The following is a 56,144-nucleotide window of genomic DNA, read 5'->3' as shown; positions in this document are numbered from 1 at the left end:
GCGAGATGAACATCGCCAACGCGGCGGCGACAACGCCGGTGACGGCCACCAGCACTGCCGAGAGCGCGACCACCAGCATCTGGACCCGCACCGGGCGACCACGGAAGATGCGCAACGCCATACCGCCGAAGACGGAGGCGATCAGGGACGCGAGCAGGGTCACGCCGAGCAGCACGAGGATCTCGTCGACGGGCACGCCAGAAGCCACGGCGATGGTTCCGGCGACGACCAGTGCCGAGGCCAGGATGGCCAACGTCGTCAGCGGGCGTTTGATCATGGCTCGAACCGGTATCCCACTCCGCGGACGGTTTTCAGGTGCTGGGGAGCCGAGGCGTCGTCCTCGACCTTCTCCCGCAGCCGGCGGATGTGTACGGTCACCGTCGACGTATCACCGAAACTCCAGCCCCACACGGCCTCAAGCAGCTCCTCACGGCGGAATGCCCGGCCCGGATGCGCCAGAAGATAGACCAGGAGATCGAACTCCTTCGCCGTCAACGACACCGGCTCGCCACGGCGATGTACCTGATGTCCGACAACGTCGATCTCAATGCCTCCGCCGCAGAGCACCTCGGAGCCGCCGTGGGATACGCCGCCGGCGGCGCGACGCAGGACGGCCCGGACGCGGGCGGCGAGCTCGCGCGGCGAGAAGGGCTTGGTGACGTAATCGTCGGCGCCGATCTCCAGCCCCGCGATCCGGTCACTCTCCTCGCCCAGCGCCGTCAGCATGACGACCGGGATCGGTGCCACTTGCCGCAACCTGCGGCACACTTCCAGTCCGTCCATGCCGGGCAGCATGAGATCAAGCACGACGATGTCGGGCAGCGTGGCCAGCGCCTTTTTCAAACCCGCGAGGCCGTCCGTCGCGTAATCCACAGCGAACCCGTCCCGGCGCAGATAGCGGCAGACGACGTCGGCCAGCGCCGGATCGTCGTCGATGACCAGAACCCGCGAACCGGTATTCGAATGACCCGTATTCGAATGAGCGGTCTGCGGATACCGGGACGGGCCGGCATCCGAATGGCCAGCATCCGAATTCATGGTCACGCCTTGCTCCCCATCATGGGAACACCATGACTGATCTCGGCACGCCGTGTCGCGTTCTGGGCGAAGACTTTCGCGCATCGTAAGGAACGACGGCGCGGTGCACACCTAGCGTCATGGCCATGTCGCACGTTCTTGTCCTCGCCAAGGCACCCGTGCCCGGGTACGCCAAGACCAGGCTCTGCCCCCGCTACTCGGCCGTCGAAGCCACGGAGATCGCCACGGCTGCGCTGGCCGACACGTTGGAGACCATCGCCCGATGCGACGTCGACCGGCGCATCCTCGCCCTGGATGGGCAGCCGGGACCATGGTTGCCGTCCGGATTCGAGATCGTTCACCAGGTCAGTGGCTCGCTCAACGAGCGCCTTGCCGCCGCCTGGGCCCACGCCGGTGGCCCAGGCATCCAGATCGGAATGGACACCCCCCAGATCACCGCCGAGCTGATCCACGATTCGCTCGCCACGGTTCTGCCCGGACCCGCCGACGCGGCCCTGGGACCGGCCGAAGACGGCGGCTGGTGGGCCATCGCGGCAAGCGAGCGGGATCCCGGTGTCCTGTCCCAGATGTTTCATGGCGTACCGATGAGCAGCCAGTACACCGCTCGGGCACAGGCCGCACGGCTGCGCTCGCTGGGGATGACCGTGCGCACCATGCGCACGCTGCGCGATCTCGACGATGCCGACGACGCCCGCGCCATCGCGGCGCTCATTCCCGGCTCGCACACGGCCACGGCGGTCGACTCGATCGGCGATGCTCACCTGGCTGCCCGCCAGCACGCCGGCCGGAGCGGGATCGGCATGCGACCCGAAACGGCGGGCGCCGCGAGTTCGTATCGAGCACACCCGGGGTGAACGCGTGATCGACGTGATCCTTCCGGTGCTCGACGAGCGGGACGCCATACCGTGGGTGCTCGGCCGGATACCGCCCGGCTACCACCCGATCCTCGTCGACAACGGCTCCAGTGACGGCTCGGCGGACGTCGCCGCCGCCTGCGGTGCACGCGTGATCCACGAGGGGCGTCGCGGATTCGGCGCGGCGTGCTTCGCCGGCCTCACCGCCGCGACGGCCCCGGTCGTCTGCTTCCTCGACTGCGATGCCTCGCTCGACCCCCGCGACCTCCCCGTGGTCGTCGAGCCGATCACCACGGGAGCCGCGGATCTCGCACTCGGCGCGCGGCAGCCCGCGAGTGGCGCCCTTCCGCCCCACGTCCGGATTGCCAACCGGTACCTGGCACACCAGGTCCAGCGGAACTGCGGAGCGCGGGTCAGCGATATCGGCCCGATGCGCGCCGCCCGGCGGGAGGCGCTCATCGCCCTGGACATCGCCGACCGGCGGTCGGGCTGGCCCTTGGAGATGGTTCTGCGCGCGGGCCATGCCGGCTGGCGAATCGTCGAACGAACGGTTCCGTACCGCCCGCGCATCGGCAACAGTAAAGTGACGGGCACCGTCCGCGGCACGGTTCAGGCCATCAGGGACATGCGCGCCCAGCTGCGCGCATCTCCCTGACCCGGAAGGCGCGAACCGACCGGCACCCGCCCGGCGAACACGCCGGGATCCGCGATGACAACCGACGCGAGGAGGATCAGCGTGACCGATCAGCCACGAGAGCCGCGGACGGCGCACACCGGCCAGGACGAGATCCAGCACGAGGCCCGTGACGACATCCCCGCCACGGCCCATGCTGCGATCGGTGTTTTCGGTGGCTCGGGCTTCTACACGTTCCTCGACGATGCCGGATCGGTGGAGCTGGATACGCCATGGGGCACGCCCTCGGCTCCGGCCACCATCGGCACCGTCGACGGCGTGCGTGTCGCCTTTCTGCCACGGCACGGCACCGGCCACACGCTACCGCCGCATCGGGTGAACTACCGGGCCAACATCGACGCCATGCGCCAGCTGGGAGTACGGGCACTTCTCGCTCCGTTTGCGGCGGGTTCCCTTCGACCTGACATCCGCCCTGGCGAGTTCGTCGTGGTCGACCAGCTCGTCGACCGCACCACCGGGCGAGCCGACACGTTCTACGATCACTTCGACGACGGGCCACGGCACATCCCGTTCGCCGAGCCCTACGATCCCGGGCTGCGCCGCGTCCTCGTCGAGGCCGCCGCCACCGCAGGCGTTTCGGTACACGACAGCGGCACCGTCGTCGTCACCAACGGTCCCCGGTTCTCCACCCGAGCGGAGTCGGCGTGGCACCGCGCCAACGGCTGGGACGTGGTGAACATGACCCAATACCCCGAAGCCGCCCTGGCCATGGAGGCGGGTATTCGGTTCGCCGGCGTCGCTCTCGTCACCGACTACGACGCGGGGCTGGAAGGCGTTCCCGGTGTGGAGCCCGTCACCCAGGAAACCGTCTTCGAGGTCTTCGAGAAGAACGTTCATCGCGTACGAGAGGTGCTGCGAGGGGCGATATCCGCCATCTCCCGTCTCGCTTGACATAACGATGACGTAACATGGTCTCCGCACAGACCGAGCACACACCGCGGTGTGCGGGTTCACCAGACCAGCCAGTCCCGGAGCAGCCAAGCTTGCCTGCACTCGCCCTGCCCCGCCCGTCCTCATATCGCCCCTCCTCATATCGCGCTCCCGATCGCTTCTACGGCTGGCACATCGTCGTCTACGCGACGATCGCCCTCGCGGCCACGGCACCCGGCCAGACCGCCGCGGTCTCAATCTTCATCGACCCGATGATCGCCGAGCTCGGGATTTCCCGCTCGGCGATCTCCACCGCGTACCTGATCGGCACTCTCACCGGTGCGGCCGCCATACCGTGGGTCGGTCGCGCCCTCGACCGCTTCGGTATCCGCCGCACCATGGCAGCCATCGGCGCCGTTTTCGGCACCGTGCTCATCGGGCTCGCCGCCGTCAGCGAGATCGTGGGCCTCACCGTGGGCTTCGCCGGCATCCGGCTCGCCGGCCAAGGGGCGCTCGGCCTGACCGCCACCAGTGCTGCCGCGCTGTGGTTCACCCGGCGGCGCGGATTCGCCACCGGGATCGTCTCCGCGATCGGAGCGCTGGGAATCTCGTTGACCCCCGTGGCCCTCGAAGGGTTCGTCGCCAGCCAGGGCTGGCGCACCGCGTGGCTGGTGGAAGGGGTTCTCATCTGGGCCATCGTCGTCCCGATCGCGCTGCTCGGGATGCGGGATCGCCCTGCTGACCTGGGCCAGCTTCCCGACGGCGATACAGCCCGCGACGACGGCACGCGCCAATCGGCCGAGTGGGGTGCCGGCCGGGCTGAAGCCGCACGCACCCCCTACTTCTGGGTCATCGCGGCCGGAGTCGCCGCATGCGGGCTCCTGTCGACCGGAGTCAACTTCCACCAGATCAGCCTTCTCGGCGAGCGTGGTCTCACTCCCACCGAGGCGGCCGGCAACTTCGTGTGGCAGACGATCGCGATGCTCCTGGTCACCCTGGCCACCGGGGCGCTGGCCGACCGGGTACGCCCGCGCTGGCTGATCACCGTGATGATGGTCATGCTCGCCGTCGGCCTGGTATGGGGCACCCGCATCAGTCCCGGAATTTCCGCCATGCTCTTCGGAGCGCTGCTCGGGGGCGCCGGTGGCGGGATGCGCGTGCTGGAGGCGACGACGTTCCCACGCTACTTCGGCACCGCACAGCTCGGTGCCATCCGCGGGCTCGTCGTCGCGGTATCGGTCGGCTCCACGGCATTCGGACCGCTGCTCTTCGCGCTCGTCCACCAGGTGGCCGGTTCCTACTCCGCCGTACTCCTCTGGACTGCTCCGATACCGCTCATCATCGCCGTTGCCGCCCTCGTCATCGCCCCACCCCAGCTAAACGCAGCGCTTGGCGACGTCCGGCGCGAAAGGTCTCCGAGCGGAGAATCGCCGGACGAGAGCTCGACCTCGCGGCATGCCCCGTGATCACACCCGCGATTTCGCCGTGCCGTCCCCGGATCGCACCGCGCGTGTTCTAGGCTGAGGCGCCATGGCAGACGCACGCCCTCTACACGAGCTCGTCGACCCCGGCTGGGCCCGAGCCTTGGAACCGGTCGAAGGGCAGATCGCGGCGATGGGTGAGTTCCTGCGTGCCGAGATCGCAGCCGGTCGCTCGTACCTCCCCGCCGGCGAGAACGTCTTGCGGGCCTTTCACCAGCCGTTCGATGACGTGCGGGTGCTCATCGTGGGCCAGGATCCCTACCCCACACCGGGTCACGCGGTGGGCCTCAGCTTCTCCGTCGCGCCCGACGTCTCGCCGCTACCGCCGAGCCTGGTCAACATTTTCCAGGAGTACGCCAACGATCTCGGCTTTCCCGAGCCCAGCAACGGGGATCTCACGCGCTGGAGCGAGCACGGCGTGCTCCTGCTCAACCGGGCGCTGACCGTGGCACCTCGGCAGCCAGCATCGCACCGCGGTAAGGGGTGGGAAACGGTCACCGAACAGGCAATTCGTGCTTTGGTCGCCCGGGATAAACCGTTCGTGGCGATTTTGTGGGGCCGCGACGCGCGCAACCTGCGCCCCCTGCTCGGTGAGACGCCATGCATCGAATCACCCCACCCGAGTCCGATGTCGGCACAGAACGGATTCTTCGGATCTCGGCCGTTCAGCCGCGCTAACGAGATTTTGCGCGCTCGGGGTATGGATCCGGTGGACTGGAAACTTCCCTAACGTTCTGATCTTCATTCCACGCATTGCGGTACGACGTGTTCATCGTGTGGGAACGGACCTTTGACAAATAGAATGAACATCGTATGCTGCGGGGCGCGGGCACAAGGTGGTACTGTTTGCGCGGTTGCAGTAACAGTTCCTCGCACGTCCTTGACAGCCCGTGGAATGTTAGCGCGGGCGTTTTTCGCTTCTCTGTGCCTAGCACGGTAGCGGGAGACGGCAGCAGCAGCCGGGGCCGTAAGGTGCGGCCCCACATACCGTCCCCTAGGAGGACAAAGAACATGGCACAGGGAACCGTCAAGTGGTTCAACGCCGAGAAGGGTTTCGGCTTCATCGCGCAAGACAACGGCGATGCCGATGTCTTCGTGCACTACACAGCCATCCAGCAGGATGGTTACCGCACGCTGGACGAAAATCAGCGGGTCGAGTTCGAGATCACACAGGGACCGAAGGGCCCGCAGGCGGATCAGGTCCGCCCGCTCTGAGATCCCATATTGTGGCGTTCCGGCTCCAGAATTCACCGGAACGCCGGGTCGGCCTGTACGCCGACCCACACTGAAAGCGCAGGCGCCCCGTCAGCCTCCGGCCTGGCGGGGCGCCTTCCGTGTGAAGTGCTCCGAAGTGCGCACAAACCGCCAAAATATTCCCGCTCTATGCAGCCGTGGCGTAACCGATACGCTTCCGTTACGCCGTTCCGGGCTCACCCGTGGGGACTGAAGTTCTTCTCGTTCCAGAAGTTGGTATGCGCAATATTTCCGGACACTCACAGTCTCGAAATAGAGTCGTTTAGAACTGCACACATCGGAGCCCTTCCGATGCGAAGATGATCTCCTCTGTCGAGATCGTGCAATCTCTTCGACGCATTCAGCCGTATTCTCGAATGTGCAAATGTTCACCCACGCCGACCGCGCCTCCGATGCGGCTCTCGTCGAGGGCCTGACCCTCGGCGACCACCTGGCAGCCGCTGCCTTCGTGCGCCGGTTTCAGAGCGCCGTGTTCGGCCTGGCCCTGTCCATCACACGAGACTCGTCAATGGCCGAAGACGTCAGTCAGGAAGCCTTCGTCCGCGCCTGGCGTGCCGCCGCTACCTTCGACCCCCGCCGTGCCTCGGCCCTGACCTGGCTGTTGACCATCACCAGGAATGCCGCCATCGACGCCGTCCGGATGCGGCGGACCGTGCCGACCGATGGCGAAGCACTCGAAAGGCTCATTCATGGCACTCTGAATGTCCCGGATCCCACCGACACCACACTGCACCGCCTCGAAGCCGAAGCCGCCATCCGGCGGCTCAACGAGCTCGCGCCGGAACAGGCGCGCGCGGTCATTCTTGCGGTCATCGCCGGCTGTCCAGCCGCCGATGTGAGCCGTCACGAGGGAATTCCGCTGGGCACTGCCAAGACCCGGATCCGCACCGGCCTGCGTCGCATGCGCGAGCTCCTGGAGGAACACCATGACTGAGCAACATCCAGGTGACGACAGGCTGCTCGATCTCGTCTTGGGTGAGTTGCCCGTTACCGAGGCACACGATCTCGTGCACCACCTGTCGACATGCCATCCCTGCAAACGGGAGTACGACGCGCTTGCCACGAGCGTCGATCACATCCTTCCTGCCACACCGAGGATCGAACCGCCGCCGGGCTTCGAGCGGGGCGTTCTCGCCGCGATGCTGCCCCCGGCCGGATCCACCACGTCCTCGACCACACCGTCCGGCCACCCTGACGGCCCGGAGGATGCAGTCCACACCGAGTACGCCGGTCATGGCGGATCGGCGAGCCGTCCTCGCCGGCGCACCCTCGCCCAGCTCGCAGCCGCGTGCACGCTCGGCGTCACTCTCGGAATCGGCGGCACGCTCGCGGTCGACTCGCCCGACGAGGAGGCACCGGCCAGCGTCTACGACGCCTCCGCGGGAACACCGCTGGCGACGCCGGATGGCGAGCTCGTCGGCACGGCGGCGCTCAGCTATCTCGACGAGCAACAGGTCCTGGTCGTCACCGTCGCAGGCGGCTACGGAGGGAAGACCTACGAATGCCGGGCCCGCCTCGACAACGGCGAGACCGTCACACTGGGGCGTTGGCACCTGCCGGACGAGGGAGCGACATGGGTCATGCCCGCTCCCGGAGCATCAGCTGCCCGCATCGAGCTCGTCACCGGCACTGACACGGTGTGGTCGGCAGCCGACCTCTGAGTGTTGGCGGCCCTCGCCATGGCTTGTGTGGCGTGATGGGCGTCATAATGACGTCAGAACCCACCGTGACTCGGCGAGGTTACACGCGAAGGACGGGAGTCTGACGCAACCCATGACGAACAGCGGCGATTCCACGGTTGGACGCGGCGGAGCTGGCATCCTCACCATCGCCCACCGTGCCGCCAACGACACGACGACACTTCGAGCGGCGCTCGACACCGATGTGGATCTCATCGAAGCGGATGTCCGGCTCTTCAGGGGAACCCCCGAAGTGCGTCACTTGAAGGCCCTCGGCCCCCGGCTGCTGTGGCATCCAGGTGACGTCGTTCCGCGTCGCAGTGCCGCCATCCCCACGCTCACCGACCTGCTGGCCGAGGTGGGCGAGAACCGTCACCGCTTGCTTCTCGACCTCAAAGGATTCCGTCCCGCGTTGGCGCCGGCGGTCGCCGAGGTCTTGAGCGAACACGCACCAGACACGACGATCACGGTGTCTACACCGCACTGGTGGATGTTCAAGGCATTCGCGGAGCTGCCCAAGGTCCGCCCGGTGCTCTCGGCCGGCAGCTGGCCCATGGTGGAGCGGCTACGCGAGCTACTGCGCAAGGGTCAGCCGTCGTGGCCGAACCAGCGCCCGATCTTCGGTTGCGCCGTACACCGCACGCTGCTGACGCGACAGCTCGTGACGGAGATGCGCTACCACGTGGAGCATGTCTTCACGTGGCCGGTGGACACCGCAGAACACCTGGCCGAAGCTCACGATCTCGAGGTCACCGGCGTGGTCAGCAAGGACCTGTCGCTCCTCAAGTCACTCCGCCCTTCCCGCTGAGTTTGACAACGTCTGCCCTGACACTAATACTCTAATCAGAGTAATTCACTTCGAGCACTCGAGGCAGAGCGCAGGAAGGAGATCTGCATGGCGGCCAAACGCCCGTCCAACCCGCTGGCTCTAGCCGTCCTGACGCTGCTGCACGAGCGCCCGATGCACCCCTACGAGATCTCCACCACGCTGAAGGAGCGCCGCAAGGAAGAAAGCATCAAGCTCAACTACGGCTCGCTGTATTCCGTCGTCGAGTCCCTCCAGAAACGAGGCCTGATAGAGGCGCAGGAGACGACACGAGAAGGCAAGCGACCGGAACGGACCGTGTACACGATCACCGACACCGGTCGCACCACGATGATCGAATGGCTCGGCGAACTCCTCGGCACGCCAGCCAAGGAGTACCCGCAGTTCGAAGCGGCCCTGTCCTTGATGCCGGCGTTGCCGGTCGACAATGTGATCCGCCTCCTCGAACAACGACTGGAGCGCCTGCGGGCAGAGTACGAATACGGCTCCGGCCTGATGCGCGAGACTGCCAAGATGGGGCTGCCCCGGCTGTTCGCGATCGAGCACGAATACGAGCTCGCCCTGCGTGCAGCGGAGATCGAGTTCGTACAGAACCTGCTCGCCGAGCTGCGCTCCGGCACCTTCGACGGAGTCGACATGTGGCGCCGCATGTACGAGCTGCGTGCGGCAGGCAAATCGCACGAGGAGATCGAGAGCACGCTCGCCGACGAGTTCAAGGAGGTTCACGCCTGGCTCACCGAGACGAATGCCGACGACGGCGGTTAGACGCCGTCACCACGCAAACGACCCCCGGCCGCCGATGCGCCAACACCACGGCCAGGGGCCATCCAGTATCCCCGGAGTCGATTCCCGAGCACGGGACCTACTCCTAGGGCTCCACCGTCCAGGATAGGTCACACGTCTCCGGCATCGGCTCCACCCACCAGTTCTTGCCAAGGGAGAGCCATGTCCACACATCAGCACGTCCGCGTCGCGCCCGAGTCCACGGCGCCGCCGGACATCGCCGTCGAGGCGATCGACCTGACGAAGACCTACGGCACGGGAGACAAGGCCGTCCACGCGCTGGCCGGCATCAGTCTCTCCGTTCCGGCCGGCACGGTCTTCGGCATGCTGGGACCGAACGGTGCCGGCAAGTCCACCACCACGAAGATCCTGACCACGCTGGCCCGCGCGGACGAAGGTCACGCCCGCGTCGCCGGGTTCGATGTCGAGCGCGACGCCGCAGCCGTCCGGCATGCCATCGGCTACGTGCCACAGAAGCCGTGCTTCGATCCCACCGCCACCGGGTGGGAGAACCTGAGCCTGCAAGGCCGCATCTACGGGATGCCCAAGAAGGAGATCGCCCGGCGCGGCACCGAGCTCCTGGAGCGATTCGGCCTGGCCGAGGCGGCCAACCGGCTCACCAAGAAATGGTCGGGCGGCATGCAGCGCAAGCTCGACGTCGCGCTCGCGCTCATTCACCATCCGCAGGTGCTCTTCCTCGACGAACCCACGACCGGGCTCGATCCCGAGGCGCGGGCCGACATGTGGGCGGAGATAGCCGGCCTGTCCAAGACCAGCGGGCTCACCGTGGTACTCACAACCCACTACCTCGAAGAGGCCGACAACCTGGCCGACAACCTCGTCATCATCGACCACGGCCGCGTCGTCGCTACCGGCACGCCGGATGAGCTCAAGGGCCAACTCGAAGGCGAGACCATCCAGATCCAGCTCGCCGATCCCGAGGCGCGCGACGTGGCCGTCGCCGCCGTGACGGCGATCGACGGCGTACACGATGTCAGCGTCGACGACGCCACCTTGCGGGCCAACGTCACCGACGGTGCGTCGAACATGGCCCGGACGCTGGTGGCGCTCGACTCCTCGGGGGTCGAGATCGCCTCGGTCACTCTCGCACGACCGTCACTCGACGACGTCTACCTGCGCCACGCCGGCCGCTCCTTCCGCGCCGCCGACGAGGCCGGAACGAAGGAGGCAGCGTGATGTCGACGATGTCCCGCACCACGTCCCCCACGGCGTCCCGCGTTACATCCCGCACGATTCCCCACACGTTCTATCTGGCCGGGCGGTCACTGCGCATCTTGCGCCGCGAGCCGGCGTACCTGGCGTTCACGCTGGCCCAGCCCATGGTCTGGTTGCTGCTGTTCAGCCAGCTCTTTGAACGCGTCGCCGACCTCCCCGGATTCGGGGACGTTTCATACATCACGTACCTCACACCTGGAGTCGTCGTGATGACCGCTCTCATGTCGGCAAACTGGGCGGGGACGAGCTTCATCGAGGACATGACGCGAGGGGTCATGGACCGCAATCTCACCTCGCCGGTCAGCCGCGGTGCTCTGATCAACGGCATCCTCGCCTACCAATCAGTGATCACCATCGTCCAGTCGGCCATCATCCTCGGCGTCGCGTTCCTGATCGGTGCCCGTTACGAGGGTGGTGCCGGGGGTGTGCTCACCGTCATCGCGGCAACGGTCCTGCTCGCGATCTTCTTCGCCGCGCTGTCCTGCGCCATGGCGCTGACGCTGCGATCCCAGGAGTCGCTCATCGGCATGTCAATGTTCATTGCCCTGCCACTGATGTTCCTGTCCTCCGCGCTCATGGCGCCCGAGCTGATGCCGGACTGGGTCGGCACGGCCGCCTCGTTCAACCCGGTCAACTGGGCGGCGGTCGCCAGCCGCGAAGCGCTGCTGGAAGGCACCGACTGGGAGGTCATCGCGACCCGGGGAGGGCTGCTCTGCGCGGCGGCGCTCATCATGGGCTGGGTCGCCACCCGGGCCTTCCGTACGTATCAGCGATCCGCCTGACCCCGCCCCCTTCTCCAGCTGATCATGAACACTAGTCGGCCTATGTGGCCGACTAGTGTTCATGATCAGCGGGCAACTTCCGATCTGGTCGCAGCGGTTCAGTGGCGGCACCTGCCCCGTCGGCCAGGCCCTCCAACATCTCGCGCAACGCGTCGACGCCACTGCGGGCCGGCTCCCATCCCAGCTCGCGGCGAATCCGGCTGGTGTCAAGCGTCGGCAACTGAAGGAAGAGCGCGAGCAGCGCCTCGTCGGCCGGCGCCAGCCGCAACCGCCATGCTCCGGCAAGCGCCATCCGCAACGCTGTCGGCGGCACCGGGACGGTCCGCGCGCCGAAGAGCGTCGCGAGTGCCGAGCCGTCGATGACCGGTTCTGCCGCGACGTTGAAGGCACCTCGGGCGTCACTCGTCACTGCCAACCTGTACGCCTGCGCCGCGTCGGCGGTGTGCAGTGCCTGGAACCGCAACCCAGGCGGCAGAGGTAAGACGCGAAGCCGTCCGGGCCGCATCAGCACCCGGGGAACCAGCGGCCCGGCAAAGATTCGCCGCTGCTCGCTCGCCGACTCGCGTTTGAAGGTGAACGATGGGCGCAGCCGGACGACCCGCATTTCGGGATGGCGCAGCTCGAAAGCATCGAGATAGCGCTCGAGATAGGCCTTCTCCCTCCCGTAGGCGGCCACGGGCAAGCTGTGCGTCGGCCAGCTCTCGTCGACATGCTCGCCCGGCCCCGGGGAGTAGGCACCCACCGACGACGCGTAGACGAGCGCGCTCACGCCGGCGGCCGCGGCGGCCTCGAACACCCCAATGCTGCCCATGACATTGGTATCCCAGGTCTTGATCGGGTCGTGCGTCGGCTGGAACGCCCACGCGAGGTGCACGAGCACGGATGCTCCCCGGAAGTGATCCACCAGCCTCCTGGAACGGATGTCGTCCGCGACAAACGTCACCTTGGGTGATCGCCATTCTGGGTTCCGCCGCGCGAGCGCCACGATTTCGTCGATCTCGGGATGCTCCGCGAGACTCTCGACGACGCTGGTTCCGACGTTTCCCGTGGCACCCGTGACAACCACTCTCATGTCAAGAGCAGCTACCCAGCATCGCTCCGGCCAAACTCGCTCCCTCCCCCGATCTTCGTCGATCAACGCACGACGGGGGCGGGCACGGGCCCGGGAAGGGATCAGTCCATGCCGCCGTCGCCGCCGCGTCCCTCCGGCGACTCCGGTTCGCGCATGCCTTCCGGACCGCCATCCATCTCGGTGGCGAGGGTCATACTCGTGTGCTCCTCGGCGAAATCACCCTCATCGTCCGAACGCTCGGCAGGGCCGTTTCCTTCGGGGTCTTCTCGCACCCTGCCGCGTGATCCGCGCTGGGAAACATCCATGAACTCGCGTTACCCGCAGCGTGGCGCCGATAACGTGGGCGCCGCGGTTCCGGCCGCACCTGCAGCGCACACCGGTGGCACGTAGCTCCTCAGAGGAACGGGATCAGCGACAGCAGCGTGACGATGATGAGCCCTACCGCATAGACCCGGTGGTTTCGCCACAGCGGGACCTCCCGGAGATCGTGCGTCTCCTGGCGCATGGTCGCCCGCGACCAGATGACATCACGGATGTGCTCGCGCGGTGGCGGCTCGGTCGCCACCGTCACGGAGACGAAGATCGCGATGCTGAAGGCCAGCATGAGCCCGGTGAGGTACAAGAACTGGATGTCGATGACCCCCACGATCTCGTTCGCGATGAACGCCGCCAGGCCGACCGGAAACCCGATCACGAGAGTTATGAACGACGCGGGCGCCGTGGCACGGTGCCAGAAGATGCCGCCCAGGAAGACCACGACCACCGGCATCGTGATCGCGCCGAGGAAGGACTGGAAGTACTCCACGATGGTGGGGAACTCGGCAATCTGCGGCGCCCACACGGCTGCGACGATCATGAACACGCCAACCATGAGCCGGCCGAGAACGAGCAATCGGCGCTCCGACATCCGTGGCCATCGCACCTTGATCATGTCGTTGGTGACCAGGCTCGCCGCCCCGTTGAGGACGGAATCGAGCGTCGACATCAACGCTGCCACGAGCGCCGCGAGCACGAGGCCACGGACTCCGGTCGGCAAGAAATCGACGACGAGCATCTGCCAGATCTGATCCGGACTGTCGATGTCCCCGTAGAGCTCCCTGCCCATCAAGCCGGGCATGACCAGCAGGAACAGCAACGGCAGCTGCATGAGACCGGCGAACAGCGCACCGAACCGGCCGTGGTTCACGCTGCGTGCCGACAAGATCTTCTGCACCGCGATGTGGTTGGTCGTCCAGTAATAGAACCCGAGCCACACGACACCCGTGAAGATTCCCGGCCACGGCAGGAAATCATTCCCGGATTCGGGAGCGATGGTCATCCCGCCTTCCGGCGCGGCGCTTTCAATATCCGTCCACGAACCACCGATCTCGTTGAAGACAAGAAAGAACAGCACACCGCCAGCGATCAGCAGGAGGATGCCCTGGACGGTATCGGTGATCTCGACGGCACGGAGCCCACCCATGATCACGTATATGCCACCGAGCAATGCCATGCCCACGATCAGCACACCCAGCGGGATCTCCGGAAACAACACGGCAAGCGTGATCGCGCCCGCGAACATGGCTCCGGAAGCGTCGATGAACATGGCTGTGAAGACGGTGAATACCGAGAACACGGTCTGTGACCGCCGGTCGTAGCGCTTGCGCAAGAACTCGGGCGCCGTACTGATCTTCGTCTGGAGGTAGAACGGCAAAATGAACAGGGCAAAGAACGCCAGAACCAGCGCGGCCATCCATTCGTAGTTCCAGACCGCGACGCCTTCCTCGTATCCGGCACCCGCGACGCCCACGTATGACGTCCCGGACAGATTCACCGCGATCAGACCGAAACCGATCAGCGGCCAGACCGCGCGGCGCCCGGCGAGAAAGTAGCCGTCCGTGGTTTCGTGCCCTCGGCCCACCCAGAAGCCGACGATCAAAATCCCGACGACGTAAGCCACGACCACGAGAAGATCGACCGTGGCGACGTTGACATCCTCCATCACGGCATCACCCCACCCGAGCAGATGCCGGCCAGCACGCCAGTAGACAGAGCTCCAGGTTCCACATCGGCCCCTTCCGGATCTCCGTGGCCCCCGATGTCCCCGACATACCCACACACCTGCTGGCCATGCGACGCCCACACGGCGTGCGCATCTACGCAAACGTGGCGGCATCCGTGCCGGTCAAAGCGGTGGTCGTCATGCGGTGGAGAGCGACCCGCCCGCGTATACCGGCCGGTGAAATCGGCCGTTGGCTCGACTACGAGCTAGGCGGGGGTGCCAGACGTCGATCCGGGCTGGTAGGCAGCGACCTTCGTCGACGCGAAACGCCGCGCGATCACCAGAAAGACAGCCACGACGAGGAACCCCACAACGCCGAGGAGAGCAGCCGTTCCCGCGTCATCCGCCGGCGCCCCCAACGAGCGATCGTCGTCCTGCCACGGCCACAACGCCCGCAGGCATCCCGCCATCACACCGGTGAGAACGACGAGCGCGACGCGCCGGTGATGTTCCAGCAGCCACTGGAGTAGCTTGACGAACGACACCAGCCCGATGGCGGCGCCCAGCATGAACAACCCCAGATACGCCATGTCGCGATCATTGACCGCCGACAGCGTACGTTCGTACAACCCGAACGTCAGCAACAGGAAAGACCCCGACAGGCCGGGAAGCACGAGAGCCGACACGGCGACCGCCGCAGCAAGCACGATCACCAATGGCGTCGACTCCATATTTCCGGGTGGGATGCTGACCACCACGTACGCCGCGATCGCCACAACGACAGCCGTAGCGACATCCCGCAGCGCCCACCGGCCAACCATCGAAAAGGGCACCCACAGCGACGCGAGCACCAGACCGAAGAACAATGCCCGGGTCTGTACCGGATAGTCCTCGACCCACGTCTCCAACAGCCGCGCCATGATCACGAGCGCGGCGAACATCCCGGCAAGCAGCGGCACGATCGTGTTCCACGCGACCTGCCGGAACTCGGCGGCGGAGCGAGACAACCCCTGGCCACGGACGCCGTCCGCGATCGCCAAGCGCAAACCGGACAGGAAATGCCCCGCCGAGGTGATGATCGTTTCGTAGACGCCCACCACCAGCGCCACCGTGCCGCCGCTCACACCCGGCACCGTCTCGACCGTGCCGATCAGTCCGCCGCGTACCAGGTTCAGTGCCCGCGCCGACCACGAGGCACGCTCGGCGCCTCCAGTCACGTCGTCACGCTCGACGTCTCCCTCGTCCCTCGTCCGACGCCTCGCCGCCCGCGCCACATCGTCACGCTCGACGTCTCCCTCGTCCCTCGTCCGACGCCTCGCCGCTCCGGTCTCATCCATAGCCACCCCGGCACACTAACCCCACCCAAAGGCGGGCAGGGTGCGGCCCTCAGCCCTGGTTCAGTGATCGATGGAGCGGCGGCGAGCATGGCCCTTCAGGCGCCGACGCTGGGAATCGTCGAGCATGAGATAAGCCGCCACCGGGAGCCCCACCAGCACGAGCAGCACGAACCAGAACGGCAGCAACATCCATGCCAGCAGGACGCCGCCAGCTCCGATGAGGAGCTTCATTCCTGTGGACATATTCATCGCCCTCTCCTTCATTCGTCAGGTGTCATCCAGCTGACTTTTCTCCCTGACTTCTTTCGATTGTCCTCGCCGCCGCCGGTCCATGCCTCAGGGACAGCCCTGACCCTGCCCCGGAGTTCACGCGTACGCGTGACAATGGGGAGTGTGAAAAGCGAAACGTTCGAGATACACACGGGCACCGAGCTGGTAACCAACCTCACCGCGCAGATACGGCGGTTCTGTCGCGGCCACGGTGACGGCCTGTGTCACGTGTTCGTACCCCACGCGACGGCAGGACTCGCGATCATCGAGACCGGAGCGGGCAGCGAGTCAGACCTCGCCGATGCCGTCGACCGGCTGCTCCCGCCCGACGACGTCTATCGGCACCGGCATGGCAGCCCCGGCCACGGACGCGATCACGTTCTACCGGCGTTCATCGCTCCGTCGATGTCGATCCCGGTGGACGGCGGTGAGCCCGATCTCGGCACATGGCAGAGTGTCGTGCTCGTCGACACCAACGTCGACAACCAGCACCGCAGGTTCCGCCTGTCCTTCCTCCCCGCCGCATAACCCATGATCATGAACACTACTCGACCTCTATGGTCAGCTAGTGTTCATGATCATGGAAGGGTGGGGAAGGGTTCAGCTGGCCCATTCGAGGAGAGGCTCGTGCCGGGCCGGATCCCGCAGGTCGGCCAGGGCCTGCTTCTCCAGCTGGCGGACCCGCTCCTTGGTCAGGCCGACACGCTCGCCGACTTCCTGCAACGAGTGCTGCCGCCCGTCGTGCAGGCCGAAACGCAACGTAATGATCATGGCTTCGCGTGGCGACAGGGTATCCACGATCGCTCGCAGCTCCTGGCCCAGGGCCTGGAACTCCGCGACATCCGGCGCCTGGAGCACCTCCGTGTCCTCGATGAGGTCGCCGACGTTGGCGTTGCCCTCGTCACCAACCGGTGTATCCAGGCTGATCACATCTCGCGAGAGCTCTCGCAGATTCTCGACCCGGTCGACGGTCATGTCCGCCTCTTCGGCCGCTTCCTCCGGGGTCGGTTCGCGACCTAGCTTCAGTTGCAGCTTGCGCTCCGCGCGTGCCAGTTTGGAGATGCTCTCGACCTGGTACGCGGGCAGCCGGATCGTTCTCGCCTTCTCAGTCCGGCCACGCTCGATCGCCTGCCGAATCCACCACATCGCATAGGTGGAGAACTTGTATCCGCGCGCGTAGTCGAACTTCTCGACGGCGTGGATCAGGCCGAGATTGCCGTCCTGGACAACGTCCAAGAAGGACATACCGGTGTTGCGGTAGACCTTGCGCGCCGCAGCGACGACGAGCCGGAGGTTCGCCCGAACCATGTGGTCCTTCGCCGCCATGCCGTCGTCAGCGATGGCCTCGAGTTCTGCACGCTGCACGCCCTCGGGTAGATCACGCTCACCCGCGTCGACGGCACGCAGGATCTCCGAGGCATAGAGTCCGGCCTCGATCCGCTTCGCGAGCTCGACTTCCTCCTCGGCAGAGAGCAAGGCGGTCGAACCGATCTGTTTCAGGTACTGCCCGACGAGATCGTAATCCTCGTCCTGCTCACGTGGCTCCTCACGCTGCGCGGCAGTACCATTGTCATGTCCGTTTACGAGTGCCATCGGTTGCTCCCACCTCCTCTCTCTTTCTCACTACCCGTGCGTGACGTCAGGCATGTCGCGCTTATTCCCATTGTCGCTGCTCGTCTCCGTGACACCTTCGTCGAAACCGTTCCCACGAGTACCCCACGATGACACTCACGCATGGGTCAGCATCATGCGGGTAAAGCATTCTTCAAATCGTCAAATGTCCCATGTTCCCCATATAGAAGTGGTGACAGGTAGCACCATGGCGACCCACACCTCTCCCCAAGTCGAGGCACTCTGGGACCGCTTTCACGAGGTCGTGAACATGACCTCGCGAGAGCTACGCGAGTGGCTCGGGGTCGAACCGGATCTCACACCGCAGCCTGGCCCGTCCGGGCCAGCACCGCTGGGGCTCGCCGTCCTATCGATCCTCGGCAAGCGCCGCTCCGACCTCACGGGCGATGATCTCATCGTCATGCAGAAAGTCATCGACGTGGTCGAAGAAGAGACGTCGGCACAGCCGCGCGAGGAACTGTCCACCGACGAACGGCGCCGCCACCGGTTGATGAACGTCGGCCACGACCCGCTCCGCCCCCAACAAGAAGAATAACGTGGCGCGCACGCGCATGCCACAACAGACCACGCACCCGGCCTTCAGCGGTGCACCCTTTCAGCGGGCACCATTCCTGGACTCCAGGAGGGAAGAGAGCTCTCGCTCCACCGTGGTGGCGGCATCGGCGAGGACCTTCAACGTCACGGCGACGGACGGCCGCTCGATGCTGGCGGTCCGTACGACACTGTAGATATCTCGCACCGGCACGTCTTCCGGAAGCTGGCGGAATCGCACACCACCCGTGCGCAGTGCCAGGGCAAGTGAGGGAACGGCGGCGATGCCGATGCCACGCGCCACCAGGCTCAGGATCGTGCCCTGGCCCTCGAACTCCCATGCCGCTGCGGGAGCACCCCCATAGGGCGCGAGCAACTGCTCGATTCCCCCACGCGACGGCTCGCCCGGCGGCGCGACGATCCACGATTCGTCGAGCAGCGCTGCCAGCTCGACCGGCCGTTCCGGGTCGGCCAGGCGATGTCGCTTGGGCACGGCCAGGACCAGCGGATCCCGCAGGAGACGGCGCACCCTCAGGCGCCCACCGAGCGAGTCCGGCACGCTGCCGGACCAGCCCTCGGCCAGAGCGACGTCGGCATCGCCGGTGCTGACCCTCCGCGTGCCGACCGCACCGGCGGCTTGCCGGAGGACGAGCTGCACCCGCCGGTGTGGCCGGAGGCCACCTGCCAGCCGCGGCGCGAATGCCACAGCAGCGGAAGGAAACGCGGTAACGGTGATCTGGCCTGCCGCTTCGCCCGCTGCAGCCGCAACGTCGGACTCGGCTGCCTCGACAGCGCTGAGAATTCCGTCGGCATGACCGAGCAGCCGCCGCCCGGCGTCGGTCAGCTCGACGCTGCGGGCGTGGCGGTCGAGCAGCGCCGTGCCGATCTCACGCTCCAGGCTGGCCAGCTGCTGGGAGATCGCCGACGCCGTGTATCCGAGAGCCTGCGCTGTTGCCGCAATTGTCCCGCGTCGGGCGAATTCTCGGAGCACACGAAGGCGTTGGAAATCAAGCATAAGTACAGCTTAATGTATACCCAAAAAAGAATCGCTTGTTGCGATGCTCTTAGTACGGCATGCTGAGTGATAGCACACGTATCCGATCCCCGAGACACAGTTCGGAGTTGTTTACGCATGTCCGTGCCCGTATCAGCGACGCTGGCGATCAACGAGGCTCTCGAGAAGCGCCGCCGCGCCGGTCTCCCGGTACTTCCGCTCGGATTCGGCGAGGCCGGCCTACCCGTCCATCCGGCCCTGCGCGAGGCACTGTCGGCGCACGGACATCACAACAGCTACGGGCCCGTCACCGGGTTACCCGAACTCCGCACCGCCGCCGCCGGTTACTGGCAACGGCGCGCGCTGCCGGCCGATCCCGACCTGATGATCGTCGGCCCGGGAAGCAAGCCATTGCTCTACGGCCTTCTGCTCAGCCTCGGCGGCGACGTCGTGGTCCCCGCACCCAGCTGGGTAAGCTACGCGGCCCAGGCACGCCTCACGGGTGCCCAGCCGGTTCACGTACCCGCGGCGCCGGGCCAGGGCGGCGTCCCGCAGCCCGAACTGCTGGAGACGGCCGTGACCCAGGCCAGATCGCTGGGTCGGGATGTGCGATCCGTCATCGTCACCGTCCCGGACAACCCCACCGGCACCGTTCCCTCCCGGGACACCGTCGAACGGCTCGCCGAGGTCGCGCGCGAACTCGATCTCGTGATCGTTTCCGATGAGATCTACCGGGACCTCGTGCACGACGACGTGACGCTCGTGCACAGCCCCGCCGAATTCGCTCCGGAACGCACCGTGGTCACCACCGGCTTGAGCAAGAACCTCGCGCTGGGCGGTTGGCGGATGGGCCTGGCCCGCTTCCCCGACAGCGCGGCCGGCCAGCAGCTGCACTCCGGTGTCGCGGGCGTGGCCAGCGAGATCTGGTCCAGTCCCGCCACACCCGTGCAACACGCAGCGGCGTTCGCCCTCAGCGAACCCGACCAGCTAGTCGAGCGGGTCGATCGCAGCCGCCGGCTGCACGGCGCCGTCGCCCGGGCCGTGTGCGACCGATTGACCAGTGCCGGCATCCCCGTGCCCACCCCGCAGGCCGCCTTCTACCTCTACCCGGACTTCCAGCCCTGGCGGGAACACCTCGCGGCCCACGGTGTCACCAGCGGAGCCGAGCTGGCCACATACCTGCTGGACAGCTACGGCATGGGCACCGTGCCGGGCGCCGAGTTCGAAGGCGGCGACAAGGCGCTGCGGATCCGGCTGGCCACCAGCATGCTGTACGGGACCGACGAGGCCGAGCAGTGTGCCGCCCTCGCTGCCGAGGAGCCCACCGAGCTGCCGTGGATCCGCGCACACCTCGACCGGCTCGAAACGATCCTGCAGGAGCTCGCACCTGGCGGCGGGGACGACGGCGCCACGCGCGGGCACGACGAGGCAACCCGAGGGCACGACGACGTCACGTCGGCGCACTGAACTGCCGTTCTCCGACATCGGCCGGACGGACGCTCTCGGATCTCTGGCGCTCGGCGCTTACGAGGGAGGCGTGACGGCCCAGAACGTCGTGACCGGAGTGTCGCCCAGGGCGCGGGTGCGGTGTGGCAACCGGCTGGAGAAGTAGATGCTGTCGCCTTCTTCCAGCACGTACGCCACCCCGTCTACGGTCACCTCGTACGTGCCGGACAGGACGAGGCCGAACTCCTCGCCCCGGTGGGTGTAGGTCTCGTGCCCGTAGCCCTCACCGGGCTGCAGCACGCTCAACGTGACCTCGATCTTTCGGTCGAGATCCGGCGTCAGCAGCGATATCTCGGTGTCCGAACCCGGATACCGGCGAACCTTGCGCCGGTCGTGCCGCACGATCGCCACCGAGCCCGACCCGGACTCCCCGTCACGAGCTCCCGGAGCATCTCCTGGCTCGCCCGGCCCGCCAGGCTTGTCGGGCTCATCGTCGAGCAGCGCCCACACCGGGATGTCGAGCACGGCGCAGATCCGCTTGAGCGTCCCCAGCGACGCAGCCGTGTGTCCCAGTTCCAGCTGGCTGACGAAGCTCTTGGAAAGCCCGGCCTGCTCGGCGATGTTCTGCAGGCTGTATCCCTGCGCTTGTCGGATGGAACGAAGCCGCCGGCCCAGCTCGGCACGGCTCACTCCCTGCCCCGCCGGCCCTGCCGTCTCCCGCGAGTCTCGCGAGTCTCGCGGCTCGTTCATCGCCGCGCCGTCACCTGCATTCGCCATCAGAAGGCCGGTGGGATCGCGATCCAGATGGCGCGGGCCGGCCCGTCGCTCGCCACCCGCACGCGATACGGCCCCCGGGGAGTGGCATGGATACTGTCACCCGTGCGCACGGTATGGACCTCCGCATCCATCTCGATCTCGTAGGCACCCTCCAGGACGAATCCAAACACTTCTCCGGCGGGCTCGGGTGGTTCGGCATCGTGCCACGGACCCGGGGCGTCGTGCGAGAGGGTGACTTCGAACCGGCGCTGCAGGTCCGGTGTGAGCAGCTCCAGGGGGTGGCGCCCGCCCGGATACGCCACCGCCTTGCGCCGGTCCTTGCGCACCACACGAACGCGGCGATCCGGCTCGTCGGCGGTGAACATCGACGTCGTCATGTCGAGCGCGGAGCGGATCCGTGCCAGGGCGCTCACCGACGGCCGCGATCGCCCGATCTCGACCTGGCTCAGGAAACTCCTCGAAAACCCGGTCCGGTGGGCGAGGTCTTGCAGCGTGAGCCCCAGCTCACGACGCCGCATCCGGATGCGTTCCCCGACGGCGTCTGGTTCCGGGTCGACTCCCATCAGCTCCGTCCCGGCCGGTTCACAGGTTCAGGGGCGAGGCCGGAATCTCGTCGACAGTCCGCAGCCCCGGGGCCGCGACGCGGACGCGTCCCAGCGAGTTGACGACGACGGCCGCGGTCGCCGCGTCTCCGTGCAAGCCGCGGACGACCGTCTCGAGGCCTGGCTCGCCGTCAAGTGTGATCACGTCCCTGGGGTCATCGAGACCCACGGCCATCTGCAGGTGGAGCCTGATCACGGTGTCTCCCCCGCGCGTACCGAGCACCTGCTGGTCAATCCCGAGGACGTGACCGGCGGCGACGGTGCCGCCGCCGAAGGCCACCGGAGAGCTCGCGACGAGCGGATCGATCGTCTCGGTGAAGTCCGTGCAGCCCAAGCGCAGCGCCCGGTCGATGATCCGCGCGGATTCGGGCAGGCCCACGTGGCGGATGCTCCCCTCACGCACCCGCTCGGCGAACTCGTCGACACCGAGCCCTGCGCCGACCTTGCGCTGCAATGGAAGCCGACGCTGCCCGGCGTCTTGGACGCGGTGGACCCCGACGCCGCGTACGGAACGCTGTGCGGCGGCCATGACGACCGGGAGGTAGTCCATCGAGTATCCCGGGTTGACGCCGGTACCCAACACGACGAGGCCGTTGGCGCGGGCCACGCGGTCGAGTTCGGTGGCCAGCTCGTGCTGCGATGCCCACGGGTACGAGAGCTCCTCGCACGTGGACACGACGTGGTATCCGGCGGCCAGCAGGGCACGCAACGACGGCGCTACCCGTTCCAGGGAGGATCCGGCGCAGTGCACGGCGACGGCTCCGGGCCGGGCTGGCCCCAGCTCGCCGACGTCCGCGGCAACGCGCACCTCTGGCCCGGGAGCGTCGCCACCGGGCCCGGCATCCGTGTCGGCGCCCAGCATGTCGCGCAGCGGCCGGCCGGCCAGATCGGGGTCGATGTCGACGGCCCCGACGCTGCGGTAACGGCGCCGGCCGGTCACGTACTCCAGAACCTGACGGCCGATCGGGCCGAGACCGACGTGCACGACGTCGATGGGTTCCTCGTCTCCATGTCCGTCGCGCTCCGACGTGCCGTCGTGGTCGACCCGAGGTGGTACGGGCGTCGTGGTCATGTCAGGCTCCTCCAGATACGGCCGGGCGAGGTACAGCATTACTGTACTCGGTCCAGTATACCTTTACCGCGGAGCCCGGTACGGCGGCTGACTATTCCTCGGTGGACAACGTCATGGCGGCTAGCCGCCGTCCTGCCAACCAGGTGAACAGGCCGATGACCACGACGCTGAGCACGATCGCCACTCCTAGATCAACATGCGCGGTCACGAATCCGTCCGTCTCGACGGCATCTATGATCGACAGCGCCCACTGCTGCACACTCAGCTCCCGGGCGCCCGGCACGAAGCTGCCGACGAGGCTTTCCCAGCCCAGGGCATAGACGAGGCCGAAGATCACGGCATGCCGGGTCACGATGGCGAGCAACAAGAAGATGACGCTGTAGACGATGCCGGCCACCACCGCTCCGGCTCCGAACGCCATCGCCAATCCCGGCGTATTTCCAGCCATGATCAATGCGGCCAGGATTGTCGGGACCACGGCGAAGAGCACCATGGCGACCACGGCAACGGCCAACTTGCTGCGCACGATCACAGCCCGGGAAACCGGCTTTGCCAGCACATAGACGATCGAGCCGTCGTCGATCTCCGAGCCGATGACGCCCGTGCCGATGATCAACCCGAATAGCGGCAACAGCGTGCCGAAGGAGACACCCTGCAAAAAGTCCGCCGCGTCCGCCTCGTTGACTCCCGCGAACACTTGCAACAGCACGGCAAGTGCCACGATGAGCAACGACAGCGACCCGAGCACCAGCAGCCGTCGCCCGCCGAGGAGTCCATGCGCGGTCAACCGGACGATCGTGGGGTTCAGCACGCGAGCCTCCTGCGCCATTCGCCGTTCGACACGAACCTCACTTCCGACCCCCTCATATCGCCACCAGGTAGGAGAAGACGCTCTCCAGGGACTCGTCAGCCGGGCTGACCCGATACAGCCGGATACCGGCATCGCGCGCCACCCGTGGCACCAGCTCCGCGAACGGCAGGAACTCGACCGCGTCAACCTCCAGCGTCTCGGTGGTGGAATCCAGCGAGACGCTGGTCGTCGAGCCGTCGGCGATCAACGCCGCGGCGAGCGCGCGATCATCGCTCGAACTGATGACATAGCGGTGTGGGCGGTCGGTCATCAACCGCCGGATCTCCCGGAAATCGCCGGATGCGGCGTGCCGGCCGGCGACGACCACCTCGATCTGGCTGGCCAGCCGCTCGACCTCTTCGAGGATGTGCGAGCTGAACAGCACCGTGCGCCCCTCGGCCCCCATGGCCTGCAACAGCTCCATCAGGTGCAGGCGCTGGCGGGGATCCATGCCGTTGAACGGCTCGTCCAACAGGAGCACGCTCGGCTCGTGGACCAGCGCCGAGGCCATCTTGATCCGCTGGCGCATCCCCTTCGAGTACCCGCCGATCTTGCGGTCCTGCGCGTACTCCATCTGCACCGTGGCCAGCGCCCGCTGCGCCGCCGCACCTGCATCCGGCAGGCCGTGCAGCTCCGCGTTGGCCACGACGAACTGGTGACCGGTCAGCACGTCGTATGCGGCCTCCCGTTCGGGAACCAGCCCGATCGAGCGGTAGATCTGTGGATTCTTCCACACCGGGGCGCCATCGAGCGTCACCGTTCCTGCCGACGGGGGCAGGAACCCGGCGAGCATGTTGATCAACGTGGATTTTCCGGCACCGTTCGGGCCGAGCAGGCCGGTGATGCCCGGACCGACGGACATCGTCACGTCGTTCACCGCGACGACGTTGCCGAACCACCGCGACACGTCCGCTACGGTCATGACCGTCATACGACCACCTTCTCCGAGCACATCATGTCGCCACCTTCTCGTAGCGGCGGACCAGCAGAGCGAAGGAGCCAGCGATGACCGCCAGCGTGACGAGCGCGAAGACCGCGCCACCGCCATTTCCAGGAGGCCCGGCTGCCGCCGACGAGCTCGCGCCGAACGCCCACACCTGGACACCGTCCACCAACGTGAACGGGGAGAACAGGCCGATCCACCCGGCAGCGGTCATGTTCCCTTCAGCATGTCCCACGATGCCCTGCAGGGCGGAGACGACGGCCGTGCTCAACGCCAGCACCGTGACGATTGCCGCGATGCCGAACCCGCGCCGGGGAGTCAACGACGCGATCAAGACGCTGACCCCCGATAGCACGAGCGCGAACAACGCCGCGCCGAGCAGCGCGAGCACGAAGTCGGCCGTGTGCTCGCCGACCGGGAACTCGGCGATCAGCGCGCCGACATACAGCACCACGAGCGGCGTGGCCAGCAGGATGAACACCCCCGTGGCCACGGCACCGGCCTTGGCCACGGCGTAGTCGACGCGCTCCAGCGGCCGCGACAGGTACAGCGGGATGGTCTTGTACCGCAGGTCGAGGGAGACAACCTGGGGAGCCTGCGCCGCGAGGAAGATGGCCGTCACCGCCTGGAGTATCACGGCGTAGCGGGAGTACGGCACCGGAAGCTGCGACATCAGGCCCTGCTGGGCAAGCACGACGGCGATGGCAGCCATGATGAGCGCGGGCATGCACATGACAGCGAACAACCCGAACGGCAACACCTTGGACCGGCCGGATCGCCCCAGCCCGTACATACCCCGCAAGTTGTGGACGAACAGCGCACGCGCAATCGCGCCGCGTCCGAGGCGCGGCCCGTTGTACCCCCGATAGCCAATGTCGTGGATGACACCCGACGGCGCCGCCGAGCCCGTCGCACCATCCGGTGCGGACCCAGCAGCCGGCCCCGCGCCGGGCTCCGGCTGCACCGGCTCGTGATCAGGTTGTTCCGGCACCGGCCACCCCTCCTTCGAAGACTTCGGCGATCCGATGCCGCCGCGGTTCGAGCCGGACCAGCCCGTGCCCAAGCTTCGCGACGGCATCGCGCACGACGTCGTAGGTCTCGTCGCCGGCCAGCTCCACCACGAGGATCCGGCCGTCCACGCTGACGTCGAGGCCAGCCGCGGTCAGCACCTCCGTGACCGCTCCGGTACCCGAGGTCACCTCCACGGCGAGCTGCTGGCTCGCCTGCGTGAACTCGGACGTCGAGGACGACCGCAACAACGAACCGCCATCGATGATCACCACGTGGTCTGCGATCCGTTCCAGCTCGCCAAGCAGGTGTGACGTGACGAGAACCGAGATGCCGAACTCCACGTTGATCCGCCGGATCAGCATCAGCATCTCGTCGCGGCCACTCGGATCCAGCCCGTTGGTCGGCTCGTCCAGGAACACCAGCTCGGGGTCATGAACCAACGCTTGGGCGAGCTTGACGCGCTGGCGCATCCCGGTGGAATAGCCACCGATCGGCCGGTAACGCTCCTCGTAGAGACCGACGTGGCGGAGCGTGTCGGCTGTACGCTCGCGTGCCGCGTTCGCGGGGATCCCGGACATCCGGGCCATGTGAACGACGAACTCGGTGGCCGAGATGTCCGCGGGCAGGCAGTCGTGTTCCGGCATGTACCCGATCTGGCTGCGCAACCGGGGACCGTCGGTGGCCGGGTCGAAGCCGAGCACGTCGCAGCGTCCGGCCGTCGGTTCGACCAGGCCCATCAAGATCTTGATCAGCGTGGACTTGCCCGCGCCATTGGCTCCGACCAGCCCGACCACTCCGGACCCGATCTGCACGGTGAGCCGGTCCAGTGCGGTGACCTGTGCGTATCGCTTGGTCAGCTCCTGGGTTGTAATTACTGGCACGGCGCCACGCTATCCCGGATCGTCCCATGCCGGGAGCCGGCACTCCCCATTTTCCGGGCTCGGACAGGATATTTCCGGGGCGTCTCGGGGATCACCCGGAGCTGGACGCCCGGTGCCTGTTGGCGCCGCGGCAAAGCGGGTATCCAGGGATGCAAGAGTCGAGGGAGAACGAGCAATGACATTCCGAGACCGCGATGATGCCGGCCGCCGCCTGGCGGCCAGGCTGGAAGGCGAGACGTTCGACGATCCGGTGGTCCTCGGCCTCCCCCGTGGCGGGATTCCGGTGGCCGCCCACGTCGCATCCGCGCTCGACGCCCCGCTCGACGTCTTCGTGGCCCGCAAGGTCGGCGCGCCCGGCCAGCCCGAACTCGGCATCGGCGCCATTGCCGAAGGCGGCGACGAGGTCGTCGTGACCGGCACCGAACGGCGGCTCGGCATCGGCCCTGACCAGATGCGCCAGCTAGCCGACGACGAACGGCGTGAACTCGCCCGCCGGGTCGAGACCTACCGCGGGCAGGCCCCGCTGCCCCCGCTGAAAGACCGCGACGTCGTCCTCGTCGACGATGGGCTGGCCACCGGAATCACGGCGGAGGCGGCGCTGCGTGCGCTACGTGGCCACCGTCCCCGCCGGCTCGTCGTCGCCGTGCCGGTGTGCCCGCAGGACACGCTCCGCCGCCTCTCCGGCGTCGCCGATGCCGTGATCGCGCTCGTCACGCCCGGCGTTCTCGACGGGATCGGCGCGTGGTATCAAGATTTCCGGCAGACCAGCGACGACGAGGTGTCCACGGTCCTGGCCGAATCCAGAGCGGCAGGTGGCACATCCGCCACGAGCGGTTCTGGCGGGACCGATGCCGGCCGGCGCACCGGCCACGATCCCCAGGAAAGCACGCCCGGTGAGCGAACCGTCGCGCTCCAGGTCCCGGACGTCGGCACCGTGTACGGGGACCTCGTCGTCCCGGATGGCGCACGCGGCGTCGTGCTGTTCGCACACGGCAGCGGCAGCAGCCGCCACAGCCGGCGCAACCGGTGGGTCGCCCAGACCCTGCACTCCCACGGATTCGCGACCATGCTGATGGACCTGCTGACCGCGTCCGAGGAGCAAGCAGACGCGCGCACCGCCCATCTGCGGTTCGACATCGGGTTGCTCGCCGAGCGGCTGGAGCTCGCCACCGCATGGCTGGCCGGCGAACCGTCGACCGGGGAGCTCCCGCTCGGCTACTTCGGCGCGAGCACGGGCGCGGCGGCCGCGCTCGTCGCGGCGGCTCGCCACCCCGAGCGCGTCGGCGCCGTCGTCTCCCGAGGCGGGCGACCGGATCTCGCCGGTGACCTGATTCGTGAGGTCCGGGCGCCGACGCTGGCCATCGTCGGCGGGCGCGACGAGCAGGTGCGAGAACTCAACGAGCGCGCTCTCGCCGCGATGACCGCACCGTACCGGCTGGAGATCGTGCGCGGGGCGACGCACCTGTTCGAGGAGCCCGGCGCGCTCGAACAGGTCGGCGATCTCGCCACGACGTGGTTCCGGACCCACCTCGACGTATCGGACAGCAGTTGACAGCACGCCAGACATGACGGGAGCGCGACATGACCCTGACTCTCAACCGTGGCCCCCTGTCGGGCCGGCCGCCCGAGGCGGTCAACTACACCATCGACGGCCCCGAGCATCGCTTGCTGTTGAGCGATTTTCCCCGCCGGGTACGGGCCATCTTCGCCGGCACGGAGATCATCGACAGCCGCCGGGCAAAGCAACTGCACGAGACGGCGTACCTGCCCCAGCTGTACGTCCCGGAAGACGACGTCCGCATGGATCTGCTGGAACCGACCGATCACCGGACTCGATGCCCGTTCAAGGGAGACGCGTCGTACTGGTCGATCCGGGTCGATGGCCGGGTCGCCGACAACGCCGTCTGGGCCTACCGCGACCCGACGGAACGGGCGTCATGGCTGGCCGGATACTACGCGCTGCAATTCGACGCGATGGACTCCTGGTTCGACGAGGACGAGGAGATCGAGGGCCACCTTCGTGACCCGTACCACCGGGTCGATGTCCGCCAATCGAGCCGGCACGTTCGCGTCGTCGCCGACAACGTGCCCGTGGCCGAGACGCGACGGCCGATGCTGCTCTCCGAGACGGGACTGCGCAACCGCTACTACATCCCGCCGGAGGACGTCCGCGAGGATCTCCTCCACACCAGTTCCACCCGAACGGTGTGCCCGTACAAGGGGACCGCGACGTACCACACGCTCCGGATCGAGGACCAGGTGTGGGAGGACACGGCGTGGTCCTACCTGGACCCCTTCGAAAACGCGCTCAAGGTCCGCGGCCACCTCTGTTTCTCCGGTCCCGGAATCGAGATCGAGATAGACGGCAGCCGGGTGGAGTGACACGAGCGGCGCGCTCAGCCTGCGGCGCGGTGACCTCCCCGTCGCGTGCTGGGGAGGAGGCCGAGCAGCACCATGGCGATCGCCAAGCCGAGGTGTAGCCAGTTCGACGCCTCGTCCAGCGGGACGATGTCAGCATCGCTTCCCCGCTCGACAAGCATGCCGTAGATGAACAGGAGGAGATAGATCAGCCCGCCAACGATCAGGTAGATGCGCGCCGGCCGGGCACCGCGCGCCATGACGATGCCGACCACGCCGAACACCAGGTGCACGACGTTGTGCAGGATCGACACGGTGAACAGCTCGAAGAGCTGGGCGTTCGAATCCGGACCTGCGAACCGCATCTCGTCGTACTCGGCGGTCACACCCGGCACGAAGCCGAGGACGCCGATCACCAGGAACGCCGTGGCGACCACGTACGTCGCCTGGCGCACCGGGCCACTCACGGCCGCCGGTCCATCGGGCTGCTCGGGTGCAGGTGTCATCCTTCCCCCTCTCGACGAGTCGTGCCACAAGGCATACCCGCCCGCGGTCAGGACATTCCCACCTGCGGGATCGGACGCGCTAGGGCTGGCCCGAACCACCCAGCACGGTCGCCACGTCGTCGTGGTCGAGGCCAAAGGTCCGCGCCACCGGCGCGTTCGTCAGCCGGCCCGCGTACGTGTTCAGCCCGCGCGCGAGCGCCGCGTCCGTGCGCAGGGCATCCTCCCAGCCGTGATTGGCCAGCCGCACGGCGTAGGGCAAGGTTGCGTTGGTGAGTGCGTAGGTCGACGTGGCCGGCACCGCTCCGGGCATGTTGGCCACGCAGTAGTACACGGCATCATGCACCCGGAACGTCGGGTCGTCGTGCGTCGTCGGCCGCGAGCCCTCGAAACAGCCTCCCTGATCGACAGCGATGTCCACCAGGACGGCACCACGTTTCATCCCGGCGACGAGATCGGTGGAGACAAGCCGGGGAGCGTGCGCTCCGGGAACCAGGACCGCGCCGATGACGAGGTCCGCGCCGAGCACGGCACGCTCGATCTCGAAGGCGTTGGAGACGACGGTGTTCACCCTGCCGCCGTAGAGAGCGTCGGCGGATCGTAGCCGGTCGAGGTCCAGATCGAGGATCGTGACGTTCGCGCCCATCCCCGCCGCGACGGCGGTGGCGTTCATACCTGCGACACCGGCACCGATCACGACGACGTTCGCGGGACGGGTTCCGGGCACACCCCCCGGAAGCACTCCTCGCCCGCCGGAGGACTGCATGAGGTGGTAGAAACCGACCTGCGGGGCCAGCCGACCGGCCACCTCGCTCATCGGCGCCAGGAGGGGAAGGCTCCCGTCGTCGCGCTGGACGGTCTCGTAGGCGATCGCCGTGACGCCGCGCTCCAGGAGAGCGTCCGTGCACGCGCGCGAGGCGGCAAGGTGAAGGTAGGTGAACAGCACCTGGCCGGGGTGCATCCGTGGATACTCCTCGGCGATCGGTTCCTTTACCTTCAGGACGAGTTCGGCCTCGTCCCACACACCCTCGGCGGTGTCGACGATCTTCGCGCCGGCGGCGAGGTACTCGTCGTCGGGAAGCGACGATCCTTCACCGGCGCCGCGCTCCACGTAGATCTCGTGGCCGTGGCCGGTCAGCTCGTGCACGCCGGCGGGCGTGAGGGCGACGCGGTACTCGTGATTCTTGCGCTCGCGGGGGACACCGATCTTCACGATGCTTCCTTGGGCTCGGCTGATACGGGCGGATGGTTCGGGTATGACGAGGGCTGGCCTCGCGGGTATGGGCCATGACCTCCCGTACCACCATCGAAGCCGAACAATGAGACGGGAGCAACAGACATTCTGTCGGGAATTCTCTAAACTTGTTTACATCCCGTAGACACACCCTCTCTCCGCTGATCATGAACACTTACGGACCCATGTGGCCGGTTAGTGTTCATGATCAGCGGAGGGGGAGGGCGAGGTGAGCGAGGAGGGGCGATGTTGCCGAGCGTCACCGATGTCGTCGCCATGCCCGAAGTGCGGCAGGGACGGCCCCGCGTCATCGCCGGCGCCAGCGGGCTCGACCGGCGGGTTCGCTGGGTACATTCTGCCGAGGTCTCCGACATCGCGCGCCTGCTTCGCGGTGGCGACCTCGTCCTCACGACAGGCATCGCGTTACCCGCCGACGACGCGGGCCTGGCCGCCTACGTGGCCGATCTCGTCACCGCGGGGGCCGCCGGGCTCATCGTCGAGCTGGGCCGGCGCTGGACCGACGAGCTTCCGGAAGCCATGGTCGACGCCTGCGAAGACGCCGGCCTCCCCCTGATCGCCTGGGCCCGCGAGGTGCGGTTCGCACGCGTCACCGAGGCCGTGGCCGAGCGCGTCGTCGATACCCAACTGGCCGAGCTGCGCGCCGCCGACCAGATGCACCGCACCTTCACCGAACTCAGTGTCTCCGGCGCGGAGCCGGCCCAGATCCTGGCCGAGATCCGGCGCATCTCCGGACTACCCGTGGTACTTGAGTCGACACGGCACCACATCCTCGGATTCGATCTCGGGGACGCCGACGTCACCGAGGTTCTGGACGACTGGGAGAACAGATCGCGCGCGGTCGTCACGGACCAGTTCGCCGAGCGCACCGCCTACGACGACGCCGCCGGCTGGCTCGTCACCGTCGTCGGGGCACGCGGGGACGATTGGGGCCGCTTGATCCTCATCTGCCCGGAGGAGCCGCCGAACCGTCTCGTCGTCCTCGCCGAACGAGGGGCGTCGGCGCTGGCCCTGCAACGGCTCGCGGCCCGGGACCGCGAGAGCCTGGAACGCCAGACCCATCGGACCTTGCTCGGCTCGCTCACCTCGGGTAACGACGTGAATCAGGAACTGGTGGCCCGATGCGCTGCCGCCGGAGTTCCGCTCGTCGACCGTCTCCTGGTCGGAATCGTCGCCCTCCCCACTGGCGACGTGCCCACGTCCGCGCCCGCGTTCGCAACTCAGGAACGGCTGCGTGACCTCGCGGAGATCACGGCCGGGACCGCACGCCGTGCCGGGATCCCTGCCCTGGTCGGAGTCGTCGACGACGAGGCCGTCCGGGCGTTGCTGTCGATGCCCCGTGACACCGGCGTCACCGGCGCCGTAGACGATCTCGCACGCCGGCTGCACCATGCCGTCGCCGCCGCGCCGCGGCCCATACCGATCGTCGTCGGCGCCGGGACGACGGTCGAGGACGCCCCGGCGGTTCGCCGCAGCCTTGCCGAGGCCCGTCACGTCGCGTCGGCGGCACTACGCGCCTCCGGCCGCGCCGACGTGGCCTGCCACCGGCTGGGAGACGTGCGGCTGCGCGGGCTGATCCAGTTGCTCCGGGACGACGAGCGGCTGACCGATTTCGCCGAGCGCGAGCTGGGGCCACTCGTCGCGTACGACCACGGGCACGGCACCGACCTGATGGCGATCCTGTGCGCCTTCCTCCAGCACGGCGGGCACAAAAGTGCCGCCGCCGATGCCGTCCACCTGTCCCGGCCGGCGTTCTACGAACGGCTGTCCCGGATCGAACGTGTCCTCGGTGTCGACCTGTCCGATCCCGAGTCGGTCACGTCCTTGCACGTGGCGCTGCTGGCTCGGGCCGGCCGGGAATGAGCGACGACGGCGACCGCGCGGCCCGGCGAGGCGAGGACGTGTACGCGAGAACGTGGCGCGGACAAACCCGACACGTGTCACGGGGAACCACGGATACCGGCAGCCACGTCCCATTCCCATGAGAACGACTGCGGCGATCCTGGTCGCGGCGGCAACGACGCTCGCGCTCGGAGTGAGCGCATGCGGCGCGGACGATGACGTCGCGAGCACCCGGCCATCGGCCGGCTCACCCGAAGCGATGCTGCGCACGGGCACCCCCGAGCCGCCGCCCTCCGGCGAGCCGCGCGATTCCACCCCGGAGGCCACCGTGTCCGACAACGCGACCGGCGATCACGAAACTCCCGCCCCCACCCCGACCGAGCGGCGGACACCGAAGGAGGTCACTCCGGAACCGAGCCCGACACCCGATTCGCCCGATCCGTCTGGGCCGCCGGTCACCGGGGAGGTACCCGCGGACTATCTCGACGAGGTTCTCGCTGACGCCGCCGGGCGCTCGGACGCGGACGAGGTCGAGGTCATTCGCGCCCGGGCCGTCCAGTGGTCGGACGGCTCATTGGGCTGCCCGGAACCGGGCAAGATGTACACCCAGGCGCTCGTCGACGGGTACCAGGTGGAGGTACGGGCCGGAGACCGGGTCTACGACTACCGGCTGGATCACAATGGCGCCTTCAAGCTCTGCACGTCACCGGCGCCCGCACCTCCCCCAGCAGACGACCGCTGGTAGCTGGCCACCAGCAGCTACAGCACGTACCCGCCGGGTGGGATCCGGACATCGCGGCGTTACCCGTGCGGTCCCAGCCGGGGTCGCTCGCGGTTGGCCGGGTCGCCGTGCGACGGCGGAACCATCCGATCGGCCTGCTTCTGTGGCCCGACGTCTTGCTGGCCACGCTCGTCCTCCGGCCGCGGATGTCCCGACGGCGGGCGCCCCGACGTCGGCTGCGCCCCGGCCTCCAGCTCCGCCATCCGGCTCGTCAAGATCTCTTCGACCTGCGGACGATCAGCGTGCGCGCGCTCGTAGTCGAGCAGCACCTGCAGGTCGTGCTCGCCCAGCGGACGGATGGCATCCCGCAACATGTCGACCGGCATCTGGTCATATCCATCGATCGGGAGCTGCTCGCGCTCACTCATCTCTCGCCTCCGAAACGGTGCGGACTTCCCCTCCCCTTACCCCGTTCGGAGCGAACTCACGTGCAAGCGACAGGAAGGACTAGCCTCGCCCGTGCATCCGCCTTCCGCGCACGCTCTCGACACAAGCGAGGACCCCTACGTGAACGAACGAACGAGAATCGGCGTCGAACGGCTCTCTGACGTCCCGAGCCTCACCGACGGAGAGCGCCTCGGCCTGATCACCAACTACACGGGGGCACTGCCCGATCTCGGACGCAACATCGAGGCACTGCTGGCGTCCGGCGTGCCACTGACCGCACTGTTCGGTCCCGAGCACGGGTTGCACGGCACGGCCCAGGCCGGGGCGAGCGAAACCGGCGCCCGGGACCCGGAGAGCGGGCTCCCGCTGTACGACACGTACCAGCGCAGCGGCCGGGACCTGGACGAGCTGGTCGCGTCCTCCGGCGTGGACTGCCTGCTCTTCGACATCCAGGACATCGGCACCCGGTTCTACACCTACGTCTGGACGATGTACGACCTCATGGTCACGGCCGCCCGCCTCGACCTGCGATTCGTCGTTCTCGACCGCCCGAACCCGATCACCGGCCGGAATCCAGAAGGCCCCTTCCTCGACGCCGCGTATTCCAGCTTCGTCGGCCGCCACTCCATTCCGATCCGGCACGGCCTGACCGCTGGCGAGCTCGCCCGGTACCTGAACCGCACCGCGGTTCCCGACGACGCCGGGCGGCCCGCCGACCTCGACGTCGTCACCATGAGCGGCTGGCAGCGCTCGATGCACATCGACGACACGGGGCTGCCATGGGTGATGCCGTCGGTGAACATCCCGACCCCGGACACGGCTCTCGTCTATCCCGGTACCGGCCTGTTCGAGGGCACCAACCTGTCCGAAGGCCGGGGAACCACGCGACCCTTCGAACTGATCGGTGCGCCCTACGTCGACGGGCGATGGGCCGGGGCGCTGAACGAGCGAGAGCTTCCGGGGGCACGCTTCCGCGACGTTCGCTTCACGCCCACGTTTCACAAACACGCGCACGAGCTCGTCCGTGGAGTCCAGGTGTACATCACGGACCGGTTCCAGTTCCGGCCCGTGCACACGGCCGTCGTCATGCTGCACACCCTGGCCCAGCTGTATCCGGGGGACTTCGGCTGGCGGGAGCCCACTGCGGGCGGTTCCCGTGCGTATTTCATCGACCTGCTCTGGGGATCGGGCACGCTGCGCGCCACGATCGATGCGGGCGACGACCCGGAGCAGACGGAGCTGGCGGGATCGCCCCGGCCCGCCTCACCCGCGGCGTGGGCAGGTGACGACGTGCTCCTCTATCACGAGTGATCAGCACGAGTGATCAGCCTGCGCGGTCGCGATAGATCTCGTCCTCGGTCAACGGCTGTCGCCACCGCTCCACGACGGGGTCGGCCAGCAACCGCTCCGCCATTCCGGCAGCCTCCGGGCGTCCGGCGTCGACGAGTGCCTGCTCCAGTGCACGCAACAGGCGCCGGGGTGTGCCGGTCGCGACGACCCACGTCTCGACTTCGAGGTCGAGGGTCTGGCCGTCCCCGCCGTCCACCTGCACGGTGCGGGCCCCGGGACGGACGCGATCCGCCTGGGCTTCGGGGACGTCACTGGCGCGCCGGCGCGCCACCCGCGGGCTGAGCCCGTCGAAGGTGATCGCCTGACTCGCGTACGGACCGGTGCGCACGTGGCGCTTGCCCTGGCCCATGCGGCGGCCGATGAAGTTGGCGCGCCGATGGTAACGGACGCGGCCCGGGTCGATCGTCGAGAGCGGGATAACGTACGGCGCACCGCCGGGCCATGCCGTGTCCAGCACGACGGCGTGATCGTACACCTTGATCCGGTTCATCCAACCCGAGAGGTAGAGCAGGACGAGGAAGAACAGCGCGACCCCGTAGTAGAACAGCCCGATGCCGATGCTCGTGACATCATCGCGGAAGATCACAGGCACGACGCCGGGAGCGACGACCAGGACCACCAGGGCAATCGGGCCGGGCCGGTGATGTTCCTGGTAGCGCAGCCGGCCAGCGGCGTGCTCGTCGAACACGTACGACCGGTGCCGGCCGCTCATCCGCGCTCTTCCCGGCCGATGACATCGGCGACGACCGTGCGCAGGCCAGCACGAGAGACCGGTTCAAGCCGGGCCACGTTCTTGTCGCCCGTCATCGAGCGCACGACCTGCACACCCGCGTCGCCGACATGCACGGACACCCGGTTCTCGATGCTCTCCCCGTCCGTGTCGAGTCCGACCGCGACAATCACGGTCACGAGGTGCGCGTCAAGCGGTTCGATCGTTTCCGTTCCCGCCGCGACATCGCCCAGCGGCACCTCCCGCACATCACCGCCAGGGTCCTCAGCTGCTGCGTACTCGGGGTCGGCGAAGGCGGCCACGGACTCGACGATACTCTCACTCGGGCCGGCCCAGAGCGTGTGCACACCGCCGGGAGATACGTCTTCCTCGACCACGCCGGCGCTTCCCTGCACGTAGCAGACTTTCGACCAGGAAGCGTGCTGCGTGCGGCGATGGGCGATGATGATCTCGGATGCGGCGCGACGGGCGACCAGGGTGGCGTGGACGTCGTCGTCGAGCTCAAGCGACACGTCGCCGCTGGTGTCCTCGATCACCGAGGACCCGACCAGGCCCCGCATGGCCAGGCCCCGCAGCGCCACGGCGAGCGCCACCTCGCGTGTGGACGCGTCGAGGGTGGTGAACCAGGGTCGTGGCGCCACCTGCGCCGAATCGACGCCATCCAGGACGGTGAGCTCCTCGTCGGTGAGCCGGACCACCTCGAACCGGCCCTCCTCCCGGGCCCGCCGCAACAGATCACCAACGAGCGACACGCCAACCCGCTCATCTTCGATACCAGACGGTGGCGTGTCCGTCGTCTCCGTCGTGTCCATCTCGTCAGCCTCCGCTCGCCGGCCAGCAGCATCGCACCGGTGCTGCCGACCGTCAACGCGCCGGCGGCACGGCCGGCACGCCCGGATCGCGACCGCGAGCGTGGGCCTCCCGGGTGCGGGTCGGCGCTACACTCGTCGATCATCCGGTGCGACCTACCATAGCCGTGGAGTCAGTACAGGAGTCGACCGATGCCTATCAGTTCTCGGCTGCGACTTGGCCAGGACATCCATGCTGTCGTCCGGCTGGAGCTGTTCGTTGTCGCTGCTGTCAGCGCCATCTTGGCCACCCGCGGTTACCTGATCCTCATGGACTATCCGCAGCTGGGAAGTGACGGCCTGCACATCGCGCACATGCTGTGGGGCGGCCTGCTCATGCTGGTGTCGCACGTACTCCTGCTCGGGTTTATCGGGCCGCGCGTGAAGGAGCTCGCCGCCTTCCTCGGCGGCGTCGGATTCGGCCTGTTCATCGACGAGGTCGGCAAGTTCGTGACAGCCGACAACGACTACTTCTTCCAGCCGTCATTCGCGATCATGTATGTCATCTTCGTCGCGCTCGTGCTGGTCATGCACTGGATGTCCGAGCGCCCGCGGCACAACCCCGCGACAGACCTCGCCAACGCGACGGTCATCGCTGCGGCAGGACAGCTGCGCGGGCTCAACCACGTCGCCCGTACCGAGGCACGGCAACTCGTCGACGCGGCCAGGACGCACGGTGCGAACGATCGCGCCGTGGCCGCGGTGCAGGAGCTGATCGAGGCGAGTCCGGCCGCCCGGCACCGAGCAGGGCGATACGCCGCCCTCCGCCAGCACGTGCTGCGGGTTGTGCGGACCATCGTGCGCAGCAGGGCCGCCTACGTCGCCGTCGGCGCCGTTCTCGCCATTCAGGCAATCGACCCACTGGTGGATCTTTTCCGGATCTTCCTCGATCAAGACTATGGGAACATCACCACGATCCGGGTCATCCGCCTCGGCTGGGCCTTGCTGACAACTGGCGTCATCGTGGCCGGTTTCCTGTACTGGCGGCGAGATCAGCAACGTGGGCTGCGCGCATTCCGGTACGCGGTACTGTTCAACATCCTGATCGGGCAGGTGTTCAACTTCGCCGTCCGGGAGCTCGATGCGTTGCCCGGTGTGGTGGTCAATCTCGTCGCGCTCGCCGTGCTGAACTACCGGCTGCGGCTACTCGAGAACCCGCCGCCGGAGCCTGCCGGCGTCGAGCCCCCGGATGTCACACCACATGAGCGAGCCAGCGGCACGTCGTCCAGCGCACCCGGGCCACCCGTCAGCGACCGGTAGCGTAACCCTGCATACCCCGGGGGTTCGCTGCAGCTCGGAGCAGGCCGTCGCGGGACCAGCTGGCCGCCGACATCCGGCCCAGCGACCAGTCATCATCCACCACCACGTCGTGCCCGCGTTCCCGCAACGCCGCGACCACGTCGTCGCCAACCCTGGCCTCGACGTGCAGCCGTCCGGGATAGGCAGCCCGGGGATAGAACGACGACGTGAAATGCGCGCTGTGCCATGCCGGTGCGTCGATGGCCTCCTGCATGTTCATGCCGTGGTGGACGTGGCGCAGGAACCACAGCAGGGACCACTGATCCTGCTGGTCACCCCCGGGGGTGCCGAAGGCGATCACGTCGCCGTTCTCGTTCCGTCTCGCCAGCGACGGCGTGAGCGTTGTCCGGGGCCGCTTGCCCGGCGCCAGCGAGTTCGGCAGCCCCTCATCCAGCCAGAACATCTGGCCTCGCGTCCCCAGGCAGAACCCGAGATCCGGGATCACCGGCGAGCCGTGCAGCCACCCACCGCTCGGGGTCGCCGACACCACGTTTCCGTGCCGGTCGACGACGTCCAGGTGGCACGTGTCCCCGCCGATCGGGCCGAGCGTCGGCTCCCCCACACCGCTCGACGCGGAGAACTCGGGAACGGGCCGAACCGACGGCAACCGCGGCGCGTAGCCTGCGGGTGCGCCGGGCCGGAGGTCACCCGTATCCGCGTCGTCGCTGACCAGGGCGCGGCGCTCGGCCGCGTACTCCGGCGAGAGCACATCGGCCAGGGGCACGTCGGCGAAGGCCGGATCGCCGTAATGGGCCTCGCGGTCGGCGAATGCGAGCTTGGCGCACTCGATCACCGTGTGGATGAACTCGGCGCTGCACGGTCCCATCGACCCCAGGTCGAAGCCGTCGAGCAACGCCAACTGCTGCAGGAAGACCGGGCCCTGGCTCCACGGACCGGCCTTGTAGACGGTGTGGCCGTGGTAATCGTGAGCCACCGGCACTTCGATGCTGGCCGTCCAGCCGGCGAGATCGTCGTGATCCAGCAGGCCGCGATGCGCGCGCCCGCTCGCGTCCATCACCGCGGTCGCCATCTGGCGCACGATCGCCTCGGCCACAAACCCTTCGTAGAAGGCCCGGCGCGCCGCCTCGATTTGCTCGTCCCGGTGCCGCGACGCGGCTTCCGCCTCGTCGACGATCCGCTGGTACGTCTCGGCCAGAGCACGATTGACGACGCGGCGTCCCGGCTCCGGCGGACCGTCGCCGTCCAGCCACAGCTCGGCCGAGCTCGGCCAGTGCTCCCGGAACATCGGCGCGACGCCCGAGATGGTGCGCACCGCCGACGCCCCGATCGGGAAGCCGCCGCCGGCGTACTCGATCGCGTATCGCAGCACCGCGCCTGGCCCGAGCGTGCCGTAGCGCTGCAGCAGCGTCATCCAGGCACCGAACGCGCCGGGCACGCAGGCGGGTAACAGCCCGGTTCCGGGGATGAGATCGAGCCCGAGCTCGCGCATCGACGCGATGTCGGCCGCGGCGGGGGCGGTTCCCTGCCCGCACACGGCGAACGGCTCCTGCGCCCGAGCGGGCCACCCCAGAATCGGCACCTCACCGCCGGGGCCGTTCATCTCGGGCTCGACCACCTGCAGGACGAAGCCAGCTGCCGCAGCCGCGTCGAACGCGTTCCCACCGCGTTCCAGGACGGCCATCCCTGCCTGTGAGGCCAGCCAGTGTGTCGAGGCCACCATCCCGACAGTCCCGGCGAGCTGGGGGCGGGTCGTGAATTCCGGTGATCGCGTAACCACGGGCACCACACTAGAGGATCGATTCGGTGACGATCGCCGATCCGGCAGCCCCGAAGCCGACCGTTATGGTTGTGCGCGTGACCGAACAGCGCCCCGTCAAATGCCGTCTCCATCGCCATCTCCATGGGTGACGCACTCTGGCTGGCCGCGCTCCTGCCGGTCCTGGCACTGTTCCTGCTCGTTCTCCTCGGCCGGTTGAAGACCGTCTGGTCGGCGGCCACCGCGCTCGCCATCGCCGTCGTGCTGGCGGTATGGCTCTTCGAATCACCCCTCGACACGCTCGCGACCGGCGTGGCCAAAGGACTCTGGCTCGGCCTGTGGATCCTCTGCGTGATCGTCCCCGCGCTGCTCCTGTACCGCCTCGCCAGCGCCGCCGGCATGGACCGGCTCGGTGAAACCTTCGCGCACTACCTTCCACGTCCCGCCGATCGAGTCCTGCTCCTGGCCTGGATCTTCCCGAGCTTCGTCCAGGGCGTGGCCGGGTTCGGTACCCCGATTGCGGTGTGCGCGCCGCTGCTGCTCCTCGTTGGCTACGACAAGGTCCGCGCCGTCGTCCTGCCCCTCGTCGGCTATCACTGGTCGGTCACGTTCGGCTCGATGGGCTCGTCGTTCTACATGGCCTCGCTCACCGCGGGCTTCGGCGTCACGGCACAGGACGCGCTGGCCACGCGTACGGCTGCCCTCCTCGCGGTCAACGCGGTCCTGGCCGGTGGTCTGGTCCTCCTGATCGACGGCGGGCTCGCCAGGCTCCGGCAAGGTGCCCCCTTGCTGCTCACAGCCGGCCCGGCCATGGCCGGAACGCTGATCGTCGGCGCCACGGCGGTACCCGCCGTGGCTTCGCTCGCCGCGGGCACGGCCGGCCTGCTCGTCCTCGTCTCGAAGCGGATCATCGAAGCGCGCCAGCGTATCGACAACGACGCCGCTGCCTCGAGCGCCGATCCGGCTGGCTCAGAGAACTCGGAAAACCCGCCGCACCGGCCCTCCCAGGCGTTCTCCGCAGGACGGTCGGCTATCATCCTGGCCCCGTACGGCTACCTGCTCCTCCTGGTGCTTCCGATTTTCCTCATTCCGCCCAGCCGCCAATTCGTCACCGGGACCCTGGAGCTGGCGCCCGCGTTCGGCCAGACGATGACGGGGCGGGGATGGGTGAACGAGCCCGTCGATGCGTACCTGCCGATTCCGCTGCTCGGCCATCCCGGTTCCTACATCGTGCTGGCCTGCGCGCTCGGCTGGCTCACGTACCGGTACACGGGCAGGTGGCGGGGCACCGACAATCGCGCGGTGATACGGGACTGGCTGACCGCTGTCCGCGGCTCGGCGCCCACCACCCTCCTGCTTGGTGCCCTGGCCATGGTGCTCGTGGACAGCGGCATGGTCACCACCCTGGCCACCGGCATCGCCGACGTCGCGGGCGCGTCCTACCCCGTCGTCGCCCCCGCCGTCGGCGCCGTCGGATCGTTCATGACCGGTTCGAGCACATCATCCAATGCGCTCTTCGCTGCCCTGCAAGCCGAGGTGGCCGGGCTCGTCGACGTGCGCCCGGAGCTGCTCGTCGCGGCGCAGGCCGCCGGCAGCAACGTCGGGAACAGCATCGCGCCCGTCGTCGTGCTGATCGGTGCCGCCGCTGTCGGCGCCGTGGACAGCGTCGGCCGGATCATCCGCCGCTGCCTCCTTCCCATGTTCGTTCTTCTCCTGGCCGTGGTCGGCGGCGTCCTCGTCCAGCTCACCTGAGCTGCGTCCGTCTCGGTTCGGCGCCCTTCCGGTGCCGTCAGGTACCGTCCCCGGCGTCCTGCTCCACGCTGTGCGCCACCCGTTCGAGCGCGCGGATCGCCTGCTCGCGGTCCGTGCTCTGGCGCAGCGTGTCGGCCAGCCCTGTCAGCAGGTGCTCGGCCAGGGCCTGGAGCAAGCCAAGATGCTGCGCATCGTCCGGCGAGCCGAACGCGAGGACGAGATCCACCGGATCGTTGTCCGCATGACCGAACTCGACGGGTTCCGCCAGCGTCGCCGACGCCAGGCATAGCTGCTTGACGCCGTCCTCGGGCCGGGCGTGCGCCAGTGCCAGCCCGGGTGCGAGCACCACGTACGGGCCATGTTCCTCGATGAGCTCGACGCAGCGGGCGGGATAGCGATCCGTCACGGCGCCGGCATCGAGTAGCGGGCGGCACGACTCCGTGATGGCCGCCCGCCAGTCCCCGGCCGGCACACCGGTGACCGCATCGATCACGACAGCGTTCCCGGCGTCGGCCATCACAGCCACCCTTGCGCGCGCAACGCTTCGTCGAGCTGGTTTCGCAACCCGTCCACGTCCATGAAGTTGGAGATCGGGACGATGACGGGCGCGGCTCCCCCGAGGTCCTCGGTGTGCAGGCCCTGCGCGATGATCACGTCGGCGCGCATTCCGCGTGCCGACGACAGGTCTGTGTGTTCGACCTTCGCGTTCACACCCAGCGCTTTCAGCGCCTTCTCGGCGTTCATGCGCAAGATCAGGCTGCTGCCCATGCCCACGCCGCACACGGTCAGCACCGCGAGCTGGCGATCGGGTCCCGGCGACGACGTACTCAACGCAACTCACCGCTCTTTCGTTGGAGAGGAGGGATCGGTCACATCCGATTCTGGCTCCAGACCGGTGACCGGTTCACCGGCACGTCGTTGTATCCGCTTGACGGTCCACAACCACACCCCGAACGCGACCGCGACCACGAGGGCGACGAGCAGCACGGCGTTGGCGCCGAACCCGGAGAACAGCTCGCTCAGCCCGAGGACCACCAGCATCATGATGTACCAGTCGGGATCTGCCAGCGTGGCCAGCTCCGGGGCCGTGTCGGCGAGCATGTGCCATCCGGCCCACTGCCCGAAGGCGAGCGCGACTCCGGTGATGGCTCCGGCCACGACCGAGCCACGCCAGCCGCCGAACGCGTTGCCGTAGACGGCGGCGCCGGCGCCGACGAAGAACAACATGATCATCGGCGGGACGAGCACGAACCAGCCGAGCGCGGCGAAGACACCCATGAGGATGAGGAACGTCGCTGTGGTGGAGACGAACCCGACCATGACGGCACTCGGAGCCACCGGGAAGATGGTGGGCACGTCGAGGCCTGGCCGCGAGCCCTTGATCGCCTTCTCGCTGATGCCGGTGAAGGCCGGCACGATCTCGGCGAGGAACATCCGGACGCCGTAGAGCAGGATGGCGATGCCGGCCGCGAATCGGAAGGCCGCGATGACCGCCCAGACCCAGGTGTTCACCTCGGGGTCGTAGTTCGCGGCTTGCTCGCTGGCCACACCCTGGTCGGCGAACGCGATCGCGATCAGCATGATGACGCCGATGACGACCGCGGTGGAGACCGTGACGTCCTTGAAGAAGGACAGGCGGCGCGGCATGCGGACGTTCTCGACGTCATGCTGCTGGTGATCACCCACGAGCGGGGCGACCTTGCCGCCGAGCCAGGCCACCGACGAGCTGGTGTGCGCGTAGCCCCAATCGTCGGAGGAGATCACCCGGCGCATCATGGGCGCGATGAACAGCGGCTGGATGGTCCAGTAGCATCCGGCGATGATCGAGCCCACCAGGACGATCCGCCACTGGTCGATATCCCCGAAAGCCTGGACCAGGCACGCGGTGATCACGACCGCCATCCAGAACAGCAGATGACCGGTCAGGTACACGTACCGCGTCTTGAACACCCGGACCAGGACCAGGTGTATGACGAAGCCGAACGTGATGACGAGCGCGACGTTGCTGCCGTGCTCGCCGAGGAACTGGTCGAGCGTGTTACTCGCCTCCGGCGGGTCGAGCCCGACGGCGCTCGCGACGATGGCCTGGAACGATTCGAGGCCACCGGTGAACACGTCGACGCCGATGAACAGGATGAGCACCCCGATGGTCGCCCGGATGGCGCCACCTATCAGATCCTCCACCGGCTTACGCTGAAGCAGCAGCCCGATCATCGTGATCAGGCCGATCAGGATCGCCACCTCGTTGAACACGTTCGTGGCGATGAACTCGAGCACATCCACGGCCATATCCTCCACGGGCTCGCTGGCATGGACCCTCGTCGACCACTTTATGCTTGAGACTGTAGTGGTCTAGACCTTCACTCACAACGCTTTCCGTAACAGACCATCACATGTTCGATTCGTCAGGAGATGCTGTGACAGAAATCGCGTCCCCAGCGCCCCGCCGCTACCTCGATGCGGCGATCGAGATCCTGCAACGCGTCGCCTCCGAAGAGAGCCCTGCCCTCGCCGAGGCCGGCGACCGGATCGCGGAACAGATCGCCGGCGGGGCGCGGCTCTTCGCGTTCGGCTGCGGCCACTCGGCCCTCGCCGTCCAGGAAATCGTCTACCGCGCGGGTGGGCTCATGCTGGTCAACCCCCTGCTCGCGCCCGGTCTCGACGGCATGACCGTACGCCCGGCGACGCTGACGTCACAGCTCGAACGGCTCTCCGGTTACGGCCCGGCGTTGGTCGACACCAGCCCGGTACGATCCGGCGACGTACTGATCGTCGTCTCACTCTCCGGCCGCAACGCGATGCCCGTGCAAACCGCCCGGCGCGCCCGGGAACTGGGCGCCACCGTCCTCGCCGTCACCTCGTCGTCGTACGCGGACGTGCCCACCCGCGACGAGTCGGGAGAGCGGCTGGTCGACGTGAGCGACATCGTGCTGGACACCAAGGTGCCGAAGGGCGACGCCCTCCTGTCCGCTGACGGCGTGCCCCAGCCGTTCGGTCCGGCGTCGGGAGTGACCGCGGCTGCCGTTCTCCACGCCCTGGTCGCCGCGATCATCGACGGCCTGCTGGCTCGCGACATCACCCCTCCCGTGTTCCTCTCGGCGAATCTCGACGGCGGTTCGGAGTGGAACGAGAAGCACCTGGCCGAACATCACGATCGGATCTTCTACCTGGACTGACCCCGCCCATCCCGGTCCGCCGCCCGCGTAAGATGGCGCATGGTTCGGCACATGCCCAAGGACCGGGGGATTCGCTGATGACCACCGTGAGCCCGTCTCTTCTGGGGCGCGGTACGGATCTCGCCGCACTCACCGACGCGCTGGAGCGGGTGCGCGCGGGATCTGCGGCCACCATTCTCGTCGGCGGCGAGGCGGGCATCGGAAAGACCCGGCTCGTCCAGGAGTTCGCCGGGCAGGTCGCCAGCCGGACCCGGATCCTCATCGGAGGGTGTTCCGAGCGCGGCGCCGACGGGCTTCCCTTCGCACCGTTCACCGCCGCATTGCGCGATTTGCTGTCCGTGCTGGGCCAGGAGTCGTTCGGCGAGCTGCTGCCCGGCGACACAGCGGGAGAGCTTCCCCGCGTCCTGCCGGCCCTCGGCCGCACCGACACCGGCACCGACACCAGCACGGCTCGGGCACGGCTGTTCGAAGAGGTCCTGGCGTTGTTCGGCAACATCGCCAGGAACGAAACAACCGTGCTGGTCATCGAGGACGCCCATTGGGCCGCGGCCTCGAGTTGCGATCTTCTGGACTTCCTCGTCCGGAACCAGCAGTCCACACCCGGACTATTGATCATCGTCACGTACCGTTCGGACGAGCTCGATCGCTCGCATCCGCTCCGGGCTTCGCTCGCCGAGCTGGAACGGGTGGCATGGGTAAATCGCCGGGAACTGGCCCGCCTCACGCGGGACGAGGTGAACCAGCAGGCACGGCACCTGCTCGGTGCCACGCCGTCAGCGGAGCGCATCGCCAACGTATACCGGCGCAGTGATGGCATCCCCCTGTTCGTCGAGGCCCTCCTAGCCGAGAGCGGCCCGGGAGATACGGCACCGCCGAGATCCCTCCAGGACCTGCTGCTCGCACCCATCCACCGGCTTCCGGCCGAGACCTCGGATGCCGTGCAGGTGGCCGCCGTCGGCGGCGTACGAGTAGAGCACCGCTTGCTGGCCGCCGTCACGGGTCTCGACGACGCCGCGCTCTCGGCCGCCCTCCGACCGGCGGTCTCCACCAACGTGCTACGAGTCGAGGGCGAGGCGTACGCATTCCGGCACGCGCTCATCCGGGATGCCGTGTATGACGACCAGCTACCAGGTGATCGAATCCGACGTCACCTGCGCTACGCCGAAGCTCTGGAGTCCGCTCCGTCCCTGGGCCCGGACGGACGCTCCGTGCTCGATCTCGCCCATCACTGGCATCAGGCCGGCGAGCCGACCCGCGCGCTCGCGGCAGCATGGCATGCCGCCGCCCACACCGCGCAGTCCCTGGCTCACACCGAACAGCTGGGCATGCTCGAACGCGTGCTCCAGCTCTGGGATCACGTCGACGATCCGTCCACCCGAATCGGCCTCGACCATCCGGCAGTGCTGGAACGCGCGGCCGAGGCCGCACGCCTGGCAGGCGAGGCGGAGCGGGGAGTGCACCTGGCCACCGAAGCACTGGCCGAGCTCGGCGACGACCCGGTGCGATCGGCCCGGCTGCTGACGCTACGTGGCGGCCTGCTCCGCGTGCTCGGCAGCGGAGGCGATCTCGATGACCTCCGCACCGCCGCCAGGATCGTCCCGCACGACGAACCCGGCCGGGCGCGTGTCCTCTCCGCGCTCGCATCCCGGCTGATGGACATTCCCGCGCACGACGAAGCGAGACGCGTCGGCGAGGACGCGCTGACGCTCGCCCGCCGGCATGCGGACCGGGAAAGCGAGGTATTCAGCCTGGTACTACTCGCCACTCTCCAGTCACGTTTCGGGGATCTCGAAGCGCAGCTTCCGTGCCTGCACGAAGCGCAGGCCATCGCGCACAGCCGCGGCGCGCACTACCTGCTCATGCGGGCACTTCACGCGGAGACTCACCTCTTGGACGCATACGGCGAGTACGAACGCGCGGCGGCGGTCGCGCGGCGTGGCCTGAACGCCGCGGCCGAGGCAGGCGTCACCCGAATCTTCGCTGGCCCGCAGGCGATCAGCCTGGTGAGCTCGCTCGTCTCGCTCGGCCGGTGGGACGAGGCATGGCAGGTCGCCGACGAATACCTGGCCCTGGCGCCGCCACCGCTGATCCGGGCCGACCTGTGGCGCCAGCAAGCGATGATTGCGCTGGCCCGTGGCGACACCTCGCCCGCCCAGCTGGCCGTCGAGACCGGGCGGGGCGTCGCCGAAGGCGGGGCCAGTCTCGTCTTCCCGACGGCCTGCCTGGAGATCGAGCTCCTCCTTCATCAGGGCGACGGTGAACAGGCATGTGCCCGAGCCCGGCAGATCGTCGCCGAGAACGACATGCATGAGCCGTCCCGCTTCTCCTGGCCGTTCCTGGTCGCCGCCGCCCGGGCAGCAGGTGCCGCAGGTGATGCCGACCTCTTGACGACGCTACGTTCCCATGCGGACACCATGCAGGTGGTGGGCCCCGTGCAGGACGCGCACCGGCACGTGTTTCACGCCGAGACCGCACGGGCCGAGGGGAAGGACGATCGCGAGGCATGGCAATCCGCGGTCCGGGCCTGGGAGAACACCGGTGATCCCTTCGAGCTGGCGCGCGCGCTTCTGGGCTTCGCCGAGACGGCTGTGGCGGTCGACAACGATCGAGACGCCGCCGCGGAGGCGCTGCGGCGCGCCGACGCTCTGGTGGCCGACCTTCGCGCCGCGCCGCTTCGGGACGCGATCGCCCGCCTCGCCCGGCGAGCCAGGATCACCCTCCCGGGCGCGGACGTGGAGGACACCGACCCGGTGGAGCGGGTCCGCGTCCAGCTCGGGCTCACCAATCGGGAGCTCGACGTGCTGCGCCTCGTCGCCTCCGGACGGGACAATCACGACATCGCGGCCGAGCTGTTCATCTCCGCCAAGACGGCGAGCGTCCACGTCTCCCGCGTGTTGGCCAAGCTCGGCCTGACCAACAGGACGGAGGCGGCGGCCACCGCGTACCGCCTCGGACTCGTGGATTCTTAGTTCGGCCGCCCGGCCGGCACCCAGAAATACGGCCGCGTCCCCATGCGTCAGGCATGGCTTACGGCGAATCTCGTAGACACCAGGCCGGACCGACCGGCCGGTGTCCACGAGGAGCATTCGACGTGAATTCGCAACGCGCTATCACCATCGTCGGCATCCCCGGAAGCCTTCGCCGCGAGTCCTTCAATCGGCAGCTACTCCATGCCGTGTCCCACGAACTACCACCGGGGCTCAACCTCGACGTCTGGAATGGGCTCGCCCGGATCCCGGCCTTCAACGAAGACCTGGAGGACGGGCCGGTGCCGGAAGCGGTCGCCGACCTCCGCAGCGCGATCGCGCAGGCCGACGCGGCACTGATCGCGACTCCGGAATACAACGGATCCATCCCCGGCCAGCTCAAAAATGCGCTGGACTGGGCCTCACGCCCGCGGGGCAGCGCAGTACTGGAAGGCAAGCCGGTCGCGACGATGAGCGCCAGCCCGACGCCCTATGGCGCGGCCTGGGCCCAGGAAAGCCTTCGCCGGGTGCTCACCATCATCGGCGCCGAGCTCGTCGGCAGCGAGCTCGCCGTTCCTCAAGCCTTCCAGCAATTCGACGCCGCGAGCAGGCTCATAGCTCCCGAGTTCCGCCAGCAATGCACCGGCCTGATCGGCGAGCTCGCCGCCCGTTTCGATCCGGCCATGACGGCGGCGTGACCCGGCGTGAGCACCGTCGCCAGATTCGCAAGGAGCTCTCGATGACCACGACACATCCCACGACACACGGGGAGTCCGACGACATCCCGGCAACCAACTGGAAGGCTGTCATCGTAGCCGCGAGCGCCATCGTGCTCGTCGCCCTCGACATGGCGATCGTCGCCGTCGCTCTTCCCGTCGTCGGCGCCGAGTTCGACGCGTCCCCGAGCGTGACGCAGTGGGTGATGCTCGCGTACTTCCTCCCCATGGTCGCACTGGGTATTCCGGTCGGCCGCTGGATCGACCGGGCACAGATCCGTGCCGCCTACTTCTTCGCCGTCTCCGGCTACGGCGTGACCAGCCTGGTGGTCATGGTCGCGCCCACGATCGAGACGCTGATCGGGAGCCGTGCTCTCCAAGGGATCTTCGCGGCCCTGGTGGCGGTGCTGGGATTCCCGGTGATCGCCACGAGCGTCCGGGCCGAACACCGGGGCCGGGCGATGGGCGTGATCCTGACTTTCATCCCGCTTTCCGGCATGGTCGGGCCCGCACTCGGGGGCACGCTCGCGGAGAACTATGGCTGGCGTCCGATCTTCGCCGTCAGCTTGCCGATCGTCCTGCTCGCCATGTGGCTGGGCCATCGCGCCATACCTTCCGGAGCGCGCGGGCAGGTAGCCCTGCCGATTCCCGACCGGCACCTCGTGAGCGAAGCGCTCGTTCTCGGCGGCGCCGTCGGAGCGCTCATGCTGGGACTCACGCTCCTGGGCGAGAATCCCGGCCAGGCTGCCTTCCCGGCGGCACTGGGCGCGTTCACCGTGCTCGCCGCCGCCGCGTGGACACGCCTGCCCGCGTCGAGGCCGGTCACCGCCTTCCTCCGGCAGCCACGGGTGGGACTCATGGTCGTCTCGTTGATGTTCATGACATCTGGCTTTGCCGCGACCAACTTCCTGATGCCGTACTTCTTCATCGAGATATTCCAGCGCAGTGCCACCATGGCCGGGCTCGTCCTGCTGGCTCTCGGACTCGCGATGGCCACGATCTCTCCCCTGGCCGGAGTTCTCGCCGATCGGTACGGGTACTGGCCGGTGTTGCTCACCGGCGGCATGATCACGCTGTCCGGAGCGATGGGAATCTTCCTCCTCGGGACCGATCCGCACCCGCTCGACGTCGCATGGCGGCTAGCGCTGATCGGCACCGGTCAAGGTCTGTTCGCGGGTCCGATCTCGGCAGCCATCCTGGCGTCCGCGTCCCGATCGATGGCCGGCACCGCTGGCGGGGTGTCGTCGCTCTTCCGGACGCTGGGGTTCTCCCTCGGCCCCGCGCTCGGTGCCCTGGCGTGGTCGCTGTCCGGTGGCGGGACCACCGCCCTGCGCACCGGGGCCCTCCTCCTGGTGGCGCTCGCCACCCTGGCGAGCGCCACCGTGATGGCCCTGCGCACATCGCGTTCGTCTCGTCCCGGTTCCGGTCACGACGGGTCTAGCGACGAGCCCGATCCGGCCACGACGGATTCCGGCCCAGGAACGCCACCAGGCGTGCACACGGATCCGCCCCCGGCGGCAGCTCGACCGGCGGCGCGAAACGGGTGACCCGATCGGCCCGGCTGACCAGCGATGGCACGAACTCGCAGAGTTCTTCGGACAATGCCACGGGGACAGGATGATCGACCCCGCAGGTGCGGGCCACGTCCCATCCGTGGACCGCCACCTCGACCGCGCCGGTGACGGCGACGAGCCCGGAACTCACGGGCTGATCGCCGACGACCGCGTACGTTGAGCGCTCCGGAGCGCTCAACGTACCAAGCAACGTGCAGGCACGCTCACGTACGGCCGTGACCGTGCCGCCGGGTGTCGCCACGGCTCCGGCCTTCCCGCCGGTCGCATTCGTGGCGCCGCCGTCCACGGCCTCACCCAGCGCCGCCAGCGAATCGTCCACATGGAGGAGAAGGTCACGAAGATCCCAGCTCCTGCACGGCGTGGACGAGCCCATGTGCTCGGGGCCGACCCGGGACAGTACACCGAGGGCGTAGCTCATCGCGCGTTCCAGCAGGGCTACGCCCTCGGTCACGGCAGTGTGGCTGGTCATATCCGCCCCTCACCGCCGCGGCGGCCGCAACCCCGCTGGCCACGTCTCTGGAAGGCCGAAGACCCGGAACAAGCTGGGGTCGAAGAACGCCGCGACGTGCGAGACGCCCGCCGGCGTGACATCCAGCACCTGCAAGTGGAACGCCTGGTAGTCGCCGTTGCTGTCGCGCATGTACAGGCCGAACGCCGGCTGGCCGTTGGCTGCGGCCGGCACGAGCATCTGGTCGCCCGCAGCTTGTGCCGGGCAGTTGAAACGGACGAGCTGGCCGATGTTCGCTGCCCCTCGGACCCAGTTGAGGAACGGTGGCATCTCCCACACCGCATCCTTCGTGAACAGATCCACGAGGGCAGAGACATCGTAGTTCTCGAACGCCGCCATGTACTGATCGAGCAGCTCGCGCTGTTCGGTCACCTCCGGCTCGGTGAGCTGCTCCTCACGGGGAGCGACGTCGTCCAGCTGCGCACGAGCGCGTTGCAGGAGGCTGTTCGCCGCTGCCGTCGTGACTCCGAGAGCCTCCGCGACCTCCGCAGCCCGGAACTTCAGCACGTCGCGCAGGATCAGCACGGCCCGCTGCCGCGGCGGCAGATGCTGCAAGGCCGCGATGAACGCCAGCCTGATGCTCTCCCGCGACACGGCCACCGTCGCCGGGTCGCCGTCCTCGTCGGCTCCGACCAGGACATCGGGTACGGGCTCGAGCCACGGCACTTCGGATCGTTCGACCAGCTCGCCTCCGGGATCGTCGGCGGGCCCGCTCATGCCCGTGGGCAACGGCCGCCGCTTGCGGCTCTCCAGCGCCGTCAAGCAGGCACTTGTGGCGATCCGGTAGAGCCAGGTCCGCAACGACGAGCGGCCTTCGAAGCGCTCGTAAGCACGCCACGCTCGCAGGTACGTCTCCTGGACGAGATCCTCCGCATCGTGCACCGAGCCCAGCATGCGATAGCAGTGAGCCAGCAGTTCCCGTCGATAGGGATCGGCTTGGCTCGAGAAGTCATCCTCGACCGGCTTCTCAACCACGACCATGAGACTACTCCTCCTGAAGAACCGAGAGCACATTTCCCGCAGGATCGGCGAACCAGGCGATCAGTGGCCCCTCGCCTGACCGTTCGACACCCTTATCGTCCTGGTCGAAGACGTCGTAGCGGAGGAACTCGACACCGCGGCGGGTCAGCTCGTCCACTGTCGCGTCGATGTCGTCCACGGGGAAGTTGAGGATGGTGAACGTCGCCGGCGTGTGATCCGGCTTCGGGTAGACCAGGATCTCGCGCCCCTCACCCAGCTTCAACGTGAGAAGCACGTATCCGGCCATGTCCATCTCGATCACCGGCAGGCCAAGCGTCTGGCCGTAGAACTCCTTTGCCGCGTAAACGTCGTCTACGGAAAAGCCACTGAATGCTTTCGTCGTATCGAACATCATCGTCCCCTATACCGTCGCCGCTTCCATGGCCTGCCGGTGCTCCTCGCTGAGCTGGATGATCTGGACGTAGTTGCCGTCCGGGTCGATCGCCGTCGCGAACAGGCTGCCGTGGCGGTCTTCCAGCTCGGCGAGCCATTGCGTTCCCGCCTGTTCGAGGCGCGCGACCACGGTGCGGGCATCGGCGACGTCGAAGTTCAGGATCACCCGTCCCGGTTCGGGATTCGTCGGCTCGACATCGTCCCGCTGATCGATCAGCATGTGGAACCCGCCGAACGTGAGTACCCGATACTGGTCGACGACCGTGTCTTCTGCCGGGTCGAATGCAGCCGCGTACCAGGCACGGAGCCGTTCCGGGTCGGTGCTTGCCAGCAGGATGCTGTCCAGGCTCGGTTTCTTCATCTCGCGTCTCCTGTTCTGTGCCGGCGAGCTTGCTGCCGGCGAACTTGCGCCGTAGGTGCCTGTCACCGAGTACAGACAGGGCCGCGACCGAAAACTCATCGCCGCGATGAGTTTCGCGTCCGCCGGGGGTCTGCCTCATCGACCACCCCCTTCCGATGATCATGAACACTCGTGGTTCTCACCGGACCGTTTCTGTTCATGATCATCGGGTGGATTCGTGAAAGGACCGCACCCGATGCACATGGACATCTCTACGGCGAGGGAAACCCGAGCCGGCCGACGCGAATGGATCGGCCTGGCGGTGCTCGCCCTCCCGACACTGCTCCTGTCGCTCGACATGAGCGTCTTGTACTTGGCGCTGCCGCACATCGCCGCCGACCTGCAACCCAGCAGCAGCCAGCTGCTGTGGATCACGGACATCTACGGGTTCATGCTCGCCGGTTTCCTGATCACGATGGGCACGCTCGGTGACCGGATCGGGCGCCGCCGCCTGTTGCTGATCGGCGCCACCGCCTTCGGCATCGCCTCCGTGTTCGCCGCGTACTCGACCAGCGCCGAGATGCTGATCATCGCGCGCACGCTCCTGGGCGTCGCCGGCGCGACCCTCATGCCGTCGACACTTGCCCTGATCAGCAACATGTTCACGGATCCGAAACAGCGCGCCATGGCCATCGCCACGTGGATGAGCTGCTTCATGGGCGGCACGGCGATCGGGCCCGCGATCGGCGGCATCATGCTCCAGTCGTTCTGGTGGGGTTCAGCGTTCCTGCTGGGCGTCCCCGTGATGCTCATCCTCTTGGTGACGGGCCCCCTGCTCCTCCCCGAGTTCCGCGACCCGTCCGCCGGAAAGCTCGACCTCACCAGCGTTGCCCTGTCGCTGGCGAGCATCCTGCCGATCATCTTCGGGCTGAAGGAGCTCGCCAAGGACGGCCTCGCCACGGGACCGCTCGCCGCCATCGCCGCTGGTGTCGTCGTCGGCGTGGGGTTCGCACGACGCCAGCTCCGCCTGCCCGACCCCCTGCTGGACCTGCGTCTCTTTCGCAATCCCTCGTTCGGAGCCGCGCTCGGTGTCATGTCCGCCGGTGCCCTGGCCATGGGCGGCATGTTCCTGTTCATCAGCCAGTTCCTGCAGCTTGTCGACGGCCGTTCTCCGTTGAATGCCGGGCTGCTGCTGATCCCCCCGGCACTCGGCATGATCGTCGGAACCATGCTCGGGCCGCCGTTGGCACAGCGGATCGGGCGCGGCTACGTGATCGGCGGCGGCATGGCACTGGCCGCGATCGCGTTCACCCTGCTGACCCAGGTCGGTGCGACGAGCGGGACCGCGACTGTTCTTGCTGGCCTGGTGATTGCCACCATCGGGCTGGGACCGGGCGCCGCGCTGGTCACCGACATCGTCGTCGGTTCCGTGCCACCCCAGAAGGCCGGCCAGGCAGCATCGATGTCGGAAACGAGTGGCGAGTTCGGCATCGCCATGGGCGTAGCGCTCCTGGGAAGCCTCGGCACGGCGGTCTACCGCCGCCAGGTGACCGTGCCCGAGGCCGTCCCCGCCGGGGCGGCAGACACCGCCCGCGACACGCTCGCCGGAGCCGTGACCGTTGCCGATCACCTGCCCGCGGAGCTGGCCGACCAGCTGCTCGGACCGGCGCGCGAAGCGTTCACGAACGGTCTGAACGTCGTCGCTGGCGTCGGTGCCGCCGTCGCGGCCATCGTCACGGTCCTGGCTCTGCGGCTGCTGCGGACGCCGCGAACGCACACGGACATTGACACCGACATGGACACGGACACGCACGCGCACGGTGCGGAAGAGTACGTCGCCCCGTAGCGCCGCGTCGGGGCCTGCCTCGGCGAACCGGTCCGGATTCCACCGACGGTCAGCCAGGCAGGCTCCCCGCCGCGCGGGTGAAGGCGGCGTAAGCAGCGTCGTCGAACAGTACGAAACGGGCCTCGGAGACGTGGGTGGGCGTCGACGTCACCGTCGTTACCGCGATCTCCGCCGCCGAGTCCAGGGGCCAACCGTAGACGCCGGCCGAGACCGCCGGAAAGGCCACGGAGCGTGCCCCCAGCTCGTCTGCCACGGCGAGCGCATTGCGGTAGCACGACGCCAGTAGCTCCGAGCGATCCTCCTGCTTCGACCAGACCGGCCCGACGACGTGGATAACCCACCGGGCTGGCATGTCACCGGCGTCCGAAGCCGCCGCCCGGCCCGTGGGAAGCGAACCGATCCGCTCGACCAGCGCCTTGCGTGCCTCGCGTTGTGGTGCGCCACCGGCTCGCAAGATCGCACCATCCACACCACCGCCGCCCATCAGGCCGCTGTTCGCCGCGTTCACCACGGCGTCCACCTGCTGTTCCGTGATGTCGCCGCGCTCCAGGACGATGCGCGGACCAGACGTGCCGTCATCCTGCATGCCTTCAGTGTGCCATTCCCGTCCCCGTACCGGTGGCCCTACACGACGGCCGTCGAGCGCCACAACCGGCACCCCTGCACAGCATGCGTACACAATGGAGGCGTGAGGAACGACAGGACCCGCGAGAGCCAGCCAGCGCCGCCGAGCGGACATCACGTCGTGCCACACACCGCCGATCTTCGAATCGAGGCGTGGTCGCCCGCCCTCACCGGGTGCCTCGGCGAAGCCGCACACGCCCTGGTGGGGAGCTTTGCCGACCTGACACGGGCAGAGGCGGCGGGGGTACGCGAATTCGCGATTCCCAGCGGCCCCGCCGAGGACCAGCTCGTCGCCCTTCTCGACGAGATCATCTACCGCATGGACGCCCACGGTGAGATACCCCGAAACGTGGCCGTCCACGAGGACTCATCGGGTCTGCTGGCACGGCTGTCGATGGTCCGGACGGAAGCGGTCGCCACCATGGGTGCCGTTCCGAAGGCGGTGGCGTTACACGAACTGAGCGTGGCAAAGCAGGACGATCAATGGATCTGCTCGGTCACCATCGACATCTGACGCAGCCAGCGATCCCACGCCACCGCCCACGACGACCTATCCCTTGACGACGCCCAGCGGCACCAGCCGCGCCACGGTGCGGCACAGGCCCGCGCCCTCGCTGGCCGCCACGACCTCGGAAACGTCCTTGTACGCCGTCGGGGTCTCCTCGGCGAGCCCGCGCCACGACGCTCCGCGCACCCTGATCCCCCGGTCCTGTAGCTGGTCGCGAAGCAACCGCCCGCTGGTGCCGCGTGCAGCCTGGTGCCGGCTCTGCGCACGCCCCGCGCCATGACAGGTGGAAAAGAAGGCGTCCCCGCCCGGCACACCGGCCAGCACGTACGACGACGTACCCATCGTCCCGGGGATCAGCACCGGCTGGCCGACCGGATCGAGATCGTCGGGAAGTTCGGCGTGTCCGGGCGGCAGCGCCCGGGTCGCTCCCTTGCGGTGCACGCACAGGCTGCGCCGGGAGCCGTCGACCTCGTGGTTCTCGAGCTTGGCGAGATTGTGCGAGATGTCATAGACCAGGTCCACGCCGGCACCGACGACTGATTCGAACGCGTGCCGCACGGCATTACCGAGCAGGTGCCGGTTGGCCCGGCCGTAGTTGGCCGCCGCGGCCATGGCTCCCATGTACGCCTCGCCTTCCGGCGACTCGACGGGAACACACGCGAGCTGCCGATCCGGCACCTGGATGCCGTACCGACGCATCGCCTTCTCCATGGTCCGCACGTGATCGGTGCACACCTGGTGTCCGAGACCCCGGGAAC

59 protein-coding genes (2 of these 59 running past the window's edge) are annotated in these 56,144 nt (G+C 67.9%); 28 read left to right on the top strand and 31 right to left on the bottom strand.

Translation table 11 applies throughout. From position 1 onward, the window contains the following. Both DPM12_RS11810 and DPM12_RS11805 read right to left on the bottom strand, forming a co-directional pair. On the bottom strand, nt 1-277 hold the beginning of the coding sequence (locus DPM12_RS11810) for a sensor histidine kinase (protein WP_112258516.1). Its footprint begins 1,007 nt before the window's first position; the window shows 277 of its 1,284 coding nt (coding positions 1-277); the start codon lies at nt 275-277; the stop codon falls past the left edge of the window. Continuing rightward, nucleotides 274-1,038 carry a response regulator transcription factor gene (locus DPM12_RS11805; RefSeq protein ID WP_112258561.1) on the bottom strand — a complete coding sequence of 255 codons (765 nt, stop codon included), beginning with the start codon at nt 1,036-1,038 and terminating at the stop codon, nt 274-276. The genes DPM12_RS11810 and DPM12_RS11805 overlap by 4 nt, the downstream gene beginning before the upstream one ends. Nucleotides 1,039-1,163: 125 nt before the next feature. On the opposite strand from DPM12_RS11805, the gene DPM12_RS11800 reads away from it, so the two are divergent. From DPM12_RS11800 to DPM12_RS11745, 12 genes are all read left to right on the top strand, one after another. Then, complete coding sequence (locus tag DPM12_RS11800) at nt 1,164-1,892, top strand: TIGR04282 family arsenosugar biosynthesis glycosyltransferase (protein WP_112258560.1); 729 nt, start codon at nt 1,164-1,166, stop codon at nt 1,890-1,892. A gap of 7 nt (nt 1,893-1,899) precedes the next feature. Then, complete coding sequence (locus DPM12_RS11795; RefSeq protein ID WP_342778780.1) at nt 1,900-2,547, top strand: glycosyltransferase family 2 protein; 648 nt, start codon at nt 1,900-1,902, stop codon at nt 2,545-2,547. A 156-nt stretch (nt 2,548-2,703) separates the two neighbouring features. After that, complete coding sequence (locus tag DPM12_RS11790) at nt 2,704-3,477, top strand: S-methyl-5'-thioadenosine phosphorylase (RefSeq protein WP_425467590.1); 774 nt, start codon at nt 2,704-2,706, stop codon at nt 3,475-3,477. Nucleotides 3,478-3,569: 92 nt separating this feature from the next. Then, nucleotides 3,570-4,922 (top strand): MFS transporter, encoded by a 1,353-nt coding sequence (locus tag DPM12_RS11785; RefSeq protein WP_211658872.1) that lies wholly within the window; start codon nt 3,570-3,572, stop codon nt 4,920-4,922. A 64-nt stretch (nt 4,923-4,986) separates the two neighbouring features. Beyond that, complete coding sequence (locus tag DPM12_RS11780) at nt 4,987-5,667, top strand: uracil-DNA glycosylase (protein WP_112258512.1); 681 nt, start codon at nt 4,987-4,989, stop codon at nt 5,665-5,667. A gap of 281 nt (nt 5,668-5,948) precedes the next feature. After that, a complete protein-coding gene (locus DPM12_RS11775; RefSeq protein WP_112258511.1) occupies nt 5,949-6,152 on the top strand; it encodes a cold-shock protein in 204 nt (67 codons plus the stop codon). 403 nt (nt 6,153-6,555) lie between these two features. Next, nucleotides 6,556-7,125, top strand: coding sequence for an RNA polymerase sigma factor (locus tag DPM12_RS11770; RefSeq protein WP_112258510.1), 570 nt, complete (start codon nt 6,556-6,558; stop codon nt 7,123-7,125). Then, nucleotides 7,118-7,852: a hypothetical protein gene (locus DPM12_RS11765; protein WP_112258509.1), complete on the top strand. Its 735-nt coding sequence runs from the start codon at nt 7,118-7,120 to the stop codon at nt 7,850-7,852. The genes DPM12_RS11770 and DPM12_RS11765 overlap by 8 nt, the downstream gene beginning before the upstream one ends. Nucleotides 7,853-7,964: 112 nt before the next feature. Further along, nucleotides 7,965-8,678 carry a glycerophosphodiester phosphodiesterase gene (locus DPM12_RS11760; protein ID WP_112258508.1) on the top strand — a complete coding sequence of 238 codons (714 nt, stop codon included), beginning with the start codon at nt 7,965-7,967 and terminating at the stop codon, nt 8,676-8,678. Between the two features lie 87 nt (nt 8,679-8,765). After that, nucleotides 8,766-9,461: a PadR family transcriptional regulator gene (locus tag DPM12_RS11755; RefSeq protein ID WP_112258507.1), complete on the top strand. Its 696-nt coding sequence runs from the start codon at nt 8,766-8,768 to the stop codon at nt 9,459-9,461. A 180-nt stretch (nt 9,462-9,641) separates the two neighbouring features. Next, a complete protein-coding gene (locus DPM12_RS11750; RefSeq protein WP_112258506.1) occupies nt 9,642-10,676 on the top strand; it encodes an ATP-binding cassette domain-containing protein in 1,035 nt (344 codons plus the stop codon). After that, nucleotides 10,676-11,497: an ABC transporter permease gene (locus tag DPM12_RS11745; RefSeq protein ID WP_211658870.1), complete on the top strand. Its 822-nt coding sequence runs from the start codon at nt 10,676-10,678 to the stop codon at nt 11,495-11,497. The genes DPM12_RS11750 and DPM12_RS11745 overlap by 1 nt, the downstream gene beginning before the upstream one ends. A 52-nt stretch (nt 11,498-11,549) precedes the next feature. Here DPM12_RS11745 and DPM12_RS11740 read toward each other — a convergent pair whose 3' ends face one another. The 5 genes from DPM12_RS11740 to DPM12_RS11725 all read right to left on the bottom strand — a co-directional run bounded on the left by DPM12_RS11740 (nt 11,550) and on the right by DPM12_RS11725 (nt 16,136). Then, on the bottom strand, nt 11,550-12,569 hold the full coding sequence (locus DPM12_RS11740) for an NAD-dependent epimerase/dehydratase family protein (RefSeq protein WP_112258505.1): 1,020 nt from the start codon (nt 12,567-12,569) through the stop codon (nt 11,550-11,552). Nucleotides 12,570-12,670: 101 nt separating this feature from the next. Further along, complete coding sequence (locus DPM12_RS22810; RefSeq protein WP_123788578.1) at nt 12,671-12,874, bottom strand: hypothetical protein; 204 nt, start codon at nt 12,872-12,874, stop codon at nt 12,671-12,673. A gap of 89 nt (nt 12,875-12,963) precedes the next feature. After that, on the bottom strand, nt 12,964-14,550 hold the full coding sequence (locus DPM12_RS11735) for a sodium:solute symporter family transporter (protein WP_112258504.1): 1,587 nt from the start codon (nt 14,548-14,550) through the stop codon (nt 12,964-12,966). A 266-nt stretch (nt 14,551-14,816) separates the two neighbouring features. Then, nucleotides 14,817-15,887: a DUF368 domain-containing protein gene (locus tag DPM12_RS11730; protein WP_112258503.1), complete on the bottom strand. Its 1,071-nt coding sequence runs from the start codon at nt 15,885-15,887 to the stop codon at nt 14,817-14,819. A 60-nt stretch (nt 15,888-15,947) separates the two neighbouring features. Then, nucleotides 15,948-16,136 (bottom strand): hypothetical protein, encoded by a 189-nt coding sequence (locus DPM12_RS11725; RefSeq protein ID WP_211658858.1) that lies wholly within the window; start codon nt 16,134-16,136, stop codon nt 15,948-15,950. Between the two features lie 144 nt (nt 16,137-16,280). Here DPM12_RS11725 and DPM12_RS11720 point away from each other — a divergent pair, with 144 nt between their 5' ends. Then, the gene (locus tag DPM12_RS11720) at nt 16,281-16,685 is read left to right on the top strand and encodes a YjbQ family protein (protein ID WP_211658856.1); all 405 of its coding nucleotides are present in this window, start codon (nt 16,281-16,283) and stop codon (nt 16,683-16,685) included. Between the two features lie 72 nt (nt 16,686-16,757). On the opposite strand, the gene DPM12_RS11715 is transcribed toward DPM12_RS11720, so the two are convergent. Further along, complete coding sequence (locus tag DPM12_RS11715; protein WP_112258501.1) at nt 16,758-17,750, bottom strand: sigma-70 family RNA polymerase sigma factor; 993 nt, start codon at nt 17,748-17,750, stop codon at nt 16,758-16,760. Nucleotides 17,751-17,976: 226 nt separating this feature from the next. On the opposite strand from DPM12_RS11715, the gene DPM12_RS11710 reads away from it, so the two are divergent. Continuing rightward, the gene (locus tag DPM12_RS11710; RefSeq protein WP_112258500.1) at nt 17,977-18,324 is read left to right on the top strand and encodes a DUF3140 domain-containing protein; all 348 of its coding nucleotides are present in this window, start codon (nt 17,977-17,979) and stop codon (nt 18,322-18,324) included. 60 nt (nt 18,325-18,384) lie between these two features. Here the strand turns inward: DPM12_RS11710 and DPM12_RS11705 are convergent, their stop codons facing one another. Then, nucleotides 18,385-19,335: a LysR family transcriptional regulator gene (locus DPM12_RS11705; protein WP_112258499.1), complete on the bottom strand. Its 951-nt coding sequence runs from the start codon at nt 19,333-19,335 to the stop codon at nt 18,385-18,387. 117 nt (nt 19,336-19,452) lie between these two features. Here DPM12_RS11705 and DPM12_RS11700 point away from each other — a divergent pair, with 117 nt between their 5' ends. Continuing rightward, a complete protein-coding gene (locus DPM12_RS11700) occupies nt 19,453-20,781 on the top strand; it encodes a pyridoxal phosphate-dependent aminotransferase (RefSeq protein ID WP_112258498.1) in 1,329 nt (442 codons plus the stop codon). A 57-nt stretch (nt 20,782-20,838) separates the two neighbouring features. Here DPM12_RS11700 and DPM12_RS11695 read toward each other — a convergent pair whose 3' ends face one another. The 7 genes from DPM12_RS11695 to DPM12_RS11660 all read right to left on the bottom strand — a co-directional run bounded on the left by DPM12_RS11695 (nt 20,839) and on the right by DPM12_RS11660 (nt 26,896). Further along, a complete protein-coding gene (locus DPM12_RS11695) occupies nt 20,839-21,510 on the bottom strand; it encodes a helix-turn-helix domain-containing protein (RefSeq protein WP_158542868.1) in 672 nt (223 codons plus the stop codon). A gap of 26 nt (nt 21,511-21,536) precedes the next feature. Then, complete coding sequence (locus DPM12_RS11690) at nt 21,537-22,100, bottom strand: helix-turn-helix domain-containing protein (protein ID WP_112258496.1); 564 nt, start codon at nt 22,098-22,100, stop codon at nt 21,537-21,539. Nucleotides 22,101-22,119: 19 nt separating this feature from the next. After that, nucleotides 22,120-23,211, bottom strand: a complete 1,092-nt coding sequence (locus DPM12_RS23435) for an NAD(P)H-dependent amine dehydrogenase family protein (RefSeq protein ID WP_164465313.1) — start codon at nt 23,209-23,211, stop codon at nt 22,120-22,122. 91 nt (nt 23,212-23,302) lie between these two features. Then, complete coding sequence (locus DPM12_RS11675) at nt 23,303-24,022, bottom strand: ABC transporter permease (protein ID WP_112258557.1); 720 nt, start codon at nt 24,020-24,022, stop codon at nt 23,303-23,305. Nucleotides 24,023-24,074: 52 nt separating this feature from the next. Further along, nucleotides 24,075-24,992 (bottom strand): ABC transporter ATP-binding protein, encoded by a 918-nt coding sequence (locus DPM12_RS11670; RefSeq protein ID WP_112258493.1) that lies wholly within the window; start codon nt 24,990-24,992, stop codon nt 24,075-24,077. Between the two features lie 22 nt (nt 24,993-25,014). Beyond that, nucleotides 25,015-25,887 carry an ABC transporter permease gene (locus tag DPM12_RS11665; protein WP_112258556.1) on the bottom strand — a complete coding sequence of 291 codons (873 nt, stop codon included), beginning with the start codon at nt 25,885-25,887 and terminating at the stop codon, nt 25,015-25,017. A gap of 91 nt (nt 25,888-25,978) precedes the next feature. Beyond that, nucleotides 25,979-26,896, bottom strand: a complete 918-nt coding sequence (locus DPM12_RS11660) for an ABC transporter ATP-binding protein (RefSeq protein ID WP_112258492.1) — start codon at nt 26,894-26,896, stop codon at nt 25,979-25,981. Between the two features lie 175 nt (nt 26,897-27,071). On the opposite strand from DPM12_RS11660, the gene DPM12_RS11655 reads away from it, so the two are divergent. Then, a complete protein-coding gene (locus DPM12_RS11655; RefSeq protein WP_112258491.1) occupies nt 27,072-28,448 on the top strand; it encodes a phosphoribosyltransferase family protein in 1,377 nt (458 codons plus the stop codon). 29 nt (nt 28,449-28,477) lie between these two features. Next, complete coding sequence (locus tag DPM12_RS11650) at nt 28,478-29,278, top strand: DUF427 domain-containing protein (RefSeq protein WP_112258490.1); 801 nt, start codon at nt 28,478-28,480, stop codon at nt 29,276-29,278. A 14-nt stretch (nt 29,279-29,292) separates the two neighbouring features. Here DPM12_RS11650 and DPM12_RS11645 read toward each other — a convergent pair whose 3' ends face one another. Next, on the bottom strand, nt 29,293-29,760 hold the full coding sequence (locus tag DPM12_RS11645) for a DUF4383 domain-containing protein (RefSeq protein ID WP_112258489.1): 468 nt from the start codon (nt 29,758-29,760) through the stop codon (nt 29,293-29,295). A gap of 79 nt (nt 29,761-29,839) precedes the next feature. Next, nucleotides 29,840-30,970: an alanine dehydrogenase gene (gene ald / locus DPM12_RS11640; RefSeq protein ID WP_112258488.1), complete on the bottom strand. Its 1,131-nt coding sequence runs from the start codon at nt 30,968-30,970 to the stop codon at nt 29,840-29,842. Between the two features lie 267 nt (nt 30,971-31,237). Here ald and DPM12_RS11635 point away from each other — a divergent pair, with 267 nt between their 5' ends. Together DPM12_RS11635 and DPM12_RS11630 are read left to right on the top strand one after the other, a co-directional pair. Next, entirely contained in the window at nt 31,238-32,872 is a 1,635-nt protein-coding gene (locus DPM12_RS11635; RefSeq protein WP_112258487.1) for a PucR family transcriptional regulator, read from the top strand. A 118-nt stretch (nt 32,873-32,990) separates the two neighbouring features. After that, nucleotides 32,991-33,596 carry a hypothetical protein gene (locus DPM12_RS11630; protein WP_112258486.1) on the top strand — a complete coding sequence of 202 codons (606 nt, stop codon included), beginning with the start codon at nt 32,991-32,993 and terminating at the stop codon, nt 33,594-33,596. A 56-nt stretch (nt 33,597-33,652) separates the two neighbouring features. Here the strand turns inward: DPM12_RS11630 and DPM12_RS11625 are convergent, their stop codons facing one another. Then, nucleotides 33,653-34,000 carry a DUF8129 domain-containing protein gene (locus DPM12_RS11625; protein WP_112258485.1) on the bottom strand — a complete coding sequence of 116 codons (348 nt, stop codon included), beginning with the start codon at nt 33,998-34,000 and terminating at the stop codon, nt 33,653-33,655. Nucleotides 34,001-34,139: 139 nt separating this feature from the next. Here DPM12_RS11625 and DPM12_RS11620 point away from each other — a divergent pair, with 139 nt between their 5' ends. Continuing rightward, the gene (locus DPM12_RS11620) at nt 34,140-35,330 is read left to right on the top strand and encodes an exo-beta-N-acetylmuramidase NamZ family protein (RefSeq protein ID WP_211658851.1); all 1,191 of its coding nucleotides are present in this window, start codon (nt 34,140-34,142) and stop codon (nt 35,328-35,330) included. 13 nt (nt 35,331-35,343) lie between these two features. Here the strand turns inward: DPM12_RS11620 and DPM12_RS11615 are convergent, their stop codons facing one another. Continuing rightward, the gene (locus tag DPM12_RS11615; protein ID WP_112258483.1) at nt 35,344-36,081 is read right to left on the bottom strand and encodes a hypothetical protein; all 738 of its coding nucleotides are present in this window, start codon (nt 36,079-36,081) and stop codon (nt 35,344-35,346) included. Then, on the bottom strand, nt 36,078-36,911 hold the full coding sequence (locus DPM12_RS11610) for a hypothetical protein (RefSeq protein WP_112258482.1): 834 nt from the start codon (nt 36,909-36,911) through the stop codon (nt 36,078-36,080). Before DPM12_RS11610 ends, DPM12_RS11615 begins: the two co-directional genes overlap by 4 nt. Nucleotides 36,912-37,100: 189 nt before the next feature. On the opposite strand from DPM12_RS11610, the gene DPM12_RS11605 reads away from it, so the two are divergent. Continuing rightward, nucleotides 37,101-38,207, top strand: a complete 1,107-nt coding sequence (locus DPM12_RS11605; protein ID WP_112258481.1) for a hypothetical protein — start codon at nt 37,101-37,103, stop codon at nt 38,205-38,207. Here the strand turns inward: DPM12_RS11605 and DPM12_RS11600 are convergent. Continuing rightward, nucleotides 38,194-39,927, bottom strand: coding sequence for a gamma-glutamyltransferase family protein (locus DPM12_RS11600; protein ID WP_112258480.1), 1,734 nt, complete (start codon nt 39,925-39,927; stop codon nt 38,194-38,196). The two genes, DPM12_RS11605 and DPM12_RS11600, sit on opposite strands and share 14 nt — an antisense overlap. A gap of 180 nt (nt 39,928-40,107) precedes the next feature. On the opposite strand from DPM12_RS11600, the gene DPM12_RS11595 reads away from it, so the two are divergent. Continuing rightward, entirely contained in the window at nt 40,108-41,715 is a 1,608-nt protein-coding gene (locus DPM12_RS11595; protein ID WP_112258479.1) for an L-lactate permease, read from the top strand. A gap of 37 nt (nt 41,716-41,752) precedes the next feature. Here DPM12_RS11595 and DPM12_RS11590 read toward each other — a convergent pair whose 3' ends face one another. Genes DPM12_RS11590 through DPM12_RS11580 form a run of 3 tightly spaced genes read right to left on the bottom strand, consistent with a single transcriptional unit; the run spans nt 41,753 to nt 44,004 of the window. Beyond that, nucleotides 41,753-42,232, bottom strand: a complete 480-nt coding sequence (locus tag DPM12_RS11590) for a PTS sugar transporter subunit IIA (protein ID WP_112258478.1) — start codon at nt 42,230-42,232, stop codon at nt 41,753-41,755. Then, nucleotides 42,232-42,546, bottom strand: a complete 315-nt coding sequence (locus tag DPM12_RS11585; protein WP_211658848.1) for a PTS sugar transporter subunit IIB — start codon at nt 42,544-42,546, stop codon at nt 42,232-42,234. The genes DPM12_RS11590 and DPM12_RS11585 overlap by 1 nt, the downstream gene beginning before the upstream one ends. Nucleotides 42,547-42,552: 6 nt before the next feature. Further along, nucleotides 42,553-44,004, bottom strand: a complete 1,452-nt coding sequence (locus tag DPM12_RS11580) for a PTS ascorbate transporter subunit IIC (protein WP_170313696.1) — start codon at nt 44,002-44,004, stop codon at nt 42,553-42,555. Between the two features lie 104 nt (nt 44,005-44,108). Here DPM12_RS11580 and DPM12_RS11575 point away from each other — a divergent pair, with 104 nt between their 5' ends. The 4 genes from DPM12_RS11575 to DPM12_RS11560 all read left to right on the top strand — a co-directional run bounded on the left by DPM12_RS11575 (nt 44,109) and on the right by DPM12_RS11560 (nt 50,120). Beyond that, complete coding sequence (locus tag DPM12_RS11575) at nt 44,109-44,891, top strand: sugar isomerase domain-containing protein (RefSeq protein WP_112258477.1); 783 nt, start codon at nt 44,109-44,111, stop codon at nt 44,889-44,891. Between the two features lie 77 nt (nt 44,892-44,968). Further along, nucleotides 44,969-47,860, top strand: a complete 2,892-nt coding sequence (locus DPM12_RS24135; RefSeq protein ID WP_158542865.1) for an ATP-binding protein — start codon at nt 44,969-44,971, stop codon at nt 47,858-47,860. A 122-nt stretch (nt 47,861-47,982) separates the two neighbouring features. Further along, nucleotides 47,983-48,555, top strand: coding sequence for an NADPH-dependent FMN reductase (locus DPM12_RS11565; protein WP_158542864.1), 573 nt, complete (start codon nt 47,983-47,985; stop codon nt 48,553-48,555). Between the two features lie 41 nt (nt 48,556-48,596). Continuing rightward, a complete protein-coding gene (locus tag DPM12_RS11560) occupies nt 48,597-50,120 on the top strand; it encodes an MFS transporter (protein WP_158542863.1) in 1,524 nt (507 codons plus the stop codon). On the opposite strand, the gene DPM12_RS11555 is transcribed toward DPM12_RS11560, so the two are convergent. The 4 genes from DPM12_RS11555 to DPM12_RS11540 are packed head-to-tail and all read right to left on the bottom strand — an operon-like array spanning nt 50,011 to nt 52,429. Next, complete coding sequence (locus DPM12_RS11555; RefSeq protein ID WP_112258473.1) at nt 50,011-50,616, bottom strand: TIGR03086 family metal-binding protein; 606 nt, start codon at nt 50,614-50,616, stop codon at nt 50,011-50,013. The genes DPM12_RS11560 and DPM12_RS11555 overlap by 110 nt on opposite strands. A 9-nt stretch (nt 50,617-50,625) precedes the next feature. Further along, complete coding sequence (locus DPM12_RS11550) at nt 50,626-51,636, bottom strand: sigma-70 family RNA polymerase sigma factor (RefSeq protein ID WP_112258472.1); 1,011 nt, start codon at nt 51,634-51,636, stop codon at nt 50,626-50,628. Nucleotides 51,637-51,640: 4 nt separating this feature from the next. Further along, a complete protein-coding gene (locus tag DPM12_RS11545) occupies nt 51,641-52,027 on the bottom strand; it encodes a VOC family protein (RefSeq protein ID WP_112258471.1) in 387 nt (128 codons plus the stop codon). 9 nt (nt 52,028-52,036) lie between these two features. Next, nucleotides 52,037-52,429, bottom strand: coding sequence for a VOC family protein (locus DPM12_RS11540; protein ID WP_112258470.1), 393 nt, complete (start codon nt 52,427-52,429; stop codon nt 52,037-52,039). A 235-nt stretch (nt 52,430-52,664) separates the two neighbouring features. Here DPM12_RS11540 and DPM12_RS11535 point away from each other — a divergent pair, with 235 nt between their 5' ends. Further along, on the top strand, nt 52,665-54,254 hold the full coding sequence (locus DPM12_RS11535; RefSeq protein ID WP_112258469.1) for an MFS transporter: 1,590 nt from the start codon (nt 52,665-52,667) through the stop codon (nt 54,252-54,254). Between the two features lie 49 nt (nt 54,255-54,303). Here the strand turns inward: DPM12_RS11535 and DPM12_RS11530 are convergent, their stop codons facing one another. Further along, nucleotides 54,304-54,840, bottom strand: a complete 537-nt coding sequence (locus DPM12_RS11530; RefSeq protein WP_112258468.1) for an O-acetyl-ADP-ribose deacetylase — start codon at nt 54,838-54,840, stop codon at nt 54,304-54,306. Nucleotides 54,841-54,942: 102 nt separating this feature from the next. Here DPM12_RS11530 and DPM12_RS11525 point away from each other — a divergent pair, with 102 nt between their 5' ends. After that, the gene (locus DPM12_RS11525) at nt 54,943-55,392 is read left to right on the top strand and encodes an archease (RefSeq protein ID WP_112258467.1); all 450 of its coding nucleotides are present in this window, start codon (nt 54,943-54,945) and stop codon (nt 55,390-55,392) included. Nucleotides 55,393-55,428: 36 nt separating this feature from the next. On the opposite strand, the gene DPM12_RS11520 is transcribed toward DPM12_RS11525, so the two are convergent. Continuing rightward, nucleotides 55,429-56,144 carry the 3' portion of an RtcB family protein gene (locus DPM12_RS11520; protein ID WP_112258553.1) on the bottom strand. The gene runs 706 nt beyond the window's last position, so only the last 716 of its 1,422 coding nucleotides appear in the window; its start codon lies off the right edge, out of view; it ends in the stop codon at nt 55,429-55,431.

The organism is Phytoactinopolyspora halophila (assembly GCF_003287285.1).
Classification (GTDB): Bacteria; Actinomycetota; Actinomycetes; order Jiangellales; family Jiangellaceae; genus Phytoactinopolyspora_A; species Phytoactinopolyspora_A halophila.
Note: the sequence above shows the minus strand (reverse complement) of the source record. Positions and strands in the feature narration are given on the sequence as shown.

Coding starts and splice junctions, on each gene's coding strand:
- DPM12_RS11750 (WP_112258506.1), top strand. CDS start 9,642: ATGTCCACACATCAGCACGTCCGCGTCGCGCCCGAGTCCACGGCGCCG.
- DPM12_RS11560 (WP_158542863.1), top strand. CDS start 48,597: ATGACCACGACACATCCCACGACACACGGGGAGTCCGACGACATCCCG.
- DPM12_RS11725 (WP_211658858.1), bottom strand. CDS start 16,136: ATGAATATGTCCACAGGAATGAAGCTCCTCATCGGAGCTGGCGGCGTC.
- DPM12_RS11800 (WP_112258560.1), top strand. CDS start 1,164: ATGTCGCACGTTCTTGTCCTCGCCAAGGCACCCGTGCCCGGGTACGCC.
- DPM12_RS11690 (WP_112258496.1), bottom strand. CDS start 22,100: ATGGGAGTCGACCCGGAACCAGACGCCGTCGGGGAACGCATCCGGATG.
- DPM12_RS11555 (WP_112258473.1), bottom strand. CDS start 50,616: ATGACCAGCCACACTGCCGTGACCGAGGGCGTAGCCCTGCTGGAACGC.
- DPM12_RS11580 (WP_170313696.1), bottom strand. CDS start 44,004: ATGGCCGTGGATGTGCTCGAGTTCATCGCCACGAACGTGTTCAACGAG.
- DPM12_RS11695 (WP_158542868.1), bottom strand. CDS start 21,510: ATGAACGAGCCGCGAGACTCGCGAGACTCGCGGGAGACGGCAGGGCCG.
- DPM12_RS11600 (WP_112258480.1), bottom strand. CDS start 39,927: ATGGTGGCCTCGACACACTGGCTGGCCTCACAGGCAGGGATGGCCGTC.
- DPM12_RS11775 (WP_112258511.1), top strand. CDS start 5,949: ATGGCACAGGGAACCGTCAAGTGGTTCAACGCCGAGAAGGGTTTCGGC.
- DPM12_RS11705 (WP_112258499.1), bottom strand. CDS start 19,335: ATGCTTGATTTCCAACGCCTTCGTGTGCTCCGAGAATTCGCCCGACGC.
- DPM12_RS11605 (WP_112258481.1), top strand. CDS start 37,101: ATGCCTATCAGTTCTCGGCTGCGACTTGGCCAGGACATCCATGCTGTC.
- DPM12_RS11545 (WP_112258471.1), bottom strand. CDS start 52,027: ATGTTCGATACGACGAAAGCATTCAGTGGCTTTTCCGTAGACGACGTT.
- DPM12_RS11735 (WP_112258504.1), bottom strand. CDS start 14,550: ATGGAGGATGTCAACGTCGCCACGGTCGATCTTCTCGTGGTCGTGGCT.
- DPM12_RS11805 (WP_112258561.1), bottom strand. CDS start 1,038: ATGAATTCGGATGCTGGCCATTCGGATGCCGGCCCGTCCCGGTATCCG.
- DPM12_RS11625 (WP_112258485.1), bottom strand. CDS start 34,000: ATGAGTGAGCGCGAGCAGCTCCCGATCGATGGATATGACCAGATGCCG.
- DPM12_RS11635 (WP_112258487.1), top strand. CDS start 31,238: ATGTTGCCGAGCGTCACCGATGTCGTCGCCATGCCCGAAGTGCGGCAG.
- DPM12_RS11575 (WP_112258477.1), top strand. CDS start 44,109: ATGTTCGATTCGTCAGGAGATGCTGTGACAGAAATCGCGTCCCCAGCG.
- DPM12_RS11615 (WP_112258483.1), bottom strand. CDS start 36,081: ATGAGCGGCCGGCACCGGTCGTACGTGTTCGACGAGCACGCCGCTGGC.
- DPM12_RS11740 (WP_112258505.1), bottom strand. CDS start 12,569: ATGAGAGTGGTTGTCACGGGTGCCACGGGAAACGTCGGAACCAGCGTC.
- DPM12_RS11530 (WP_112258468.1), bottom strand. CDS start 54,840: ATGCAGGATGACGGCACGTCTGGTCCGCGCATCGTCCTGGAGCGCGGC.
- DPM12_RS11770 (WP_112258510.1), top strand. CDS start 6,556: ATGTTCACCCACGCCGACCGCGCCTCCGATGCGGCTCTCGTCGAGGGC.
- DPM12_RS11760 (WP_112258508.1), top strand. CDS start 7,965: ATGACGAACAGCGGCGATTCCACGGTTGGACGCGGCGGAGCTGGCATC.
- DPM12_RS11535 (WP_112258469.1), top strand. CDS start 52,665: ATGCACATGGACATCTCTACGGCGAGGGAAACCCGAGCCGGCCGACGC.
- DPM12_RS11645 (WP_112258489.1), bottom strand. CDS start 29,760: ATGACACCTGCACCCGAGCAGCCCGATGGACCGGCGGCCGTGAGTGGC.
- DPM12_RS11700 (WP_112258498.1), top strand. CDS start 19,453: ATGTCCGTGCCCGTATCAGCGACGCTGGCGATCAACGAGGCTCTCGAG.
- DPM12_RS11590 (WP_112258478.1), bottom strand. CDS start 42,232: ATGGCCGACGCCGGGAACGCTGTCGTGATCGATGCGGTCACCGGTGTG.
- DPM12_RS11550 (WP_112258472.1), bottom strand. CDS start 51,636: ATGGTCGTGGTTGAGAAGCCGGTCGAGGATGACTTCTCGAGCCAAGCC.
- DPM12_RS11655 (WP_112258491.1), top strand. CDS start 27,072: ATGACATTCCGAGACCGCGATGATGCCGGCCGCCGCCTGGCGGCCAGG.
- DPM12_RS11610 (WP_112258482.1), bottom strand. CDS start 36,911: ATGGACACGACGGAGACGACGGACACGCCACCGTCTGGTATCGAAGAT.
- DPM12_RS11595 (WP_112258479.1), top strand. CDS start 40,108: ATGGGTGACGCACTCTGGCTGGCCGCGCTCCTGCCGGTCCTGGCACTG.
- DPM12_RS11630 (WP_112258486.1), top strand. CDS start 32,991: ATGAGAACGACTGCGGCGATCCTGGTCGCGGCGGCAACGACGCTCGCG.
- DPM12_RS11670 (WP_112258493.1), bottom strand. CDS start 24,992: ATGACGGTCATGACCGTAGCGGACGTGTCGCGGTGGTTCGGCAACGTC.
- DPM12_RS11540 (WP_112258470.1), bottom strand. CDS start 52,429: ATGAAGAAACCGAGCCTGGACAGCATCCTGCTGGCAAGCACCGACCCG.
- DPM12_RS24135 (WP_158542865.1), top strand. CDS start 44,969: ATGACCACCGTGAGCCCGTCTCTTCTGGGGCGCGGTACGGATCTCGCC.
- DPM12_RS11730 (WP_112258503.1), bottom strand. CDS start 15,887: ATGGATGAGACCGGAGCGGCGAGGCGTCGGACGAGGGACGAGGGAGAC.
- DPM12_RS11755 (WP_112258507.1), top strand. CDS start 8,766: ATGGCGGCCAAACGCCCGTCCAACCCGCTGGCTCTAGCCGTCCTGACG.
- DPM12_RS11715 (WP_112258501.1), bottom strand. CDS start 17,750: ATGGCACTCGTAAACGGACATGACAATGGTACTGCCGCGCAGCGTGAG.
- DPM12_RS11780 (WP_112258512.1), top strand. CDS start 4,987: ATGGCAGACGCACGCCCTCTACACGAGCTCGTCGACCCCGGCTGGGCC.
- DPM12_RS22810 (WP_123788578.1), bottom strand. CDS start 12,874: ATGGATGTTTCCCAGCGCGGATCACGCGGCAGGGTGCGAGAAGACCCC.
- DPM12_RS11765 (WP_112258509.1), top strand. CDS start 7,118: ATGACTGAGCAACATCCAGGTGACGACAGGCTGCTCGATCTCGTCTTG.
- DPM12_RS23435 (WP_164465313.1), bottom strand. CDS start 23,211: ATGACCACGACGCCCGTACCACCTCGGGTCGACCACGACGGCACGTCG.
- DPM12_RS11745 (WP_211658870.1), top strand. CDS start 10,676: ATGTCGACGATGTCCCGCACCACGTCCCCCACGGCGTCCCGCGTTACA.
- DPM12_RS11650 (WP_112258490.1), top strand. CDS start 28,478: ATGACCCTGACTCTCAACCGTGGCCCCCTGTCGGGCCGGCCGCCCGAG.
- DPM12_RS11710 (WP_112258500.1), top strand. CDS start 17,977: ATGGCGACCCACACCTCTCCCCAAGTCGAGGCACTCTGGGACCGCTTT.